Genomic DNA, 57,671 nt, shown 5'->3' on the forward strand with positions numbered 1-57,671 from the left:
CAACAAAGTCAATCGTCCCCAAAAGTGAGCTTTGTTATGAAAACGTGCCATGCTCTCATTGATACCGATATTCCCCTGTAATATTTTTTGTGGATTAAGGGCCATTCGTTTTCCTCCTCATATTCCAAAGTTTTTGCAAGGCTTAAATAAGTGAAACAAGGTATCCACAATACATTCCAACAACCATTGATATTGCGAGTGCCCATTCTTTTAACCAAGATTTATTGGTTTTTTTAGCGATGTATAATATAGCAAACGTCGTAAGTATTGCCATAATACCAGCAATTGCCGAGCTTATATCAATGATCATTCTGTCAACAGCCAAGTATCCGAAGGCCCCCATCATAGCCGCAGCCGATACAACGCCCATTAATTTTGGGTTTTTTGCTTTCAATTTATTTTGAATATTCCCGAGGGATTTTGTAAAAAGAAATGCAAAGATCAGCCATCCCATTCCACCAATGCACATTGTCCAGACAACTGTTGAGAAGGCTTCAACTGTAAAAGATTCTGTTCCCAGTCTGGTTCCAAACGCATTTGCACCAATTTCTGCAGCTGCGGCTTCAGTCGCAGCAGACCCAATAATACCGATTCTCATCATTGTTAATGGAGATCCAATTAATGCAGTAAGCGAAATAATGACGACTCCGATACCCACAGAGGGCCCAATTGATCCGATTATCCCGGTTTTGATGGCAGTTCTCACTTCTTTCGGAGTCATTCCGATCTCAGGCGCTGTTTTCTTAGCCATTCTAATGAACATTAAAGCCTGGAAAATTACGATAAATATGACAATAAAGGCAATGATCCAAACGGGTGCAGCATGAGAAGCTTTCATGACTTCTGCTATCAATGAACTCTCTCCTTCCATACTCTTTTTTAATTTTATCGAATCGTTTCTTTATCTGTGGTCATTTTGCTTTTATTGAGTGATAAGAACTCCGATACAAGCCCAATAAAAAGTTTACCAATATATAAGATAGCCTGTTCATCTACATCAAATTTTGGATGGTGATGAGGATAGATTTTTGTCTGGTCTTCCAATGCACCGCCGACCCAAAAGAAGGAGCCGGGCCGCTCTTTTAAATAATAAGCAAAATCTTCCATACCCATTTGTGGTGAAGTTCGTTTAACCGTTTCTTTCCCGAATAACGACACCGCTACTTTTTCAACACGTTTTGTCTCTTCCGAATGGTTGATCAGAGCCGGATAGCCGCGTGTATAGTTATAATCGATGGATGCTCCGAGTCCGCTGCATGTAGATTCAGCAATTTGTCCAATAGCTTGCTCGATATGATCCCGTACGGTTTCCTTAAAAGTTCGCACTGTACCGGTAATTTTCGCTTTATCAGGAATCACGTTATACCCCTCTCCACCATGAAAAGATGCCACGGTAACGACGGCTGAATCAATAGGGTTAACTTGCCGACTAACAATTTGCTGCAAGTTTAATAGCAATTGACTCCCGGCAACAAGAGGATCTACAGTTAAATGGGGGGTTGCAGCATGTCCGCCTTTACCAGAAATCTCTATTTCGAATATGTCGCCATTTGCCATTGCATAGCCTTCTTTAATCCCGATCCTTCCAAGAGGGTCTGTTGAACTGACATGCGCACCATAGACGATATCCACATCTTGCAGACAGCCATCTTCAATCATCGCTTTGGCTCCTCCAGGAATAACCTCTTCCGCGAATTGATGGATAAACACTATGTTGCCATTTATATTGTCGCGATTCTCACTAAGAACTTTGGCCACACCTAAAAGAGCAGCTGTATGCAAGTCATGGCCGCAAGCATGCATGACACCAGGAATACGAGATTTATAGTCGACATCCTTTTCATCCTGAATAGGCAAAGCATCGAAATCAGCACGGAGAGCTACTGTTTTGCCAGGATTGTTCCCTTGAAGGGTTCCGACGACTCCGCGGCCGCCTACTCCTGTTCTCACTTCTAATCCAATGGAAGTCAGGAAGTCTGCAATTTTCTTTGGAGTATCTTCCTCCGTATGAGACAGTTCCGGATACATATGTAAATCTCTTCTGAAGTCAACTAGCTCTGGATACAGTTCTTTCAATCTAACAAAATACTTTTCCATCAATACATATCCCTCTTTTCGCAATTTTTATGAACCTCACCAATTTGAATGCGCTTCCATTTATTGTCGACAATTTATATACTGCATTCTATTAAATATCTTTTGTTGTGTCAATGATTAAAAATTAAAATTTATCAAAAAATAATTACATCAATAAAACTCCGATACTAAATTCCTATTAAAACGGGACTATAATTCAATTTTTGAAATATCATTTGACGAATAATAATTGAGTGAATTGTCTAAAAAGCATTGAAACAAATTAGGTTTGTTTATATAATATTAAAAACATGACTATTATTGTCGACAATTATTTTTGGTTCTTTCTATGCATTTTAAAAAAATGAATAAAGGTAGGAGTTGTTCAATGATGAGTGAAATTTGTTATGATACTGCCCGTAATCTGGCCAAATCCATTCAAAATCGTGAGTTATCGGCTCGTGAAGTGATGGAAGCGCACTTGGAACAAATTGAAATGATAAATCCAAGTGTTAATGCTATTGTTTCTCTAAATGCAGAAGTGGCTTTAAAGTCTGCCGATCAAGCAGATCAAATACTGGCTTCCGGGAAAAAGACTGGCCCATTCCATGGTCTTCCAATTGCCATTAAAGACATGCATAATGCAAAGGGCTTTCCCATGACCAGTGGTTCTTTGGCATTGCGTGACAACGTTTCCAAAGAGGATGATCTTATTGTAGAGAGGTTAAAAAATGCTGGAGCTATCGTGATTGGAAAAACGAATGTTCCAGAGTTTGGTGCAGGTGCCCATACGTTTAATGAGGTATTCGGACCAACAAGGAATCCTTACAATCTTAATCGCACTGCTGGAGGAAGCAGTGGGGGAGCAGCTGTTGCAGTCACAACGGGCATGCTACCTTTTGCGGATGGCAGTGACATGGGGGGCTCTTGCCGCTTTCCGGCTGCTTTCAATAATGTGGTGGGAATGAGACCATCACCGGGAAGGGTACCTGCTTACCCAAAAGCAGCCACTTATTCCACACTTGGCGTTCAAGGGCCGATTGCACGAAATGTAGAAGATGCTGCTTTTATGCTGTCAGTGATCTCGGGTTATGATAATCGTTCACCGATATCGATCCACGAGTCCGGAGAGATATTCTTAGACCCATTCAAAAAGGATATAAGCGGGCTGAGGGTGGCGTGGACCTGTGACTTTGGCGGGGAAATTCCAGTCGATCCGGCGGTAAGAAAAAATCTCCAGGAACAATTAAAGGTATTTACTGATTTAGGCTGTCATGTTGAAGAAGCAAGTCCGAATTTAGCGGAAGCAGATGAGGTATTCCATACTCTAAGAGCTTGGGAATTTGAAATGGCTGGCAGGGATCTGTTTGATAAATTTAGTGATGTAATGAAATCGAGCTTTATCTGGAACTTTAATAAGGGGCGCCAACTGCGCGGGGTAGATATAGGAAGTGCGGAGAGACTACGGAATGTGCTATATCACCGAATGAGAGTATTTTTTAATAAATACGATATTTTTATCCTGCCGGTCAGCCAAGTTTCTCCTTTTGATGTCAATATAGAATATCCTGCAGAAATAGACGGAACAAAGATGGAACATTACATAGACTGGATGCGTTCCTGCTGTTATATTTCAGCACTTGGCAACCCGGCATTGTCAGTGCCGGCAGGTTTCACCTCTGATGGTCTCCCGCTGGGTCTTCAAATTGTTGGGCCTTACCATGCGGACTATGAAGTATTGCGCGTTGCTTATGCATTTGAACAGGCAACACAATATGGGAATACCCGGCCAGCTTTGTCTATAGACGAGCATGTTCATACAGACTAAGGTATATAATTATGTGAAAAAAGGAATGAAAAACTTTTGAGGACTCCAAAGTATGCAGATAATGTTTTATCCAATACAATTGCTGAACATATTACGGAACAAATTGTATCAGGGGAGCTGGAACCCGGAGAAAAACTAGTTGAAGATAACTATGCGAAAGAATATGGAACAAGCAGGGCGCCAGTAAGGGAAGCCATTTATATCCTGGCAATTGAGGGGCTTGTCGAAAGGATTCCGCATAAAGGTGCCATTGTTAAAAGATATCTAAAAACTGAAATTTATGATCTGTTGGAAATCCGCAATATGTTGGAGAAAATGGCAGTGGACCGGATAAAAGAGCATGGAATCGATCAAAAACTACTGGAAGAAATGAAAGAAATTTTAAATCGAATGAAGGCGGTCGTTCATGATGTCCGCTCATATACACAATTAAATCATTCATTTCATAAGTGTCTCATTAAGATGAGCAAGAGCAGTACAATCATGGAAATGTATTTGCGTCTGGGCTGGCCGCTTTTAAGAGTGCAAAATCTTTCATTTGCCAAGACTGGGAACATTGAAAAGTCGATTGCTGAGCATGAGAAAATAATTGAACTGTTATCCAAACAATATATGGCTGAGTTATCAGATGTACTAATAAAGCATAACGAAGATGTCATCTCAAGCATTACAGCCATTATTGATTTGCAAAATTTGTCCAACGGAAACTGAAAGGAATGTGTGGAATGAAGTCAGCCTTTTTATTTCCGGGCCAGGGTTCCCAAAAAACTGGTTTGCTAACAGAACTTCCATCTTCTAAGGTAGTGGAAAATATACTCGCAGAGGCCAGCGATGCTTTAGATAAAGATATCTTTCAATTCCATACAGAGAGTGCACTTAAGTCGACAAAAGCTGTGCAAATTGTACTTTTGACTGCTGGGGTAGCCACCTACAAACTATTTGAATCAGAAGGGCTCAAGCCTGATTTTGTAGCAGGACACTCTGTTGGAGCATTCGGTGCAGCGGTAGCAGCAGGTGTGATCGGTTTTGCGGATGCTTTGAGAATTGTAAAGCTGAGGGGCGAATTGATGGAGAAGCTTTATCCAAGCGGCTTTGGAATGGGAGTTGTCCTAGGACTGGAAAAAGAAAGAGTAGAAGATTTGGTCGCCAGGCATTTTGAGGAGCGTTATCCCGTATTTTTGGCCAATCACAATGCGCCGGATCAAGTGACGGTATCCGGCGCATTGCGAGGGATTGAAGAAAGCTTGCAGCTTGCACTTCAGCATGGTGCTCGATGTGCATTTTTATTGGCGGTTAACACCCCTTCTCACTGCCCGCTTTTATCGCCGGTTTCAATTGCACTTGATAAAGCATTTAATAACGTTATTTTTCACAAACCTGTTATTCCTTACGTAGGAAATCAAAGGGCTCGTATGCTGTTTAACGCGGAAGATATTCGGAGAGATCTCGTTGAAAGCGTCGCTGCACCTGTCCGATGGCATGATGTGACAACTGTTTTATATGAAAAAGGTGTGCGGCTTTTCATAGAGATGATTCCTGGAAATATATTAACAAGATTAGCAGAAAAAGCCTTCCCTGAAGCAAGAGCCTTATCCGTATCAGAAAATGGGTGGGAAGATTGCTGCTATTTAGCTCGGAATGTTATTTAGAATGGGGGAAATAAGAAGATTGGTGACAAAACAAGAGTTAACAAACACGAGATCATGGACAACAAGATTGGATGCAAAAAAAAGCCGGATTGAAAGTGTGAAAAAGCTTGTGGATGGGATGATTATTCCAACCGATCGAATTGTGGAGATACTGGAAAGGTTGCTTCAAGCAAGCGATCGTGTAGTTCTTGAAGGGAACAATCAGAAGCAAGCCTCTTTCTTATCAAAAGCGTTATCTCAAGCGGACCCTCAAATTTTACACGACTTACACATGATTATTCCCAGTATATCCAGGCCGGAACATTTGGATCTGTTTGAATACGGGATAGCGAAAAAGGTTGATTTCTCCTATGCTGGCCCACAAAGCTTGCGAATGGCTCAAATGCTGGAAGATGGACAGCTTACAATGGGGGAAATCCATACATACATAGAGCTATATGGGCGCCTTTTTATTGATTTGATTCCTTCCGTTGCTCTAGTAGCTGCGGATAAAGCTGATCAAAACGGAAATCTGTATACGGGGCCTAATACAGAGGAGACACCCACACTTATTGAGGCAGCAGCTTTTCGAGATGGGATTGTGATTGTTCAAGTAAATGAACTAACAGATGAATTGCCGCGTGTAGATGTTCCCGGTTCCTGGGTGGACTTTATTGTTGTTGCTGATCAACCATACGAGCTGGAACCTCTGTTTACACGTGACCCACGTCATATTACCGATATCCAAATCTTGCAGGCGATGATGGTAATCCGAGGTATCTATGAAAAGCACCAAGTACAATCATTAAATCATGGGATTGGATACAACACTGCAGCAATTGAATTACTACTGCCAACTTACGGAGAATCATGGGGCTTAAAGGGAAAGATCTGTAAACATTGGGCGTTAAATCCTCATCCTACCTTAATTCCGGCGATTGAAAGCGGCTGGGTTGAAAGTGTCCATTGTTTTGGCGGGGAAGTAGGAATGGAAAAATATGTGGAGGCTCGCAGGGATGTATTTTTCACCGGTCCTGATGGAAGCCTGCGATCTAACCGAACTTTGTGCCAACTGGCGGGGCAGTACGCAGTTGATCTGTTTATCGGCTCTTCTCTGCAAATGGATCACGAAGCAAACTCTTCTACTGTTACACGTGGCCGGCTTGCAGGATATGGAGGAGCACCCAATATGGGACATAATCCCGGAGGACGCCGCCATTCTTCACCAGCTTGGTTGAATATGATGACTACGGAAGATCCTTTGGTCCGTGGAAAGAAACTTGTTGTGCAAGTAGTAGAGACCTTCCAAAACGGAAATAAGCCCGTTTTTGTTGATTCACTCGATGCCATTGATGTAAAAAAGGATTCTAATCTTGCTGTTGCGCCGGTGATGATTTACGGGGAAGATGTAACACACGTAGTAACAGAAGAGGGAATCGCCTACTTATATAAGACGGACAGTATTGAAAGAAGAAGAGAGGCTCTTTCGGCAATAGCTGGTGTCACGCCTGTTGGTCTCAAGCAGAGTTCCGCTCGAATTGAGCAATTGCGCAGGGAAGGGTTGATTGCCTATCCGGAAGATTTACAGATCCGGCGGACAGATGCAAAAAGATCGCTGCTCGCAGCCAAGAACATAGAGGAAATCGTTGAGTGGTCGGACGGGTTATACGAGCCACCCGCCAAGTTTAGGAGCTGGTGAACATGGAAGGAAGCCACTTGGAAAAGTTCAGCAGTGCTGTTGCATCAATAGCTGTTTCTTCGTTAATTGAGGAACTGGAGCTCACTCCCAAACCTGGCCTTGTTGATCAAAGGAACACAGGGGCCCATAAGGACTTAACGTTTCAGTTGATGATGGCATCGGCGGAGTCTCTTAAAGACACTTTCAAAGAAATGGCATTGGTCAGTTATGGCCGGTCCCCCACACAATCATTAAGAGAAGAGATTGCCGCTATTGGCAGGGATGGGGAAAAAAGAATGTTTGAAGTTACGGGCGGCATCAATACGCACAAGGGTGCTATTTGGTCAATTGGCCTGCTTGTTTCAGCCTTTTCAATAGGAAAAGGCCTGTTCACCACAGAAAGAATCCTGTCAACAGCAGGCATGCTAGCCGGCTTTCCTGACCGGAACTGTCCGAAAGAAGATACAAATGGAAAAAAAGTGATGAAAAAATTTGGCGTAGAGGGAGCAAAGGGGGAAGCGCAACAAGGATTTCCACATATTGCTTATTTTTCTCTTCCGATGCTGAACAGTTCCCGAGCCAAAGGCCTGTCAGAAGAGAAAGCGCAATTAAATGCACTATTTTCATTAATGGCTCATTTGGATGATACGTGCATTTTGTATAGGGGCGGCACTGCGGGCTTATCGTTTACAAAAGAGCAGGCTGTTTACTATCTGACCAGCGGTGATTTTAATTTGCTGGTTAAATTAGATGAGGAATTTATAAAACATAATCTTTCCCCTGGCGGCAGTGCGGACCTTCTTGCAGCAACACTGTTCTTGGATAAAGTCGATAATATAGGGACGCTTGACGAGATTTCGAAACAACATCAGTTCATATGATCATGGGGGTGCTTCGCTTGGAAAAAATAGTATACACATTCCCTGCCACGCAAAAAATCGATTACTTTTCTCATGTTGGAGTGGTGGGATCCGGGGATCTTGAAGTCATGATGAAACCCTCGGATGATCTTAAAGTGGAGGTTACAATCCGCACTGGAATCTCAGGTTATAAAGACACCTGGGACGTAGTGATACACCGTTTTTTTACCCAGCATGATATTTCAGCAACAGTAAAAATAAATGACTTTGGAGCGACTCCTGGGGTCGTAAAACTTCGTCTTGAACAAGCGTTGGAGGCGAGTTGCGATGATTAAAGCTATACAGCACAGTTTTGTGGAATGCGATGCCCGCGAAAGAGTCCTTGGGTTGTTGGACGAAGGAACCTTCAGAGAATTACTGGGGCCTGCGGAAGAACTTGAATCCCCGCACCTAGAGCCGCAAGGAATTGTGCCGCAGAGTGATGACGGGGCAGTAGTAGCAAAAGGTCAAATAGGTAACCAACCAGCACTTGTCATATCCATTGAAAGCAGATTTCAAGGTGGCGGAATTGGAGAAGTTTCCGGAGCCAAAATTGCTGGAGCATTGGAACTGGTGTTAGAAGAATGCGAAAACGGGTCTAAAATAGTACCAGTCTTAGTGCTCGATACAGGAGGAGTCAGACTGCAAGAGGCGAACTATGGGTTGCTTTCTATCGCAGAAATCGGTGCAGCGATTGTTGCACTTAAACGTTATGTTCCTGTCATCGGGATTATACCAGGAAAGGTAGGGGCATTTGGCGGCATGTCCATTACCGCCGGACTTTGCAGTGCGATTATTATGACCCGTGAAGGGCGGCTCGGATTGAATGGGCCCGAAGTAATCGAACAGGAAGCGGGAATTCGCGAATTTGATTCGAAAAACCGGCCATTTATCTGGAGAACAATCGGTGGAGAGCAGCGGACGGCCTCTGGATTTGCTGATCTTTTGATTGACGACGACACACAAAAAATGAAGGAAGCGGTCATGTCGGTCATGGACGGGCAAACTGCCAGCATACATAGAACTGATCAAATAACCCAATATGAAACGTTATTGAATTCAATTAATCCGGATCAGCCATTATCCTCTGAAAAGGTAAAGGAACTTTGGCAGCAGAAAGAAGAATTGTTTGCAAGTAAAAATGTCCCCTCCAAAGATAAGGAAAAAGTTTTAGGTAGAGGAAAAAAGTGGTTTGACCTGTTGCGTGATGATGCTCCTGAAATTGGAGATATCCCCTCTGTTCAAGTGGCAGATGGGATGATTGGGGAAAAGAAAGCGCGGTTCATTGCTGTAATACCCGATCACCAAAACCGCTTTCCGCGTGCGAGAAAAGGAGAATTAGGCCTTTTGGAAGGATGGTTGGTCGCCAAACATGTACAGGAAGCAATTAAAGCGGATGAAAATAGTGAAAAACGGGCCATTATCGCCATTGTAGATGTTCCGAGCCAAGCGTATGGATATCGGGAGGAGTTGCTGGGAATTCATCAGGCTTGTGCCGCAGCTGTAGCCGCCTATGCATCTGCAAGACTCAATGGACACCCTGTGGTCGCATTTATACCGGGAAAGGCTATATCAGGAGCTTTTTTATCCCATGGCATGCAGGCAAACCGATTAATCGCCTTGCGCGATGACGGAGTAAATGTACATGTAATGTCCAAACAATCAGCATCCCGGATTACCCTACGGACTTTGGAGGAATTGGACGCTGCGACAAGAGAAGTGCCTGCTATGGCGTACGATATTGATTCATTTGAAAAGTTAGGAGCCTTATTCTCATTGGTGGACCAGGTAGAAGCGGACCATCCGAAAGAAGCGGATCGGAATATTATTTATAAAGAAATAGAAAAAGCGATTGAAGATATAGAAACAGATCAGTCGAAGGATTTAAGTGTCAGATTAAACACTCCTCCCGCAGCCTCAGGGAGAGCTGCCTCTATCTTGGTAAGAGAGCAGCTGAGGGAACAATGGAGTTAAATCCTCATGATTTATTGGAAATTCATTCCATAAATAACTTAATAGACTATAACATTTTGCCGGAATGGGCAGAGGCATCAATTGCCCTGACTCCCTTTGTGGTAGTGCGACGAGCTCGGCCAGGTCCGGGCTTCGCAGCAGTGGGGATTCGCGGATTCCAAAGGAGTCAGCGATTTGCGGCCATTTTGCCAATCGACTGTATTAAAAGAAAGGTCACCCCAGAGGATCTAGTTAAAGAACAAAAATGGAAAAAACAGGACAAAGATATTTTTCGTAATTTAGAAGCAATCGCTCAAATCATGAACCACTACTCTCTTGAATGGGGGATTGCGGGAAGTGTGGGATTTGAACTGGCCACCGGTAAAGAAACAACGACACCTTCAAGCGATATCGATCTTGTTATTCGCTATAATGACCAGTTCACATCCAAACTTGCAAAGAAAATAAAAAAAGAGCTCGAAAAAATAAAAGTTCGAGTAGATATCCAAGTGGAAACAAGATATGGGGCTTTCTCTTTCTTCGAATATGCTAGTTGTGAAGACAGACCCATATTACTTCGGACAATAGATGGGCCTATGTTGAAGAAAATATAATCGATTATCCCTGTATAAGGGTGCGCGTGAACAGCTTTCAGATGAGGAAATGGGCAAAATATACGGAAAACGTAAAATCAAATGTGGAGCCTGTCTTCGGATTCTTGAAGGCCAATTTGCGTCTCTGTCAGAGGCAAATCAAAAGTGGAAAATGAATTAGGATTTGCCACCACCATTTCTACTAACAAATCTATAAATCCATCCAAGAAAAAAGGATCACCGTATCGCAACATGATACGGTGATCCTTTTTTCTTTATTTTGGCCAGTTATGTCTCAGCCTCTTCAGACAGTTGAATCAGGATCATTGAAGCATTGGGACAATTACCGAGGGGGTTGGCTATACTCACTAAATATGAAAATGTTCGTGTTGGGACTGTGGAGAAGTTGTTTGAGCAGTTGAAGGGGAGACAGGGGACTTAGATTTATATCTAGTTTGCTGATATTGCATTAATACCTTAATATGAAGGTTATATATTTGGATGATTTATATTATTGTACGCTCGAGTGCGTTGGAGATCTAAATCTATTCAGGGAATGTTTGTAGGGTATTTATGGAGGTTATTATATAGAGCGAATTAGTATACAAAAACTATTAAAATAAGCATAAAACAAGCCAAAAATAATTACATTTCCATCTTAATGTTATACTGAGAGAAGGCAAAAAATGATTATTGTCGGCAGAACGTTATGAGCATTTGTCGATCGATAGCCGTCCACTTCATTGAAGGAATTATTTTTATCTTCATTTAGCAGAAGTCTATAAGTGGTGAGATGAAATTCCATTCAGTAGGGGGTCAAACCCTGGCTGAATAAAGTTAAAGCCTTCGGCAAATGCCACAGATTTTCACAGGAAATTTATCGAGTGAAGCTCGATAAAATTTGGGCGCAAATACGCCAAGACGCATTTGGTTTGAATTCTTTTTTCCACATCTCGATGAATACATATCAATTCCGTATAAAAACAGTAGAGGTTCTAGCCCCCCTCTTTAAAAAAACTAAGAAGAAGCAATACTTCTGTCTTGGGGGTATTGTTTTTTCTTTATGTAAAGGAGTTTTTTCTATGCTTAAAGATGAAAAAGCTATTGTTGTTTTTAGTGGTGGACAGGATAGCACGACATGTTTATTTTGGGCATTAAAAACGTTCAAAGAAGTCGAGGTTGCCACTTTTAATTATAATCAAAGACATAAAAAAGAGATTGAGTGTGCACAAACGATAGCAAAAGAGTTAAATGTTAGGCATCATTTGTTGGATATGCAGCTGATAAATCAATTAGCTCCGAATGCATTAACAAGGAATGACATTGATATAAAGGACGGAGGAGAGGGTGAGCTGCCATCAACTTTCGTTCCGGGACGCAACTTAATTTTCCTGTCTTTTGCGGCTGTTTTGGCGAGCAAGTGAATGCAAAGCATATAATCACTGGTGTGAGTGAAACAGACTTTAGTGGTTATCCTGATTGCAGAGATGCTTTTATCAAGTCTTTGAATGTGTCTATTAATTTATCGATGGACCAACAGTTTGTTATTCATACTCCGCTCATGTGGCTGGACAAAGAAGAGACTTGGAAACTAGCTGATGAATTAAATGTGTTAGATTACATTCGAAATAAAACATTGACATGCTATGAAGGCGTAATAGGTGACGGCTGTGGAGTGTGCCCAGCATGTAAGCTCAGAAAAAATGGGCTAGAAAAATATCTCATGACACTAAAAGGAGGGGAGGCATAATGGGGAAGGACTTTTATGGATTTCGAATTGTAGAGGATCTACAAAAGGTGCATCAGGATATTAAAAAAAATGAACTGAAATATCATAAAAAACGTGTGCTTGTCAGCAAGGAATTTACATTTGATGCGGCCCATCATCATCTTCACTGTTATGAAGGGAAATGTAAGAATCTGCACGGGCATACGTATAAAGTCATATTTGGTATTAGCGGGTTTGTAGATGAAATAGGTCTTGTCATTGATTTTGGGGATATCAAGGAGATCTGGAAACGGGAAATTGAAATCTACCTTGATCACCGCTATTTAAATGAAACCTTGCCAAAAATGAATACAACTGCTGAAAACATGGTTGTTTGGATTTATGAAAAAATGAGGAAGTCTATGAATAACAGGTCGGAGCAATATAATGATGTGAGAGTTGAATTTGTCCGTTTGTATGAAACCCCTACTAGTTACGCAGAGGCAAGGCGGGAGTGGATGGAAATTGAGTAAAATACCTGTAATAGAAATATTTGGCCCAACCATTCAAGGAGAAGGGATGGTGATCGGTCAAAAAACGATGTTTGTCCGAACTGCTGGCTGTGACTACTCCTGTAAATGGTGTGATTCTGCTTTTACGTGGGACGGTTCAGGAAAAGAATCGATGAAGCAAATGGACGCGGAAGAGATTTGGCATGAACTTAAGTTACTTGGCGGTGATGGTTTTTCTTCTGTAACCATATCAGGAGGAAATCCAGCATTATTAAAAAACCTTAGTTACTTAATCAATCTATTAAAAAAGAATAAGGTACAAATCGCCTTAGAAACACAAGGTAGCAAGTGGCAGGATTGGTTTTTTGATATTGATAAATTAACGATTTCTCCAAAGCCGCCCAGTTCTGGGATGGTAACAGATTTTGCTACTCTTGATGTGATCTTCGAAAGGCTAAAGGGAGCAAAATCAACGCATAGATGCAGTTTAAAAGTGGTCGTTTTTGATGATCAGGACTTTGACTATGCCAAAAAGGTGCATTTACAATATCCGGAAATACAATTCTATTTCCAAGTGGGGAATGATGATTATAAAATGACTGATAAGCAAAAACTTATTGGGCATTTATTGCAGAAATACGAATGGCTTGTTAACAAGGTGACTTCAGATAACGAGTTAAGAAATGTGAGTGTCTTACCTCAACTTCATACCCTTATTTGGGGAAACACACGAGGTGTTTAGTAATTAATAAACTTAAGAATAAATAACGGGAAATAGTTGGCGAAAAACTAACGTTATGTACTACTTGCTTTATTTAAATTTATTAAAAAGAGTTCGTTTGCAAGAATTTGTTGGAACGACTTTTATGTAATAAAGGATCAAGTGTCCTGCGATGTTTTTCATATTAGGTACTCTATTTTGCGCTCTGTTGGCAATCTGAAGGCAAGAGGTTTTGCTTTCTTTCCGGTTCGATGAACATTGAATCGAAGGTAAGGGATTTTTGTTAGCTTTTCTACTGTTTAGCACCAATCGGATTTAGACCTTCTTTGATTATCAAGGCTTTGGTTGCTAATTGGCTGGAGGGAGCCATTTTCTCCCTCCGGCTTTTTGGTGATTTCAGCTTTCGCTTAATACTGTTGGTCAAAAGCACCCAACGGTTATTTGGCTTTCCAAAACTCATGTATTGCGTTTATAAATCATTCCTCTTTATGAAGTGCAAAATTTTTTAAGGCTCGATTATTTCCTTATATATAGCTTCGACAAAAAGCGAAAAACATTACTAAAGCTATTTTTGTTATTCAGTCGACTCTAGTGAGATTTGCAAAAGCTAAATTCAGAAAAATAGTATGAATGATACAGAAATTACTTATTTTTTAGACCAAATAGTTGATTGTTTGTGAAAATTCCGTGACTTAAAATTAAGACAGTTGAAATCATTAAAGTTTATCAATTAAAGATCCATCTTGATGGAGGGCGCGAAAATTAGCGGAAATGCATGAACCGTTACTTGAAAAATTCCTTAGCTATGATGACTGAGAGGCTATCTTACATGAGCATTCATAATACTGACAGTATGGTTGAATCCAAATACGCTCGATAAAATCTGGGCGCAAATACACCAAGGCGCATTTGATTGTCGTTGACGGTTGGTTTTTCAACTATGGAATGACAAACATAACTGCCAGAAGGAAATCAATCTTACAATTCTTGGATTATGTTTATGAAAAGGAAAGGCCTGATCAGAATAAAATGTATCTGCAGTTTGGAAAAGGAGGAGTCAAAAATTCCCTTTATTATTTCATGGATAAGTGCTTAAATGAGAATCAAACTTATGAATAAGGGTGATATTTTTGGGAATTAAGGCACATGATCTTTCACTAGACCATTTGATAACAAATCAAGAAAAGACCGGAATGAAACTGAAGGATTTACAATTGACTCTGACAAGTGCAGATGCCTGGGGATTACTCCGAAAAGATTTAACTAGCGCTCTTGGCGTAAGCAGGGCGAAGAGGTTTTTGCTCCGTTACGGATGGAACTGTGGTGTTCATGAAGCAAGAATTCTGAAAAAGGCAATTGATTGGGAAGATGATTTGGAATGGCTGATTGCCGGCTCAAAGATGCACCATCTGACAGGGAGGGTCCTGTCATACCCTGAGAACTTCCAAGTGAATATGGAAAAGGGACAATTTAATGTCTCAGGCTTCTGGATTGATTCTTATGAGGCGAAACAGCACTTAACTTATTCAGGTAAGCACCATGAACCAGTCTGTTATTTTCTAATTGGTTATGCAAGCGGATACACGAGTGAGTGCATGGGAAAAAAGGTGATTTTTAAGGAGATAAATTGCAGGGGAAAGGGCGATGAGCATTGCAGTTACATCGGCAAAACAGTTGATGAATGGGGAGAAGAAATTTCGGAGGAGCTTTTCTTTTATGAAGATGCTGACATGGGGAAAGAGTTGGACCAGATGCATAGAAGAATTGAGCAGCAAAAAGAACGTTTTAAAATCGGCTACACCCTTAGCCAAAACCTTACGAAAGACATGCTGCAGGGAAAGGGACTTTCAGGATTTGCGGAAACTATAGGAAGAAGCCTTCATTGCCCGGTTTTGATTGAAGGGAAACACTACGAATCATTGGCTGAATATGGAGATATTCCCGAGATTCATAAATATATGAGTGTTTATAACATCAAAGCTAAGATAGAAAACATGAAGGGGAATTCTTTCATTGAATGGTCTCTAGAAGATAAGACATTTAAACTATTAACGACTCCGATTTTAATAGAGAGTAAGAACTTCGGTTATATAACGATAGTCATTGACCAAGAGAATGATGACTTTTACAAAGATTTACTAGAAAGAGCAGCCATCATTTCAGCATTGCACATGCAAAATGAAAGGGTTGCCATAGAAACGGAACAGCGTTTAAAAGGTGAACTCTTAGAGCAACTGCTAAATAATAAAGGGATTGAGAAAAACGAAATGTTCGACAGGTTTTCTTATCTTGACTATAACCTCTCAACTCCACACTACGTTATGTATGTAGTCATCCAAGAAGAAGTAAAAGAAATTGATAATTACGAATATTTAAATATAAGGAACAAAATTTCTGAATCTATTTATCAAGATTTTTTTAACGATGATAACCAGCCTCTTTTATTACTAAAATTGAATTGCATACAAGCCATTATTGATAAAGATTTAATTGACACTAAATATAGATCTCCTAGACATTTTGGTGAACAATTAATTAAAAAGCTGGGCCTGGCAAATGTATATATCGGAATAAGTGATCCGGCAAAAGAAATTACTGACTTTTACAAAAAGTTTCAAGAAGTGAAAAGAGCTGTTGAACTTGCTATTTGGAAGAAGTCCGAGTCGAAAGTGGTCTTGTCTAACGAACTGGGGCATTTGACTCTTTTCCTGAGTGCCAGAGACCCCGAAGATTTGGAAGCCTTTGCAAATGAAAACTTACATAATCTGATTGATTATGACAAGAAAAGAAACGCAGAGCTGCTCCATACCCTTATGCAATATACCCAAAACGAGTTTAATGTTCATAAGACAGCGAGAGAGATGTGCATTTCCATCAGTGGGATGAGGTACAGAATCCAAAAGATTGAGGAATTGTTGGAAATAGATTTATCCGATTCAAACAGCAGATTCCAAGTGCAGCTTTCCCTGCAAATATTGCTCGTACTTGGTAAAGTCGATCATTTAACACTCGTTTAGAACATTTAAATATTGGAGGAGGAATAGAATATGGATTCGCGAGAATTTAGAAATACACTGGGACACTTTGCCACAGGTGTAACAGTTATTACGACAACAAATGGTATGGAAAATATCGGTTTGACAGCTAATGCATTTTCATCTGTCTCTCTGGAACCGCCGTTGATACTTGTTTGTATCGACAAAAAAGCCAGAAGTATCGAAGCTTTTAAAAAGGGCCGTCCATTTGTTGTCAATATTCTTCAACAGGAACAAGAAGCGGAATGCTGGGGATTTGCCAAGCAAGGACAGGATAAATTTGCTCGCGCCAACTATACAATTTCTGAAGACGGGGTCCCTGTGCTTCAAGGAAACCTGGCAACGATTGAATGCAATGTTGAGGAGCTAATTGAAGGCGGTGACCACTATATCATTACCGGTAAAGTGAAGAAAGCCAATTATGACAAGGAAAAGAATCCTCTATTATTTTTCAGGGGAGAAATACGGAAAATGAAGACTTGGTTGTAACCTGATCAATCGGATCATATATCAAATCTATTTTTTAGGAGGCAAGACAAGATGCTATCAAAAGAAGATAATCAGCTTTTAACTCAAACAGACCCCGGTACCCCGATGGGGGACTTGTTCCGAAGATATTGGATACCAGCGCTCCGATCTGAAGAGTTAGCGAAGGATGGAAAACCACAGCGTGTAAAATTGCTTGGCGAAGAGTTGGTGGCTTTTCGGGATACAGAGGGAAAGGTAGGACTCATTGATGAGCGCTGTCCTCATCGGGGAACGTCATTATATTACGGAATCAATGCGGACTGCGGAATTCGATGTATGTATCACGGGTGGAAGTTTGATAGTGAGGGCAACTGTACGGAGATTCCATCCGAACCGACCGACGGAAAGTTTAGGCAGTCTATAAAGCTAAAAAACTATCCAGTTAAAGAGGTCAGCGGAATCATTTGGACGTATATGGGACCGGAAGAGCATATGCCTCCATTTCCTGAATTCTATTGGATGGGATTACCCGAAGAAAGCAAATTAATAGAACGTGTATGGCAAGAGTGTAACTATGCACAAGCAATGGAAAATGATCTGGACTTTGTGCATGCTGCCTTTTTGCACAGGGCTCATCAGGAACAAAACGTCCAAGAAGGGGTTTTAAGCAGCGACCTCGGGATCGATCCTGATCACCCGCTTGTGAAAAATCCACCTGTAAAACAGGCAGTTCAAGATGCAAATTACGGAAAACGCTGTATAGCCGTTGGAATCGGAACGGAAGAAAAGAATGCCTTCATGGAAATCCATTACATTTTCCCGTTTTATACTTATCCGCCACGGTTTGGTGGAGAAGATGGAATGTGGCATGCCTTCATTCCAAGGGACGACCATAGTACGTGGACTTGGGATGTCCAGTTTACCCACGAGGGAACGATAGATGTAGCAGCTCAGCATGCCAGACGGGGCTTGGATTTGGACGAGGACTACAAGAAAAAAATCAACATAGAAAATGAGTATGGGCAAGATCGAGAACTTCAAAAAACAGCCAACTTTACGGGAATTCGAGGGATTGCGAATCAGGATCATGCAGCTACAGAGACGATGGGGACAATTGTTGACCGTTCAAGCGAGCGTCTGGGGACAAGTGATATACCGATCATTCATATGAGAAGATTGCTCCTTACCCAAGCAAAAGCATTCAAGGAAGGACGTAAGCCAATGGAGCTTGATAACAAGTCTTTAAAAACTTTATACAGCGACGGCTTATATGACGATAACAAAAAAACTTGGCAGGAAGCCTTTCCAATGAAAGAACAATTTGAAATGAGAAAGAAGGTAGAACAATAATAGGCTCTATAAATGAGAAAAAGTATGATGGGTACCGATCTTTCAATTATTTACAACCTGGTAAGGATTTTAGGGAGTATGAACTTTCGTACGAACTTGACCGGGTCCCCCATTTTACTTTGAATTTAAATGAAGAAAAAGAAAGGCTTTTGAAGGACATTATGGAAACGGAGCAGATAGTATCATTGCGGGATCATGGTTTCATCTCTCCGAAGAATGATAAAGATATTATTTCATACTGTAGTCAACTGCATACTCATTTCCATTATGAAGGTATTGCCCGTTCAGGCATTGATGTCATCTTTGAGAACTTCATGGATGGAATTTCACTCATCACTTCAAAAAATGGCTTGAAATGGGATGATGTGATTTACTTACTCGGAATCAGATACGCGGATATACAAAAACAGGGGACAGTCTGCATCGCAAGTAGCTTTCAAGATGTCAAGCAGGCGAAGGCCAATCGGCAAACGGCGCTGCTTCCCTCTCTGGAGGCGGCAAGCGCATTGGAGAATGAGCTTGACCGTGTCGATGTCTTGTACGGATTTGGTATTCGCTGTATGGGAATTACTTATAACCAGTCTAATACACTTGGGGCGGGACTGGGGGAAAAATTCGATGGCGGATTAACTTATTTTGGCCAACAAGTTATTGAAAGAATGAATCAATTGGGAATGATGATCGATATTTCACACTGTGGAGACCGGACAAGCATGGATGTGATTGAAGCCAGCGATCAGCCGGTGCTTATCACACACGCAGGAGCAAGGGGTCTGTGGAATACGCCAAGGATGAAGCCCGATGAGGTATTGAAGGCTTGTGCTGAAAAAGGAGGAGTGATCGGTGTCTGTGCAGCGCCAAATACCACTTTGACAAGAAAACGTTCCAGCCATTCTATTGAATCAGTGATGGAGCACTTTGACTACATAGTCGATCTGGTAGGAATTGACCATATCGGTTTCGGTCCAGACACCTTCTTTGGTGACCATTCAGCTATACAGCATGCCTTTGATGCTCGCTTAGGGATTTCCGATTCACACATTGGCGAGGAATTTCATCAAACCTCATATGTAGAAGGGCTTGAAAATCCTGCTGAAGCCATGAAAAACATGATCGGATGGATGGTGAAAAAAGGGTACGACCGTACAGAAATCATCAAAGCTGCTGGCAGTAATGCCATGCGAGTCATGGAAGAAATTTTGCAGTAAAAATGAAGGCTGACTACAAATCGGGCAGTTTGTTTTCAGGAGTGTCGGCTAGGGAATCACGATTAATCCTGCCGGTCTGGGAGAATCGAAACATCTGAAACTAAAAGAAGAAATCGTTCATGTTAAGAGGAGGCTTTGAAGCTAGTAAGCTTTCTTGCTTCCGAAAAAACAGTTGATATCAAGGGCGAATGATGAATGCGTTAATAATGAGAGGAGCATGTAAAAATGAGTGAAATTAAACACGGGGCACCTGAAATCCCCAATCCACTGAGAGTTTTTATGACATTCGAATCAACAGGATGGTTTGATACATCAAAAGAGCAGAAAGAAAAAGAAATCCTTCCGGCGCTAAATCAAATATTGGAAAGCTGGAGAGGCAATGGGTCGGAGCTATTGGGCACCTTTGACCGGGATATTTTGACTGCGGGACATGCAGGTCCGAATAACTGGCATGCCTGTTTCCTGTTCAATATCCCAGATTTGCAAACGATTACAAATATGACGCATTCCTTTCGGGAAGCGGGGTTGGATCGCTATTTCCGACTGGAGGCTTCGATTGGACGCCCGTTTTTCTTAGTGGAAAAATAGTTCGCTGCACATATGAAAGAAGAGGTGGAAAAATGAAGAAATTGTTCGTTCTTATCCCATTGATATTGGCAGCTGTTATTTTAGGTGCCTGTGGAACAAACGGTTCCGAGAAATCAGCTTCGAATAAAAGTAAAGGTGACGTAATCAAGTTGAGCTATGCTTTTTTTGCCCCGGCAGGGACATTTCCAGCAGTTCAGATGGACGAGTGGAAAAAACGGCTTGAAGAGAAGACAGATGGAAAAGTGGAGGTTGAGCTATTTCCAGGCGGTACCTTACTAGAAGCGAACAATATGTATGATGGAGTAGCGAATGGGACGGCTGATATCGGACTAAGCTCTACATCCTATGAGCCGGGCAGGTTTCCCCTTCTAGCCATTTCTGATATGCCTTCAGGCTATGCAAATGCTAAATCAGCGAGTCATGTAGCGGCTGATCTAGTAGAGAAATATCCGCCAGAAGCACTGAAGGATTTTAAAATCATTACGACTTTTGCGACTGAACCTGCTTATATACAGAGTAAAAAGCCAATTTCTTCTATTGGAGAATTAAAGGGAAAACAACTGCGAATCGCTGGGGCGCTTACACCGATCATGGAGGAGTTAGGAGCCGCACCAGTTGGAATGTCGCAGGCTGAAGTTCCGGAAGCATTGCAGACAGGGGTAGTCGAGGGTTACGTCTCATCGAGAGAAATCTTAAAAGATACGAAGCTGGCAGAGATGGTAGGCTATGTTACGGATTATCCTTTGGCACTTAACACCTTTATTGCTGTGATGAACAAAGATAAATGGGATTCTTTACCTGAAGATGTTCAACAGGCAATTGATGAGTTAAATAGAGAGATGACGGAGTTTACCGGTGATTATTTAGACAATCATGTTCAAGAATCCATTACATGGAGCCAGGAAACCCATGACCTCGAAATTGTTACATTGTCCGAAAATGAGAAAAAGTCTTGGGATGATCGCTTGAGTAAAATGCAAGAAGAATATGTTAATAAGGTAGAGAAGGATGGGCAGCCTGCAAAGGAATATCTCGAGGAGATGAGATCTTTAATTGAAAAATACAACGAGCAATTCAATTAATGGAGTATGGGGGGTTGAACAATGGCAACAGAACAGTCCATCCAATTAGATACTGAAAACCCGAAAATTACGGCGCAAAAAGATTCGACTGATGCTTCGCCAAGTGCAGGTAAACCGAATATCTTTTTTAGAATAACGGATTCTCTAAATCAGGGACTGGCTTTTATAGCCGGTCTATCTCTCATTTCCATGATGCTGATGGTAGTCTTTAATTCTATCAAGCGATTATTCTCTGATCCCATTGCGGGGACTGTTGAACTCGTCAGCTGGCTTGGAGCCATGACTGCCGTCTTTTCTCTCGGATATGCACAGCTGCACAAAGGCCATGTGTTCATTGATTTGCTCATTGTGAAATTTCCTTCGGGATTGCAAAAGCTGACCCATTCAATGGTAAATGTAATCAGCATATTGTTCTTTGCCATGGCTGGCTGGCAGATCACATTGTATGGTATGGGCTTGAAACAGAGCGGCGTTGTTTCAGAAACAATGCAGGTTGCTTTTTATCCGTTGGTCATATTATGTTCCATCGGTTTTTTCAGCCTGGTGCTAGCTTTGATAAAAGAAACCATTGAAGTGTGGAGGGAGGCAAGATAATGGATCCGATTTTCTTGGCGATACTAGGAATCTGTGTTCTTTTCGTGTTGATGTTCTTGAGAATGCCGTTAAGCTTTTCTATGTTCATTGTGGGTTTTGTAGGTTTGCTATTAGCAGCATCTCCGAAAGCTGCTTATAACGTGTTAAGCGCAGACTTATGGAACCAATTTTCCAGCTACTCATTAAGTGTCATCCCGCTCTATATCTTAATGGGGGAAGTTGTCTTCCGAACGGGAATCGCTGAACGGCTTTTTGAATCCGCATACAAGTGGGTCGGGCATTATCGAGGAGGTATGGCAAGCACAACCATTTTGGCAAGTGCAGGCTTTGCCTCAATCTGCGGTTCCAACTCAGCAACGGCAGCAACGATGGGGACGATGTCTCTCCCTGAATTAGATAAATACGGGTACAACAAAGCTCTCAGCACTGGAAGCATTGCAACAGGAGGTACTCTCGGGATTATCATTCCTCCAAGTACTGTATTGATTGTCTTGGCGCTTCAAATGGAGCAATCGATTAAAGATCTCTTTATCGCTAGCATTGTCCCGGGCATATTTCTCACCATTCTCCTTATATTAACCGTTGTCTTTCTATGTAAAAGAAACCCGGATCTTGGACCGGCAGGAGAGAGATTCAGCATGGGAGAGAGGGTAAAGTCTCTTAAAGATGTCATTCCTATTGCCCTGTTGTTCATCTTTGTTATCGGAGGCTTGTACAAAGGGTTTTTTACACCAACTGAATCAGGGGCATTCGGAGCTTTTGGAGCAATTGTTCTGTCGCTGGCTATGGGAAAGCTGAACTGGAAGAATTTCCAAATTGCCATTGCAGGAGCACTCCGCTCATCAGCGATGGTCATTATGTTAGTAGTTGGAGCCATGATGTTTGGCAGATTCTTAACGATCACAAGGCTGCCCTATGAAGTATCTGAGTGGGTGAGCAACCTGCCTGTCCCGCCGATTTTCGTATTGATCTCGATTTTGATCATTTATATCATTGGCGGATCGATCATGGATGCCCTTGGATTTTTAATGATCTCTATCCCGGTCTTTTATCCGACGGTTTTGGCGCTGGGATATGATCCTATCTGGTTTGCTGTTGTTCTATGTGTTGTGACCAGTATGGGAGCTATTACTCCACCAGTTGGAGTAAATGTATTCGTTGTACAGGGACTTACTCCCAAAACGCCGGTAACGACCATTTTTAAAGGGGCAGCCTATTTCTTGGTCACATATGTAGCCTTTATTGGCTTGCTGTTGCTGTTCCCGCAAATCATTCTATTTTTAGTCTAAGACATTTGGAAATCCTTAAGAATGGGGTGTGCATATTGTCGTTAGAAGAGTACATAAGTCAGTTATTGAATGGAAACAAAGAAGGCCTATTATTAACAGATCCGGCTTTTTCTTTTTCATTAGTGGATGTAGAGGAGAATGACAATGAGTGAGCTTTTGTTTGACACCATTGATAATATCAGCAGACGAATTGCGGAGAAAGACCTGTCGCCGGTGGAATTGACGAAACTGACCATTGAGCGTATTCGGCAGGTGGAACCTGCTCTTAACGCATTTATCACAGTATCGGAAGAGCAAGCCCTTGAACAGGCAAAAATGCTAGAGGAGGAAGTGCAGCAAGGAAACCTTCGGGGTCCTTTGCACGGAGTACCAATTGCTGTCAAGGATATGGTGCAGACGAAAGATATTCTTACCACCGGGGGTTCAAAGATTTTTGAGAACTGGGTGCCAGATGGGGATGCCGCTGTAGTTCGACATTTGAAAGAAGCCGGGGCAGTCATTATAGGCAAAGCGAACCTGCATGAATTTGCCATGGGAGCCACAACGGAAAACCCCCATTATGGGAGCACAAGGAATCCTTGGAATGTGAAATATATTCCGGGTGGCTCCAGTGGAGGATCGGCGGTTGCAACTGCGGCAGGCATGGCGTTTGGCGCAATAGGAACTGACACGGCGGGGTCCATACGTCTGCCAGCAGCCATGTGTGGAACTGCAGGAATCAAACCCACCTATGATTTGGTCAGCCGGGAAGGGAGCCTTCCTTTTAGCTGGTCACTTGACCATGTAGGACCAATGACCAGAACCATCAAAGACTCGGCGATCATGCTTGAGGCAATGATTGGATCGAATCGTCTGAAATCCGCTTTTAATGAATTGGAAAATCTAAAAGGTATCAAGCTAGGATTCTATGAGCCTTATATGTATTCGGGTATTGATCCGGATGTGAAAAGTGTCATCGACAAAGCTTTTCAACAATTGGAATCATTGGGTGCAGAAATCATTCCCATTGAGTTACCGTTTATCGATAGTGCCCTTGAGGGATTGAAAACAATTGCTCAAGCCGAAGTCGTCGCCTATCATGAACCACTGTTAAGGAAACACGGAGATCTATATGGAGATGATCTCAAGTATCGTTTTCAATATGGACGGGATTTATCGGCGACTGCTTACATTAACGCCCAAAGGGTTAGAAAGAAGTTCATTCGATCAACTCTCACTCAAATGAAGGGGATAGACGCTCTCATTGGACCGACCAATGTACAGCCTCCGTTTGAAATTGGAACGATGGTTCCCGAACAAGCCATAAGCAACATGTTTGTACTTGGAAAAACTCCGTTAGCAAATACTTTGGGTTTTCCGGCTTTATCTGTTGCGTGTGGTTTTACGAAAGATCACTTCCCAGTAGGGCTTCAAATGATAGGAAAACCTTTTTCTGATCAACACATAATGGAGATCGCGGATTGCTACGAGCGGTCGGAATCATGGACGGCGGCTTTAAAAGAGAATAAGAGCTACCTGGAATTAAATCACTCTTAAAGGGGAGAATGCGATGAGGTTCGTAAAGAAAAGGAAATTCCTTACTTTGGTTTGTTGCCTGATGGTGTTCCTGTTGACTGCATGCGGCACTAAAGAAACTGCGGGAGATCCATCTGGAAGCAAAGAAAACATTACATTGTCTTATGCTTTCTTTGCCCCTGACAACACATTTCCAGCGGTTCAAATGAAAAAATGGGCGGAAGAGTTGGAGTCTAGAACTGATGGGCAAGTCAAAATAGAAATGTTTTTTGGCGGAACACTTCTTGAAGCCAGCAATATGTTTGACGGAGTTGCCAACGGCACTGCTGATATAGGCCTTACCGCAACAACTTATGAACCCAAACGTTTTCCATTATTAGAAATATCAGATTTACCTTCCGGCTACCCCAACTCGGAAGTTGCAAGTCAAGTGGTACATGATTTGATCAAGGAATATCCCCCTGAAGCCTTGAAAGATTTTAAAATCATAACTGCCTTTGCCACAGAACCCTCTTACATCCAGAGCAAAGAGGCGATAGCCAGTTTGAAAGATTTATCGGGAAAACAGCTACGAATTTCTGGCGGGTTGACTCCAGTCATGGAAAAGCTGGGGGCGGCTCCGGTCGGAATGTCACAGAATGAAGCCCCCGAAGCGTTACAGACGGGTGTCATTGAAGGGAATATTTCTTCCAGAGAGGTATTAAAAGACTTGAAACTTGCTGAATCTGTCAAGCATGTCACTGACTATCCGCTGACGATTACTTCATTTGTGGCAGTAATGAACAAGGATAAGTGGGAAGCCTTGCCAGAGGACGTTCAGAAAGTCATGGAGGAATTAAGCAGTGAAATGAGTGAATTCACTGGAAAGTATTTGGATGAACATGTTCAAGAGGCGATGCAATGGAGTGAGAAAGAGGAAGGATTAAGCGTAGTCTCGCTAACTGCAGAAGAGAAGAAGAAGTGGGATGAACTATTGGAGAGCATGCAGAAAGAGGCTGTTGAGAAGGCGGAAGCAAAAGGATTGCCGGCAAAAGAATATCAGGAAAAGCTTTATGAACTGATTGAAAAATACACGGAAAAATAATGGGGGAATCCATATGGATATTGCAGTACTTGGAGGAGGAAACGGCTGCTATGCGGCAGCGGTTGATCTAACAGAACAGGGTCATCGGGTTCGATTATGGAGAAGAAATCGGGAATCATTCAAAGGGGTATTGGACAAGCAGGCCATTACTGTCAAAGACAGAAATGGCACGCGGGAAGTTCAGCTTCATCTCGCAACAAGTGATTTAAAGGATGCAGTACAAAAAGCCGAATTGATAGTAATTCCATTACCAGCAACCACCCAGATTTCGATAGCTAAAAGACTGGCACCCATACTGGAGGATGATCAGGTGATATTTCTTCCACCAGGTACCTTTGGAAGCTATCTGATGTCAAAAACATTAGCAGAAGAAGGATGCCAAGCGCATGTTGCTTTTGCAGAGACAGGAACCCTGCCTTACCTTGCTAGAAAATATGATGAGGAGACAGTCTCCATTTCAGGGCGTGCAACGAGGCTCCCAACAGGAGTCTTTCCTTCCAATCAATCAGAACGGGCTTTTCACATATTAAAACAGGTTTATCCATCGGTTGAGCCTAGACAGGATGCATTAGATGGGGCTCTGATGAATGCCGGTCCGATTATTCATCCGCCTCTTATCATTATGAATGCTGGTCCCATTGAGCATTTTGACAGGTGGGATATTCATGATGAAGGGACACAACGATCCGTCAGAAATGTCCATAAGTCACTTGATGCAGAAAGAATGAAAATTCGCGAGGCACTGGGATATACAGCGCCGCATTTCCCATTGGATGACCATTATAATTTGGACGGGGATGAATGGATGTATGGGAACGGTGCTCATGAAGAACTGGTTGATGGAGAAGATTGGTATGAACCGCTCGATTTGAAGACGCACCGGTATATGACGGAAGACATTGCCTGTGGTTTAGCCTTTCTTGTCTCTCTCGGTGAATGGCTGAATATACCGGTTCCGACTGCTGCTGGATTGCTTTCTATTGCTAGCAGCATAGTCGGAGAAGATTTGAGAAAAACAGGGCGGACGATGGAAAATATCGGTCTGTCGTCTAAAACTAGAGAAGAGCTGAAAGTGTTGCTCCAGAAAGGTTTAGTTCAATATGAAGTCAATTAACGGCTGCATCTTCATTGCTGGCGCAGGCAGAATGGGCCGGGGGATTGCTTTGACATTTGCCTACCAAGGCTTTCAAGTTATGTTGATTGATTTTAAGCAAAGGACTGAACAGGAGTTTGAGCAGTATGTCATCACAGCAAAGCAGGAGATAAGCGGGCAGCTGTCCATCTTGTCTCAAAGCGGCATATTGCCCAAGGAAACCATTGGACTGATTTTGGACCGCATACACATCCTCCCAAAGGAAGATGGGGATTGCCAATGGGAGCAAGCCGACATTGTGTTTGAGGCCTTGCCAGAAATAGCGGAAGCAAAAAGAGAGGCGTTTGAATGTATCTGTCTTAAAGTTCCTAAAGAGGTGCCGATTGCCTCTACATCTTCAGCTTATTCTGCTAACGAACTGGCAGAAATGGTCACACCGAAAGAGAGGTTCTTAAATACTCACTGGCTGAACCCTGCCTATCTTATTCCTTTGGTGGAAGTAAGCCCGGGAACAGCGACGAATGAAAAGGTTCTGCGAGATGTTTTCCAGTTGCTTGAAAGAATTGGAAAGGTCCCAGTCAAATGTGCGCCTTCTCCGGGGTATATTGTCCCAAGGGTTCAGGCGCTTGCCATGAACGAAGCTGCCAGACTGGTCGAAGATGGAGTGGCCTCTCCAGAAGATATAGACAAAGCTGTCCGAATTGGATTTGGCCTGCGATTTGCTGTTCTGGGTCTGTTAGAGTTCATTGACTGGGGCGGGGCAGACACACTATATCATGCAAGTAACCATCTGAAACGGTCATTGGGCACAGACAGGTTCACTCCCGCTCAGATCATTCAAGAAAAAATAGAGCAGGGGGAAATCGGATTAAAGACCGGAAAAGGTTTTTATTCCTTCGATGAAAAAGGGATGGATCAGTATCAACGGGAAACCATTCAAAAATTCATTCATTTATTGGATCATTTGGGATTAATACCGAAGCCGGCTGACGAGCCATTAACGGTAAAGAAGTAACATATGCGTTCAGCTCTACCTGAGAGCTGAACGTTTTTGATAACATATAAAATTTTTGCTTCAACTAAAACATTGCGCAAAAAGGTGATTATATGCGAAAACTACTCGTTGGGTTTTTATTGTTGTACATGACCTTTATGAGTGCTTGCGGCAACAAAGCAGTGACCGGGGAATCCAGTAAACAGCAATCAGAGACTGTCACTTTTACAGCTGTGAGCTTTCTTCCGAAAAACGATCCTCTGACTATTACTTTAAATGAATGGATTAAAGAAGTTGAAACAGCGACAGATGGAAGGGTCAGGATTGACTGGAAGGGCGGAGCCAATATCATCCCGGTAAATCTTCAGTTTGAAGCATTAAAGTCAGAAATTGTTGATGTGCTTTTTACATATACAGGTCAATATCATTCGCAGGCACCGGCTGTTTCTGCTTTGCCGCTCTCACAACTGTCTCCTTCGGAAGAACGGGAAAATGGATTATACGATGAAATGGTTAAGGAGCATCAATCACTTGGAGTCCAGTATATTGGCAGATGGCTCTCTGGTTCTCCGCGTATTTGGCTGAATGAACCGATTGAGGAATTAAAAGAGTTAGAGGGCATGCAAATTCGCTCCGCCCCCAACTATCGGCGTTTTTTTAATAACATAGGGATCTCTTCTGTCATGGTCGCTCCGACAGAAGTCTATACTTCTCTACAAACTGGAGTGGTGAAAGGTTTTGTATACGGGGGGCTTGTAGGGCCAAGGAGAAATGGATGGACAGATGCTTCAAAATATGTGCTGGATCATCCGTTCTGGAATCAGAATTGCACAATTTTAATGAATGATAATAAATGGGATGAAATATCCAGGGAAGATCAGCGGGCGATTACTCGTGCAACAGCCGCTTATGAAAAGAAAATGGTTGACCATTACTTAGAGGAAGATGAAGTTGAGAAGAAAGAATTGCTCAAAACAGGAATTGAGTTTATTCAGCTCTCAGCAGAGGATGGGAAAAAGTTCACCAACCAAGCTTATGAAGTAGAGTGGAGATATTTGGAAGAAAAGGTACCTGATAAAGTGGAAAGACTTCGAGAACTTACGGCCAAGGAATGATAACTGAAGGAGGCAGAGGATGTTTAGAAAAGCAGTAAATCGTATGACGGATGTATTTGGCGTAATCGGCATCTTCCTAATTATCGGGTTGTGCTGTCTGGTGATCATTGAAATTATCAACCGGAATTTTCTCTATTTAGGGATGGACTGGACGATTGAGATGACAGAGTATATGCTTGCTTTTATAACTTTTTGCGGGGCGGGGTGGCTATTGAAAGCCGATGGCCATATCAAATTCGATTTAATTACTGAAAGATTGTCACCAAAGTATAAAAGAGCTGCGAATATTCTCAGTTCATCTATTGGATTTTTGATTACTGCCATCCTGACATTTTTCGGTTTTTATAAAGTGGCGGACTTAATCTCCCAAGGGATCGTGACAGAGACAGTTTTGGAGCTTCCCCAAGCACTGCTTATAGGGATAGTGCCGATTGGCCTGTTCATTGCTTCGCTGCAATTTTTATTCAGAATCATTGACTCTGTTAATGGGCTCCCCGCCGAACAGAAAGGAGAAAGCTGATGGAATGGTATATTGTGTTAACTCTCATATTCGTAGGCTTGGCATTCTTGTTCGGAATAGGCATGCCTGTTGCCTTTGCTTTCCTGGTGGTAAATACGATTGCTGTTTTCATTCTATGGAACGGTACCAATGGGGTGGAATTGCTGACTATGGATATGTTTCAATCTGTCAGTCTGTTCTCATTGCTCCCGATTCCCATGTTTATTTTAATGGGAGAGATTATGTTTCGGACGGGTATAGGGGCTTATGTGTTTGAGGCGCTTGGCATGTGGCTGGGTGCGCTGCCGGGTCGATTGAGCCTGCTTGCAGTGGGGAGCGGAACATTATTTTCTGCTTTGAGCGGGTCAAGTGTGGCAAGCACTGCCTTGCTGGGGTCGCTTTTAGTCCCTGAAATGGAGAAAAGAGGCTATAGTCATAAGATGTCGATTGGCCCCATTTTGGGGAGTGCAGGATTATCCACAATGATACCGCCGACAGCGCTTGGTGTTATCCTTGCTTCTCTAGCGGGAATACCTGTCGGGCATTTTTTGGTAGCTATCGTGATTCCAGGACTACTACTAGCATTGATCTTTGTTGTTTATGTCACTATACGTTGTGCTCTGCAGCCGGAGCTGGCTCCCTCTTACCGTGTGGAGAAGGTGTCCCTGGCTGAAAGGTTAACAAATACAGTGAAGTACATTATGCCAATTGGGCTTATTGTCGCCATCATTGTAGCCTTGATCATGTTGGGGATCGCTACACCAACCGAATCGGCAGTCCTTGGAGCAGTTGCCGTTGTACTCCTGGCAGCCATCTATAAAAGACTGACGTATAAACTGCTATTAGAGTCACTTCATGGAACATTAAAAACAACAGCTATGATTTTAATGATCATGGCGGGTGCTTCCATATTCAGTCAGGTACTAAGTTTTACGGGAATTACTGAAGCCCTTATCCTTTTTTTCAGCGAGCTTTCTATACCCCCAATTTTGGTATTGATCATATTACAGATTCTGCTTATTTTTCTCGGCTGCTTTCTGGAGCCTGTTTCCATTATGATGATGACCTTGCCATTACTTATGCCCATAATAGGAGCGGTTGGATTTGATAAAATCTGGTTTTCGGTCATTTTACTGCTGAATATGCAATTGGCAACCATTACTCCGCCGTTTGGAATGGACCTGTTTGCGATGAAGGGCGTTTTGGCTGATAAAGTAAGCATGGGAGAGATATACAGAGCCGTTGCTCCATTTATTGTATTAAACGTTGTTTGTATGGTATTACTGATCGTGTTTCCTAAGCTGGTATTATGGCTGCCAAGCTTGATGTGAGACAAAGACAAGGGGAACAGTACGGTTTTTCTTCGTTTTTTCAGCCTATTGGTATGTTGTGACAGTCGAATAGTAAATTTAAAATTGGAAATATACACTTATTTCAGGTTGAGGGAGGGTTTGAGGTGCAGGAGGACAAAGAAGTGCGTGACATTACCATTATTGGGGGAGGGCCAATCGGTATTTTTACGGCATTCTATGCTGGATTGAGACAGGCAACCGTCAAAATAATCGATAGCCTTCCGCAATTAGGCGGACAATTAAGCGCATTATATCCCGAAAAATATATATACGATGTTGCTGGATTTCCAAAGGTTCGGGCACAGGAGCTTGTGGACAATTTGATTGAGCAAATGAATATGTTTAATGCCAATACTTCTATTTGTTTGAATCAAGCTGTTCAATCTATTAAAAAAGAGAACGGAATTTTCAGGATTAAGACGGGTTCTAGTATTCACTATTCAAAAACGATTATTATTACAGCGGGAAACGGCGCTTTTCAGCCGCGTAAATTAAAGCTGGATGAGATTAATAAATATGAAGATTCCAATGTTCATTATTTTATTACGGACCTTGAAAAGTTCAGGAATAGGCGTGTTGCTGTTTTTGGCGGAGGTGACTCAGCCGTAGATTGGGCATTAATGCTTGAACCAATCGCAGGTCAGGTTACCGTTGTACATCGCCGAGATAAGTTCAGAGCTCATGAGCACAGTGTTGAGTTGCTAAAGAAATCATCTGTAAAAGTTTTGACGCCATTCAATCCTATCAAATTCCTAGGCGACGACCGGGTCAAAGAAGTGATTTTACAAGAAACAAAGAGTGATTCCGAAATTACGATCCCTGTTGATGATGTCCTGATTAATTATGGGTTTGTAGCTTCTTTGGGTCCTATTTTGGAATGGGAATTACTCATCGAGAAGAATTCAATTGTAACGAACTCCAAAATGGAGACAAATATGGAGGGTATTTATGCAGCTGGTGATATTACAACCTATTCAGGCAAAGTGAAGTTAATCGCTTCCGGGTTTGGAGAAGCTGCAACAGCTGTAAGCAATGCGAAAGCATTTATTGACCCTGATGCAAAGTACAGTCGCTTCACAGCACAACCATTATGGAAAAAAGAGCGATGGAAGAAAAGCAGACAATGACTATATCATAAATATGGATTCATATAAGGAGGAATAATGCCGATGCCAAAATACACAATTGTTGACCAAGATACATGCATTGCATGCGGAGCCTGCGGGGCTGCTGCACCCGATATTTATGATTACAATGAAGAAGGGCTGTCGTTTGTAATATTGGATGACAATAGCGGGAATACACCCGTTCCTGAAGATTTGATGGATGATTTGGAAGATGCCCATGAAGGATGCCCGACAGAATCTATTAAAATATCTGATGAGCCGTTTAATGGAAATCCGTACAAGTTTCCGAGTGCCGGAGGCTTTTAATGATAGGAAGGCCGAGTAAAAAGGAAAACCAGCTTCTCTTTTTTTTCTAAACAAGATTGAACCTCTTCGTATGGTTATTTCAAATATATTAGAAGGATTGTGCAGTATAATACCTAACTAAATATTGTTACAATTTGAATAACTTGTTCTTGCGTACTAGATATACAGATAGCTAGTAACCACCAATCTTGGTTTTATACTGGTACATGGCCAGTGTTATGTAAACGCTATCTTATCAATGGAATCTGACCTGCTTCAAAGCGCAAGATGAAAGTGAATAGCTAACTTAATGGAGGTAATGATCTTGCAAAAACAAGTAGTGAAAAAGAATGAGCGTGTAGAAGAAGTATTTAACCTATTCATCAAGCATGTCCAAAACTTCTTGCAGGAAGCGAAATTGAATCACGAAGAATACACCAATTTTGTCAACTGGGCGGATCGACTTGGAAGAGCTGGAGAACTTCCTCTTTATGCGGATGTGTTCCTAGAGACACATGTACTGAGAGCCATGTATACGGACAAGCCGGGCACTCAGCCTTCTCTCTTGGGACCATACTACATTGAAGGCTCGCCGGAAGTAGAAAAGGAACCGGGCAAGCCTTATACTTTGACTCAGCGTCCTGATGAAGCAGGAGAGGTTTTGATTTTCAAAGGAAATGTAAGCAGCACAGATGGCATGCCGCTGGCAAACGCAAAGGTGGAAATGTGGCAAAACGACAATACGGGAAAATATTCAGCCTTTGATGCTGATGCACCGAAATATAACCTAAGAGGGCATTTCTTCACTGATGAAGACGGTAACTTTGAAGTAAAATCTATTGTTCCGCTCCCTTATTCAATTCCGGATCAGGGTCCTACCGGAGAGTTCCTTGAGTATATGGACCAGCATCCGATGCGTCCGGCGCACCTCCACTTCATGTTTGAAGCTGATGGTCATGAAACGCTGATCACCCAGGTATTCTTCGAAGGGGATAAGTGGTTGGAGACAGATGTAGCAGACGGCGTCCGCACCGAGCTTGTCACATCGCTCGAGGATAAGAACAACCGTAAGGAAGCTTCGTTAAAATTTGTTATGCGCCGGGAATAATCTCCGGGTGCCGGGGGCATATATTCTGTCCCCTTTTTTATTTGCCTGAAGTTCTTATAAGTACAGGAGGAGATCTTTCTTGAAAACCTTGCGAATTAAACGCATGACTACAGAATTGCTGGACATCCCCATTAAACGCCCCCACCAGTTTTCGACCGAGAAGGTGGCGGTTAAAAGCTTCCTGCTCATCCGAATGGAGCTGAGCAACGGTGTCGTCGGCATTGGGGAAGGAACAACGCCGGGAATCTGGTGGAATGGAGAAAGTGTGGAAACGATGAAGCTCGTCATCGACCGTTACGCCAGCCCACTGCTTCTAGAGGAGAATCCTGTTTATACCGAAAAACTCATGCAGAAGCTGAACCGGCAAATCCGTGCAAACCACTTTGCGAAAGCCGCCGTAGAAATGGCACTGTTTGATGCACTTGGAAAAACATATGACGTACCTGTCCACCAGCTGCTGGGCGGACTGCACCTGGAAAAGATCCCGGTCCGCTGGGCCCTTGCTTCCGGTACTCCCGAAGGGGATATCGAAGAAGCCATCGACCATGTGGGCGCTGGACGTTATGCCAACTTCAAAACGAAATCCGGAAAAGAGAGTCCCGATGTCGATGCCCTGCGCAATATCCGGATCGCTGAAGGTATCCGTGGCCGCTCCTCCATCGGGATCGACCCGAATGGATCGTGGGATAAAGTCACCGTAATGAAATGGATGGATGCCTTTTTCGAAGCGGGCATCGACTTCCTCGAGCAGCCGCTTCCACCAGAAGACATCCGAGGGCTTGCCCAACTGGCTGCGATGAAAAAAGTGCCCATCATGGCTGACGAAAGCCTGGCAACGGTTCAGGATGCTCTGCGCCTGGCGGAAGAAAAAGCGGCGGATATTTTCTCCCTGAAAATACATAAATCCGGCGGGATGAAGAACACGGTAAGGATTGCTGGGATCGCCCAAGCGGCCGGCATCTCCTGCTTCGGGGGAACGTCGCTGGAAAGTTCCATCGGAACTGCCGCCTGCGTGCATACCTATGCCTCCATCCCGAATCTTGATTACGGCAGTGAGCTATTCGGTCCTGACTGGCTGGCCGATGACCCGGTAAAAAACCCGCTGACCATCAAGGACGGCTCCATTCTGGTTCCTGATGGCCCGGGCCTTGGCGTGGAGCTGGATGAAACAAAAGTGGAAAAATATCGGAGAAAAGAAGAGAAAGGAGTGCTGACCCGATGAGACATTTGCCTGCCCCCTCCCTTTCCTTTTTATGTGATATGGAGTTGACCGTCGAAGGGGCCCACCTGCCTGGAAAAACTCCAATTGGCAACCGGCGGGTCATCCGCGTTACTGGCGGGTTCCTCAAAGGCGACCGGCTGACGGCTGAGGTGATTCCCGGTGGCGACGACTGGATCACCATCCGGGAAGACGGCACCATCATTCAAGACGTGCGGATTTTGCTGAAAACCGATGATGGTGAGCTGATCATGATGTCCTACAGGGGCATCCGCACAGGAGAGCCGGAAGTCTTGCAGCGGCTGGACAATAATGAAGAGGTTGACCCGGGCGAGTACTATTTCCGGACTGCCCCGATCTTTGAAACCGCCTCTGTCAAATATGACTGGCTGAACCGCCGACTGTTCGTCTCCAGAGGCATCCGGTTACCTGGAAAAGTGAATTATTCTATCTACACCGTTGATTAATACTCAGAAAGCGGGGATATGAACAATGGGACAGTACGTGACAACTAAAAAAGGACGCACCTTTTATATCTATGAAACACCCGGTAATCGGGGGACAGTCATCGGCTCCCACGGGCTCACCGGCAACCATAAGCAGCTCCACTATTACCAGGAGGCCCTTTCCGATTATCGGTTCATCAGCTACGACATCCTCGGGCGCGGAAACAGCGACCCGGCTCCGGAGGACAGCTCGATTGACACCCATGCCGATGATCTGCTGGACCTGATTGACACGCTTAAGATTGAGCACCCCATCCTTTTGGGCTATTCCATGGGCGCGTATATCAGCGCAATCGCCGCCAACCGGTTGGATAGGACAAAAGCGTTGATCCTTCTGGATGGGGCCGGTGAAGCGGACGAGGCGACCAGAAAGCTCGTCCTCCCTTCCCTGGGGCGTTTGAAAAAGACCTTTACCAGTCCGGACCACTATGCGCAGGAGGCAGAAAAGCTGTATACCGGGCTTGGTGTCGATTGGGGACCGCATATGGAAGAGGTGGTCCGCTATGAAATTAAAGAAGCCGGAGGAGCTTGGAGGAACAAGTCAGACCCGGATACCATTGCTCGGGACTTCGAGAGCTTTTATACGTTCCAGCCGGAAGACGTGCTGGCGCAGATCCACTGCCCTGTCTTCTTGCTGACGGCAACCGGCAGCCTCGGGGACAAGGGTCCGCTTTTTAAAGAAGAGGGCTATGCCCTGACAAAAAAGGCGGCCAGTAACATCCGGACGGCTGTGACATCGTCCAACCATTATGAATTGGTGTTCAACCGGCAGCCGGAGATCATCAGGCAGCTGGAATCATTTTTATCTCAAAAGGAAGTGAAGGCATGAGTGCCACCAAACAGACGGATGCACAGCAGACCATACGAAGAATCGTCAAGTCTGGGGACACCATCATGGTCGGCGGTTTCGGCCTGATCGGCAGTCCACTGACACTGATCGACGAGCTCACACGTCATGACGCGAAGGGCCTGACAATCATCAGCAACAATGTGGGCGAGGCAGGACGGGGTCTGGGCCTTTTGCTGCGGCAGGGAAAAATCAAGAAGGCTATCGGCTCCTATTTTACGAGCAACCGGGAAGTCGCCCAGTGGTATAACGAAGGCAAGCTTGAAATCGGATTGCTTCCACAAGGAACTTTTTCAGAGGCCATCCGCGCAGGCGGTGCGGGGATCGGCGGATTTTATACGAAGACTGCCGTCGGCACGGAGCTGGCCAAAGGCAAGGAAACGAAGGAAATCGACGGAGAGACGTATCTCTTTGAAAAAGCTCTGAAGGCCAACGTCGCTTTGGTTCGGGCAAGAAAAGCGGATACGAAGGGCAATCTGGTCTACTATAAGACGGCACGAAACTTCAACCCGATCATGGCTACTGCTGCAGATTATGTCATCGCGGAAGTAGATGAGATTGTTGAAGAAGGAGAGCTGTCTCCGGAAGAGATCGTCACCCCACATCTTTATGTGGATGCGATTGTTACTAGCCAACTCATCTTAACGAATGAAGGGGTGAAAGAAGTATGAGCATCAAGGAAATGATTGCCAAGCGGGCGGCGCAAGAGCTGATCCCATATTCCATCATCAACCTGGGGATTGGGATTCCGACATTAGTGTCCGACTATCTGGATCAGAGCAAATACTATCTGCACACGGAAAACGGGCTGTTGGGAGTCACTTCCGTCGAAGAGGATCAGGTAGACCCGCTGCTTGTTAACGCGGGCAAGCTCCCGGTCGGCGAAGCCGTGGGTGCTTCTTACTTCCATAGTGCGGACTCATTCGCGATGATCAGAGGAGGCCATGTGGATGTCGCTATTCTTGGAGCGCTGCAGGTGGATGGAAGTGGTCATGTAGCCAACTGGGCCATTCCCGGGAAGGATATCATCGGTGTCGGAGGAGCCATGGATTTGTTATCCGGTGCCCAAAAGATCATTGTCACTATGAGCCATGTCTCTAAGGACGGTTCCCCTAAGCTTGTGGAGTGCTGCACCTTCCCTATCACTTCCACCAGGACGGCTGATATCGTAATCACCGATCTGGCTGTCTTCAAGTGGAAAGATAGCGAATATGAATTGACTGAACTCATGGGAGATGCCACATTGGGAGAAGTGCAGGAAAAGACAATGGCTGCATTCCAGGTTAACGAGGAACTGCTCCAAAAGGAAGGCAACAGATGATAAAAGCGCTCCGACTTAGATGACGGTTTGGGGGCACACCCACTTGCAAGCATACTAATGGGATACGATGACAGGCGTGAAGGAATATCCGTTGTTGTTTTCTAGTAGAAGAAATATACTTTAAATAAACATTCCAAAAGTGTTAAAAAGCGCGAGAGATCAATTTTAGAAACGTTGATCTCTCGCGCTTTTTTTAATGTGAATTTTTAATTTGGCGTAAAAAGTATATTATGTTCCCAAACTTTAAATAAGAAGTCCTTCTAAACTCTAATTGCTCCCCTTGCAAGCGATTATCCTTTTGAGCTTTTGCTTTATATGATACGAATCGTACTGAACTTTGCGGAATATTCAAACCTAATGTGATGTGGTTTGAGTTTTTTAAATATTCTACTATTGCTATAGAGGTTACTTCTAGAGCCGACCTGCATGAATCAGATTATTTTATGAAAACGCGTTCAAGTAATCTGATATACAAGTCCAGATAATTAAACATGCAGGTGTCGTTATTATTTTGAGTTTTATTCCGTCATTTTCTAGGAATAGAAAATCTATTTATGCAGCTGGTAAGAGTTTTTTTACGATCTAGAGAGCCTTCAACTTTTGGGGGAAAGAGAGGAATTGGAGAATGACTATGAACGAGCAAAGAGTCGCAATAGTTACCGGAGCAAATAAAGGTCTCGGGTTAGCTATCGCCGAAAATTTTGTTAACGAAGGGAAAAAAACAGTTTTTGTAATCAGAAACAAGGAGAATCTCGAACAAACAAAACAGCTGTTTCAAAAGGAAGTAATGCAAAACCAAGTGATGTTTATACAATTGGATGTTTCTGATATGGACGGGATTAAACTGGCTGTCAACCAAGTTATCAATGAGTGGGGCAGAATCGATATTTTAGTCAATAATGCTGGAATCCGTTTTGAAACGCCAATAGAAGAGATCAATGAGGAAGAATGGGATCACGTTCTTTCTGTAAATTTAAAAAGCACATTCTTTTTTTCACAAGCTGTCATTCCCACAATGAAAGAGGGAGAGTGGGGACGAATCATCAATATGTCCTCGTTTGGAGGGCAGGCAGGTCCATTAACTTCAGGTGCCCATTATTCTGCTTCCAAGGCAGGACAAATCGCATTGAGCAAAACCTTTGCTAGATCGCTGGCGGCCTACGGAATTACGGTTAATGCTGTTGCTCCGGCTTCTGTTCGTACACCGGAGATGGATAAAATGGACCCGGATAAGTTGGCTCAAATGATAGAGACCATTCCGCTTAAACGTGCAGGAGAACCGCAAGAGGTGGCAGACTTAGTGTCCTATTTAGCCTCTGATTCAGGCGGATTCACGACCGGAGCAACGTTCGATCTAAATGGCGGACGGCTTATGAGATAAAGTATTTTATCGATTTTTTTCTATTAAAGTAATCAGGCGGGATTATATAAAAACAGGGAGGAAAGATCATGACTGTTGAAATCCAAAGTCAGAACTTGCAGAATCGTGTGTTGACTGAAATCCGTGCTCGACGGGATGAATTTGAAGCGAAACGGCATGTGCCACGGGACATGGTGGAACAACTAAAACAGCTGGGTGTCTACCGCGCCCACACGCCGAGATGCTTTGGCGGGGATGCTCTCTCGCCTTCGGAGTTTCTCAAGCTGATCGAGTCTATATCAGAGGCTGACGGCTCCACTGGGTGGGTAGCTAGCTTCGGTTCTGCTGCGCTCTACCTAGCGGCACTGCCGCGTGAAACTCTCGCGCAAGTTTACGTAAATGGGCCAGACGTGGCCTTCGCTGGCGGCTTGTTTCCGGTTCAGCCCGCAGAAAAAGTCAAGGGCGGCTGGCGTGTGAACGGTACCTGGAAGTTTGCCAGTGGATGTATGGGGGCTGACATTCTCGGCGTCGGTATTGGAACTGGAGAAGGCGGTAAACCGCTTACTGCTGTACTGAGACCTGAGGACGTGGAAATCGTTGAGAACTGGGAAGTAATCGGGATGCGTGGAACAGGCAGCCATGACCTGCGGGTGAAAGACGCCTTCGTCTCTGATGAATGGACCTTTGTCCGCGGCGGTGTACCTTCGATTGAAGAGCCGATCTACCAGTATCCATCTATTGCTTATGCGGCACAGGTGTTGGCAGTAGTCAATCTTGGCATAGCCCGTGCAGCCCTTGATGAAGTTTCCCAGATGGCCGTCAGCCGTTCCGGTATTACCGGGGCACCGAAGATGGCAGAACGTGCTTATGTGCGAATTTCCTTGGCAAAAGCAGAAGCGTCACTAAGGTCGGCACGCTCCTTCTTCTACGAGGCTACTGATTCTGCATGGGAATCGATTCTAAAGGGCAATGGAGTATCCGATGACCAAACAAGCATCCTTCGTCTAGCTGCCACTCAAGCTGCTCGTGAAGGTGCGCGTGCCGTGCAGTCAGCCTACCTGCTTGCAGGCACTGCGGCGATCTACGACGGGCACCCGCTGCAGCGCCATCTTCGCGACGCAATGGTTGTGACTCAGCACGCATTTCTCAATGAAAGCATGTATGACGGAGCCGGGTCGGTATTCCTGGGCGTTTCACCGATGCGCGGTTACATCTGAGTCTGCAACGCATACACGAACAAACTTAATTTAACTTTTTAAAGGAAAGTCTCGAATATGGTATTCGTCTAAATAGTTGTTGGGTTAGGCTATGTTCAGGCGAGTGTAGAGAGAAGCTCCAAAACATTTGAACAGGATTGGTTTCTGTCGGATATAAGATGGTACTGAATGAAGGCGTAGCAAAACAGTATTTGAAGAATCTATATAAGTTGAACTGAAGTTTTCTTCTTCTACTGCTCATATTTGGATTCAGTTCCGTACAATTAAAGATTTTTCAGTCAAAACGATACAGTATATAAAAATACTGTCTGAATCTAGGCATATACTGTCCAAAGATTGGAGGATACTATCCGGGATTCAAAAATACTGTCCAGGAAGCAAAAATACTATCCGTGATCCCAAAATACTGTCTGAAACCAGGAAATCCTACTGCACTTATTTCAAAATCATCCTCTGTAAAGTGCAACTCTTTTGTTCAAGCTATATAGAAGATTGTTGCGTAAGCTACTGAGAATGAATGTGACTAACTAAACGATTACAAAATCTTAAGACGCTCTGATTTCTCCGTTGAGGAAGGCAGGCGTCTTTCTCGTAGTATAGGAAATTATAAAATTCTATGCTTGTGTATAACTTATTTATCAGATTATGCTGCGTCCAGCTCCAGCGCCTATCGACTAGCAGATTTCGTGTCTCCTCCTACGATAAGTCAACATCGGCTCCTTCGTCGCCGTGTTTCCTTTATCTCGTTGGAGTCACTCCAGTCTGTACGTCGATGAACAGGCGCTTTCGCTTTTGTTCATTTCAATCATCCATATTATGATAGAATAGGTAACGGTTAAGGATCAATATATGGAAAGTTGGATTTTTGTGAGAAATAATAACGCCTATTTTTATAAATTTCTAGAACCGATATCAAAGGAATTGGCCTACTTGGCAAGAGAACTCGAGAATAGCATATATTCCAGTCCAAGAACAATGTTGACACACGCTCGGACTTTTGCAGAAGCGATCCTTCAGCAGGCCATGCGAGTAGAAGAAATAAACGATACTTCTTTGATGACATTGAAAGAAAGAATCGACTTGCTTAGCGACAAAGGCTACTTGACCAAGGAAATAATCGATGCGCTGCATTTTATTAGAATGAGTGGAAATAAAGCAGCACACGATACTCGTAAATTCAGATATTCAGAGGCCTTACTGTCATGGGAGGCCATATATACCATTGTCCAATGGTATATCGAAGTGTATGGTCCGGTTGAATTGGTTATACCAGAGTATCAAGATCCTGTGCCCGATTCAGGAAGTGGTTTTGAGATAGCTGAATTGGAGGTCAGGCTTAAAAATATGGAGAACTTGATTAAAGCGTCGCTTAATCAACAACGAGAAGGAACGGCCACAGAGGAAGCGGCAGCAACAGTAACCGTAGAGGAAGCACCGCAGGAAGCTGAGCTTCCGGGATTTACATCCATCAGAACAATTACATATAAAGGAAAATCTCTAGAGGTCCCTTATTTTTTACGAGATGCATTTCTTCTCCCTCAGAGATTTGAAAAATCAGAGAGGTTCTTGGTCAAGCTGGGGGCGGAACAGCAAGCGAGAATTATGAGCGAATTGCCCAGTGATTTAGAAGGGTTGCACAAACACGTTAAGCGCTATAACGAGAAAAATGATGAAAACTTATTTGAGGAATTGAAAATTTACATAAAAGAAGAGACGGCTAGAAGAAAAACAATGCTGAATCGTCCTGGTGAGCTCTTCCTATTCTATAAAGAGGATTATGTCATTGTCACAGAAGAACTAGCAAAAGTGCCGCTTACCACTGATGAATTTACTGGAAGCCCAAGTCTCTTTAGGCAATTGAATCAGGATCAAATTGAAACAGTAGGACAATTGCCGAGGGAACTGGTTATCCTTGCTAAATATGAGAATGTTGGGATCGGAACTGTGGAGAAGTTGTTTGAGCAGTTGAAGGAGAGGCAGGGAGGTTAGGTTTTATACGGGGCTGCACCAGCTATTTGAAAACAATTTAGCGTATGGCACCATGAATCTATCATAAGTAAATACAAAATGATTTTTAACTTCATTCAGCAGAAGTCTCCCACTTCTGTAAATGGTGAGATGAATGCCTGTTGGTTGGGTGTCAGACCCCAGTTGAATAAAGTCGGAGGATGCCATTTTCAGAGGAAATGTATCAAGCGGAGCTCGATAAAATCTGGGCTCAAATACGCCAAGGCGCATTTGATTAGGAGCGTCAAAGCCACTAAGTTTTTCTTTGACGCTTTTTTCAACGGTTATTTGATTAAGTCGAAACTAGCTTTTTCAAAAAACAGACGTGCGCATATGGACTTCTTAAGTATTTTGATTTTCTTCGTTCTTCCTCTGCATTGTCTAAATAAGGAATTGTCCAGGATTAAACTTCTCGTATTCTTCTCTTCGACGTTTAAACTCTTCTTTATTAATAATAGCTACGCCTCCTACGATTGCGTTTATAAGAGACAGTACTGCGGGACCGATATCAATAGTTGATGTAGCTGATGCTGAAGTAGATAGGTTTATCGGCAGTATAATATCAGAGAACTCGTTAAGGGGAGAAAGAACCGAGTCCGTAATTCCAATTACATAAGCTCCTTGCTTCTTTGCTAGTTCAGCTAAATCCAGAGTCATTGATGAATAGCGGTGAAATGTTATACCGATAAAAACACTTTGATTGTCTATGTTTGATAACAGATAGTTAATATCATCAACTCCCGGTTGAATTAAGTGTGAATTTCCCTTTACGATATTCAAAGTAAATGATAACCAGTTAGCTAAAGCGAATGAGGTCCGAACGCCAGCTACTAATATATTAGTAGAATCGTATATTCTTCTGGCGACTCGATATAAGTCTTCTTCATTCATTTGTTCGATAACAGCATGAATATATTCTTGATCTCGTTGCATGCTTTTAACAAAAAAATTAGATGGGCTGGAATCCTCAGAATTAACGGCTTGATAGTAATGCAGGCTGCTCTTATGAAAAATAAGATATTTTCTTACCTCTATTTGCAATTCGCTATAGCCACTATATTCTAGGGCATAACAAAATCGAATAACAGTAGTTTCGCTAACCCCAATCACCTTTCCTAGTTCACTTGCTGATTTCATGGCAACTTCCTGTGGCTGATCAAGTACATATTTACCTACCTTTTTATGACCGGAAGATAAAGTATGATACTTTAACTTAATTTTATCTATAAATGTGGTCATTTATGTTCAACTCCATCGCGAAATTACTTTATTATTTTTTTTAAAAAAGTCTTAAACTTCTTTTTCCCTTTTCCTACTTTTACAGTATCAGACCAATAGTTTAGAGACAATATTTTTTGTATGTTTTGAGGTATTGTAATATAAAGAAAATTGTTATTGATAAGAAACAGAACATATGTTAAATTCGATAAAAAGTATTCACTTCATATTTTAAAATAGGAAGCTCGGGCTTTTTGGTGAAATGTGGGACTATATACTTTTAATCTAAAGATAACGAGGGGGAAAATGTGATGAAAAAAATGAGCCTTTTTTTATTAATATTAGTTCTGGTTTTTTCGATAGTTGGTTGTTCATCGGAGAAAAAGACATCTTCAAAAGAGTCTAAAAGTGGAGGGGAAATCAAGGTGGCTTATAATGCCCAACCACCGACCCTAGATCCATTACTAACAACTGCTGTAGTAACACGCGATATTTCTAGACATATTTTTGAAACATTAGTAACTTTTAATCAAAACTTTGAAGTAAAGCCAATGCTTGCTGAATCTTTTGAAGTAAGCGCGGATGGAAAAAAGATTACGTTCAACTTGAGAAAAGGTATTACATTTCATAATGGTGAAGAAATGACAGTTGAAGATGTAGTAGCTTCCATGAATCGTTGGAAAGACACTACTCCGTTAGGAAAGTCCTATTTTCCAAAGGCAATCTTTAAAGCAGACGGTGACAATACTGTTGTGTTAGAAATGCCTGAACGCTTGTCAACAGCCTTAGCGATGTTGGCTGATCCGGGACAAGCTGCCATTATTACACCTAAGGAAGTTAATGAAGGGGTAACAGAGAAAGGGTTAACTGAATTTATTGGAACAGGTCCTTATAAGTTTGTAGAATGGAAAGCTGACCAGTATGTGCAATTAGAGAAATTTAAAGATTACCAATCCTTAGATACAGAAAGTAATGGTCTAGCTGGTAAAAAAGAAGCTTTCTTGGACAAAATCTATTTTCAGTTTGTAACGGATGCTTCCACGAGATTATCTGGTATCCAAACAGGTGAATACGATATAGCCAATGCGATTCCGTTTGATAATGCGGAACAATTAGAAGTAAATAAAGATGTTACTAATCATGTTGATCACAATGGTTTTAATGGCATCGTCTTTAATAAGAAAGAAGGAATTTTTAAAGACGTTACCGCTCGTCAGGCTATTAATGCAGCTTTAGATCAGGAAGCTATTTTAATGTCTTCATTTACGAATGAAAATTTCTATGAATTAGAACATAGTTTGATGATCAAGGATCAAGTGGACTGGTATAGTGAAGCGGGTAAAGATCAATATAACCAGAACGACAAGAAAAAGGCCAAAAAGTTATTAAAAGAGGCAGGATATAACGGTGAAGAAATTGTTATTTTAGCCAGCAGAGATTATGAAGATCATTTTAACGCCGCCGTGGTTGTGCAACAGGAGCTTGAGAAAATCGGAATGAAGGTTAAGCTCGATGTTTATGATTGGCCAACCGTCATTCAAAAACGTGAGGATCCAACCGCTTATGATATGTTTGTAACCGGGTTTCCAACAGAGCCGATCCCTGCTAAATATGTATTTTTAGATTCTGCAAATGAATGGGCAGGATGGAGTAATAGCCCAGAAATGGATGAATTGTTGGACCAAATTAATAGCGCTGCTTCCCAAGAAGAGGCTAAGAAATACTTTGATAAACTTCAAGAGGAATTTTATAGCTATCTACCAATAATTAAATTTGGAAATAAAACGACCATTACAACAACCCGCTCTAATATTGAGGGAATGGGCTTTTTACAAGGTCTCATTTTATGGAATGTTGAGAAGAAATAGCTAGTTTTTAATGATTGGAATCAAATTGAATCCTGCCGGAGATGTGACAATGGTGAGACGCCGTAGCAAGATGTCTCGCCTGTCACACGCTCAAAAGCGAAGTGTATTCAGCCTGCTGATAAACTAGCTGCAAATAGAGCCTTTTAACTTCATTCAGCAGAAGTCTCCCGCTTCTGTAAGTGGTGAGATGAATTATTCCATTCAGTGGTGGTCAGACCCCCACTGAATGGAATCTGGGCGCAAATACGCTAAGGTTATTCATTCAAGCGAATCTCCACAGTAGTCCCAAGATCAATCTTGCTTGTTAAGCTTACTTTCCCGCCATGTGCCTCGATAATATCTCTTGAAATGGCCATGCCGAGACCCGTACCGCGAATGTTTCCGGTATTTGTGCCTCGATAGTAGCGTTCGAAGATTTGTTCCAGGTCATCCGCTGGTATGCCTTTTCCGTTATCTTCAATCGTTAGGCTGTCTGTATTGATGCGGATCGTTACGGCAATGTTTTCGTCATTATGGATAAGCGCATTGTATACGAAATTTAAAATCGCGCGCTTCATAAGATGACGGTCGATATTCCACTTCAAATCCGGTGAATCACTCATGAAAGAAATCTCGTACTGCCCAAATTGCGGATTATTTAATAAATCAATGACAATTTCGCGCACAAAGCTTTCCATGCGTGTTTCCTGCAAGTTGAGGGGCATTTCCTGATTGCGGAGACGCATCGTTAAATTAAAATCATCAAGCAGGTCTTTCATATAAATTGATTGACGTTCAATGACTTCGGAGTATTCCAAACGTTCCAATTGTGATACGTCTTGATCACGAAGCAATTCTGCATATCCTTGTATCGAAGCTAGCGGCGTTTTTAAATCATGAGAGACATTGCTAATCCATTCATCACGCATCTTTTCCAGTTTTAGACGTTCTTCCTCATGTGCCTGCAGTGTTTGCGATACATCATTTAAATTTGAAAAAACAGGCTTGTAAATACCGGGTTTTTTCGTTTCTTGTACGGTGAAGTTCCGTTTTTTGAGCTGAGAAATTCGGTCAATGATATTGGTGACAGGCTTTGTTAGCACAGTACTAAATAATAAAGCAACGAGCATGGCAATGAATAAATCGACGATGACAATCGCTAACAAAGACTTGGTCGCATAGGAAAAAACAGTTTGAGGATCCATCATGAATACGACCCGTTCCTCTTTCGAATCAGGGACACCAATCAAATAGCTGTATGATTCAAATTCTCCAATGAAATACGTATTTAATTCATCATCCATGTATTTATATTTGTGAATAAGTTCCATTGGGCTATAGTGTGTTGAAAGATCTTCCGGTGCAAGATAAGAAGATTGAACCTGTCCGTTCTGATCTAAAATCTGTATCCATCCCCCGAATACCCGCAGTGCTTCAATTCCTTCTTCGGAAACAACAGGCTCTCCGTTTTCAAGCGATATATATTGGTTGAATCCGCGTGTAAAAGCTTCGCCTGAGTTCTCGGTCACTTCATCGATTCCGTGTGTCTGCTGATAAAAAAGCATGCCAATTAAAATAAATGTATTAAGGAAGATAACGATAAAGACAATGCTTAGTACCGAAATCAAGTAGCGGATTGTTAATTTCCATTTCACCTTAATCACCTATTTCACGATAAATCGATAGCCAAGCCCCTTGACTGTTGTGATGAAGGCTGGCTTAGAGGGGGTTTCTTCAATTTTTTCACGGAGTCTTCTAATATGAACCATCAATGTATTGTCTGCCCCATAAAAATCCTCTCCCCAAACTCTTTCGAACAATGTTTCTTTGCTGATGATCTGGTTTGGATTGTGCATAAAGCACGCCAATAAGCCGACCTCTTTTGCCGTTAGTTCAAGAAGCTCACCATTTTTCAATACTTCCGTTTCGTCATGATTAATTGTAAACGGACCGACTGTCATCGCTTTGTTCGCATTTGTTTGCTCAGACATTTCCATTGTATATACGCCTGCGCGCCTAAGCTGAGCCTTTACACGAAAAGCCACTTCTTTTGGACTGAATGGTTTTGTTATATAGTCGTCTCCGCCAATTGCCAGTCCCAAAATTTTATCAATTTCATCTGATTTAGCAGATAAAAATAACACAGGAATTCGTGAAACCTCGCGGATTTTATTGCATAAATCATAGCCCTCGCCATCAGGCAGCATGATATCTAATATGGCGATATCCGGGTTGAACGAATTAAATTTCTCCCAGCCTTCTTTAACAGAACCCGCCATTTCAACCTCTGAAAATCCTTCCTTCGCAAGCGCAGTTTTTATTAAATGACATAAGTCGCTCTCATCATCCACGATCAAAATACGCGGCTTTTCCAACGCTGGCACATCCTTCCTTTTTAAAAATGGAGCTTGTCTATCTTTTTACAGTATAAAAATTTTAATTTGAGCTGATGAAGCTATTTTAGCATTTAAGGATTTTGTAAGGTAGCCGTGAATTTGGCGTAAGGTTTGACCTGTATAGTAAAAGACATAAGAAAGAGGTGCATATGGATGGAACCATTATTAGTAGTACGAAAGGTAGAAAAAATTTACGGAAATAGCGCAAACACCTTTAAGGCGCTTGAAAATATATCATTTGAGATTGACCATGGAGAATTTGTTGGTGTCATGGGGCCTTCAGGAGCAGGTAAATCAACATTGCTTAATGTGCTTGCAACAATCGATTCACCGACAAATGGAGATATTTTAATCGGTAATGACAATATTGCCAAGATGAAGGAAGAGGCGCTTGCAGATTTTCGCCGGGATCATCTTGGATTTATATTCCAGGACTATAACCTGCTGGATTCCTTAACTGTACGTGAAAATATTCTTCTTCCACTAGCAATTGCAAAGAAACCGGCTGCTGAGATTCAAGAACGTGTAGATACAATTGCCCGTACATTCGGTATTTCAAATTTACTAGACAAATACCCATACCAGATTTCTGGCGGTCAAAAGCAGCGAACAGCTGCGAGCCGTGCCCTTGTCTCTAATCCAAAGCTTATTTTTGCTGATGAACCTACAGGAGCATTGGATTCGAAATCAGCGACTGACTTGCTGGAAAGTCTAAGCAAATTGAATGTTGAGCATGAAACAACCATTATGATGGTGACGCATGATGCATACGCAGCAAGCTTCTGCCGTCGAATTTTATTTATCAAGGATGGCCAATTGTCGAAGGAAATATTCCGCGGAACAAAAACACGCAAGGAATTTTTCCAAAAGATATTAGATGAACTGGCACAAATAGGCGGTGACGTGCATGACGTTATTTGATTTAGCTCTGAAGAATATTCGCCGAAACATGAAAAACTATTCACTGTATATCGGATCGACCATTTTTTCAATTATTATTTACTTCACTTTTGTGACTTTGAAATATAGTAAGGACATTAGTGCATTAGCAGAAGCATCAAAACAGATCAGCGGCATCATGAGCGCTTCCGCCTTCGTATTAATGATATTTGTGGCGATTTTCATTGCATATTCCAATTCTTTCTTTATGAAAAAAAGGAAAAAGGAAGTCGCGCTTTATTCGCTTCTAGGTGTGCGCAAACGTTCGATCGGCTTTATGCTGTTTTTTGAAAACATGGTCATCGGGCTACTTTCACTAGTAGTTGGTATTACGCTTGGCTTTTTATTATCGCGCGCATTGCTGACTATTTTAATGAAATTGATGGGGCTAAATATCGTGATAGGATTTGCATTTTCAATGGATGCAGTTATCAATACATTGATTGTATTTCTCATCATTTTCTTATTTACCTCCATGCAAGGATATCGCGTCATTTATCAATTTAAGCTAATCGATTTATTTCATGCTGAGAAAAAAGGAGAGGACTTGCCAAAGGCACGCATCATATCAGCTATTTTAGGTGTGGTCACTTTGGCTGCGGCTTACTGGCTGGCATTGCAGGATTTAACGACTTCATCCATTTGGCGCTTGTTCGGTTTGGCGATGCCAATCATCATTATTGCCTTAACAGTCATTGGCTCTGCACTCATATTTAACAGTGTGCTTGTCTATGTGTTATCAGTCATGAAAAAAAATAAGCATTGGGCATGGAAAGGGCTTAACTTAATGACTTCCTCACAGCTGCTGTACCGCATTAGGGGCAATGCGAAAACGCTAACGATTATTGCCACTTTGAGTGCGACGACCATTACAGCAGGAGGAGCCGTATTCGGGCTTTACTATAATGCAGATAAAAATGTACAGGCCTATACACCATATACATTTATGTGGGAAGGCTCTCCGCAGAAAATTAATCCAAATATAGTAGAGCACGCTGAAACTGTCCATACCAAGACGGTTCGGATTGAACAAGACACGAATGAAATCGAATATGCAGTCATCAATCAATCAACATTTGAAAAATTGGCGAAAAACCTAGATTGGTCAAATATACAAGCAGCAAAAGATGGAGAAGTGTTGTTGATCGATGCATTTTATGATGAACGCTGGTCGCCCAAAGTAGACTCAGTCATGATTGATGGCGCGGAATACGAGGTGGCGAAATTATATGACAAAGCTGTATTCAATACATTCACGGTTGGTGCAAATGCCCTCGTTGTCACAGATCAGCTGTACAGTAAAATCACTTCAGATGAAAAAACATACCAAGCTGTGCAAGTAAAAGATTATAAGAACCAATTGGCATTATCAAAGGAACTAGCAGCTAAAACTGAAAATTTCTCGAGTGCAACAGAAGACTATAAGGGGGCAATTGAAGCATCAGGTGCGCTGTTATTCGTCGGCAGCTTTTTAGGACTCGTTTTTCTCGTAGCAACCGGCAGTATCATTTTCTTTAAAATGATGACAGAAGCAGAAGAAGATAAAGGCAAATACGCTGTGCTATATAAAATTGGCGTATCAAAACGAGAAATGAAACGGACAATTCGCAGTCAAGTAGGGATGATATTTGCGGCGCCGCTAGGATTGGGCCTTATTCACGGAGCGGTGGCATTAACAGCCTTCTCCAATTTATTGATGTTGAATTTGCTCATGCCGGTACTTATATGGATGCTTGCTTATACTTTGATTTACACCATTTATTATTTCATCACAGTACGAGGCTTTAACAAAACAATTCATTAAGATGGAGGGTTAAACATGAAAAAAGCTTTAGGGTTACTAGGCGTGTTATTAGTAGGTGCCATTGTTATTTTGGCAACAGTGGATTTTAATAGATTTGGGAAAGATAAAGCTTATGTGCAAATTACGGACGCAGCTTCAGTGGAAGAAACAAAATTGGATTCTGGCGAAATTATGAAGCGGTACTGGTATAAGCTGCCTGCATATAAAGAAAATGGAAAGATGATAGAAGTTGAATTTTCTGGAGCAAAAGAACTGCGCAAAGATGCATATTTAATGCTGTATATAAAGAACGGTAATGAAGTCACTTCTTACGATGAAGTGCAGCTAAATGATATTCCGAAAAAAGCAAAAGAGAAGTTGGAAGGATAAGAGAGAGCCCCTGAGCAGCCATTCGTGCGCAAAGGGGCTTTATGTTATCGGAAAGCTAAATAAAAAAAATTATAAAGTTTTTAACTTCATTCAGCAGAAATCTCTACTTCAGTAAGTGGTGAGATGGGGGGAACCCCTGCTGAATAACGTGGCGGATGCCACAGATTTTCAGAGGAAATGTATCGAGTGGCGTTCGATAAAATCTGGGCGCAAATACGCTAAGGCGAATTTGACTTTGAGAGTGATTAAAAGAAAGAAATGCGCGTCTAACTTCATATGAAAGAAGATAGGCGTTCTTTTATCTATAATAATGCGGGGACCCCGAAATACTGTCAGAATTCGAGCATATACTGTCCAAAGTCTAGAAAATACTATTCAGGATTCAAAAATACTGTCCAAAGTCTGGAGAATACTATCCAGGATCCAAAAATACTATCCGTAATCCCGAAATACTGTCTGAAACCAGGAAATCCTACTGCACCTATTTCAAAATTATCCTCTATAAAGCGCAACTCTTTTGTTCAAGCTATATAGATATAGAGGATGCCCTTCATTTTTATTTCTAGCACTTTTAAAAGTCCTATTGTATTAATATACAACTATAGTTATAATTATAATAATTCATTGTAATTATAGGAGAGAGTTCTATGGAAAGAAAAAATATTATTATAATAGGCGCGGCAGGAAGAGATTTTCACAATTTTAATACGTATTATCGTGATAATGAAACATATAATGTTGTTGCTTTTACAGCAACACAAATTCCGGATATCGATGGACGGAAATATCCAAGTGAATTAGCGGGGAAACTTTACCCAAATGGTATTCCCATTTATTCACAAGATCAATTACCAGAGTTGATTAAAGAATTGCAAGTGGATGAGTGTGTTTTTGCGTATAGTGATATTGGTTACGAAGCTGTTATGGGCGTGAGTGCGATCGTGAATGCAGCGGGTGCTAACTTCACATTGCTAGGTCCAAACAGCACGATGTTAAAAAGCAATAAGCCCGTCATTTCCGTTTGCGCTGTGCGAACTGGAACTGGAAAAAGTCAAACGTCGCGCAAAATTATCGAAACGCTGTTGGAGCATGATTTAAAAGTCATTGCAGTAAGACACCCGATGCCATACGGTGATCTAAATGCACAACGTGTTCAGCGTTTTGCGACAGTGGAAGATTTAAAGAAACACAATTGTACAATCGAAGAAATGGAAGAATACGAACCACATGTAGCACGAGGAAATGTGGTGTATGCTGGCGTTGATTATGCAGACATTTTGGCAGCAGCTGAACATGATCCAGATGGCTGTGACGTTATTTTATGGGATGGGGGAAATAATGACTTCTCTTTCTATAAGCCTGACTTAGCTGTTACGGTCTTGGACCCGCACCGACCGGGCCATGAGCTGAAATATTACCCTGGTGAAGTGTGTTTGAGAACCACTGATGTGGCCATCATTAACAAAGTGGATAGTGCATCAGAGGAAGCCGTTCAAATCGTAGAAAACAATATAAAATTTGCCAGTCCAAATAGCACGATTATTAAAGCTGAATCGAAGATTACAGTCGATCAACCTGAAAGTATTATTGGAAAACGCGTGTTAGTCGTTGAAGATGGTCCGACGTTGACACATGGAGAAATGAAACTTGGTGCAGGTATAGTCGCAGCTAAACGTTTGGGAGCAAAAGAAATCATTGACCCGCGTCCGTTCACAGTAGGAACATTAACCGAAACGTTTAATAAATATGAACATATTGGAAATGTCCTTCCGGCAATGGGATACGGCGAACAGCAATTAAAAGATCTTGAAGAAACGATTAATAAGTCCGACTGCGATGCAGTGATCATTGGAACCCCGATTGATTTAACTCGCGTCATTTCAATTAATAAACCGTGCACACGTGTACACTATGATTTAGATGAAATGGGCAGCCCGAATTTAAAAGATATTTTAAAAGATTTTATCCAAGAACATAAGCTTGTGTAATAAACATCCGGTAGCAATCAAATATTCTAGAAGACTAGCGACAGATCAGTTGCTAGTCTTTTTAAATGTGGGCGTTAAGGAAAGTATTGAAGGTAAACCGCTTCAACTTGGTTTCATGACCTTATATAGATACGTAGCAAATAACATGCCAGATATTTAGCCTGACTTCGTAACAATCATCTCTCTGGATTTCAGAAAATCGGTGCAAAGAGGGGGGATGAACAAATTAAAAAGATTAAACAAATGGGCGGGAAATAGTAAAGGGTTCTCGACGTTATTAAAATGTCCCAAAAAAATTTAAAAGGTAGTATCATTTTTAGGGTTTTGTGTTCAAGTGTGTAAGCGCCAAAGCACATTAATATTTAAGATTTGAAACACAAAATTTTATTGAGCGTTTTACATAAAGCGATGCAATTATTAGTAAGAAAGAAACAACGAGTGATAAAGGAATACTTAAAGCAACCGGGAGAGCAAGATTATGCCAAATACTCATTTTTATTTGTTCCAAACCGAATGTTCGTAATATGCCAGCAATCATTGAAATTAACGCACTCAAAATCATTCCTAGGTATAGCACGGATAGGACAGGAATGATTAGTAAGTACAAAAAAGTGCGTATTAATTTCATTACTTTTCACTCCTTATGATATGTTGAACTTTAGCATTTGGAGAGATTATATAGTTTTCTGTATAATACAGTGTTTTTATATCGCAGTTTTTGTTGACTACCACAACATCCCCTTTAACAATTTCCGCCTCTGTATATGAAAGCCGCAAGTTTCTCCCTTGTATATATTTGCAAATTAGTTTTTTCTTTAATAATGAAAAAGTATACTTTTCCTTTTCTACACATGCATCATTTGTAATAAGTCGTTCAATCTCACTTTTACCTGCCAATTTTAATTGAAAGTTTTGCGAATGTATTTCTCTCGCTTGAACAATGCCAGTTGAATCAAATTGTTCCGACTGAAGAGTTTGCTCTATAGTCAGCTTCCCTGAACTTGTAATTTTTGTTGTTTGCCCATTCCTCATTTTTAAATTGCCTGCATTCACAATTTCTTTTACCTCACAATTGTCTTTTATGGTACATGATCCGGAATTAATTAATTCATCCGCTGCAACATGAGAATGGAAAGTGCTATATCCGTGAGTGGAGATTTTTTTTAAGTGTACTTTTTGGTATAAAGCAACAGATCCACGAATTTTTAAAAGCTCACAATCTTTTGCTAAGTCTTTGATATTGCCATTCGTAAGGGTTATACTACGTAGTTTCTGACTTTGTTCATTTGTCATTCGAAACACCTCTATACTTTAATTAATATATATTTTATTTATTAAAATATATATTAATTAAAGTATGTTCGTATGATCTTTGTCAAGAACAAAATACATTGTCGGTTTAATCTGCGTACAATAGAATAATCGAATAAAGGTGTGCCAAAGAAATGCTGGGAAAGGGTGGGAGCCATTTATTTACATATTTGACCAATAAAAAAAGGATTTCAATTTTATGAAATCCTTAAAAAATAGTACTCATTAACTTATTAACATCCATTAATACTTTTGCAATATCAGTAAGTTTTTCATGTGAAAATTTCATAAAAATTTCCTGAACCTTCACTTCACCAATATCCGTTAAAATCACTTTTACTACTCGTCGATCCTCATTTTCTCTTACTCGTTGTATTAAATTCAATTTTTCCAGCTTATCACACATCGATGTAACAGCTCCGGGAGTAACATTGAAAAAATCAGCAATTTCAGTTGCCTTCATTCCTCCATTGATTTTCAACTGGAGAAGAAGAATAAGCTGGTTTTGGGATAATAACTCGCCTTCAGAGAGCATACTTACAAATGATTTAGACTTTTGTTGTATTTCAAGCATTTCTTTCATAATAATTTCTATATTGTGCGTTTGACTATATTTTGACATTTTATCACAGCCTAATATTTAATAATTGATATATGGTAAGTTTAACTTAAAAAAACTTTCTTTTCTATTTAGCTTCAAAATCGTATTGAAAATGAGACTTACTTCAGTCATTTTTACTGTTCTTCTCATTAACATACAACAGATGTAAAAATAGAAACATTTTAGTAACTGTTATCTTAATCAAGAGAAACTTTTATTGAAGAAATTTAAAGGGATTAACAACATAGATACGCTAATAAGGACTGTAAGGGGGAAGTGATTCTCATTTTGATATATCAACGGTGAACCGTACCACATGAAGATGCTATATTTATTTTCGTTATCAATTCGGACAAATTGGGAGCGATAATGAATGAAAGGATATTCTTATAGAAGAATGAGTGTTTTTAACATTCCAGTTTCGTGGTCACAAGGACAAAGAAAAAAGCTGAATCCACTGAGCCAGCTTTTTTCTTGTCATCATTCCTTTTCTTATTTATTTAAGTTCTGGTTCATTATGTTTCAACTTTTTATTACTTTATTATTAAAAATGATTTTCTATTTTTTGCGGCTTCATTTTATGAATGCCTGCAAGAAAAGTATCAATGATCAGGCCGATGCTGACATCAAGATCGATTGGGATACCAAAGCCATTCTTTTGTTCAAGAGAAGCAAAGCCGTGTAAAATGCTGCGAAGCCCTCTGGATGCATGAATGGATTCTTCATCGTCGAGATCATAAGCCTGTAGCACACGAACAACAAGGTCAACAATTTTTGAACTAATAAGATTAAATTCTGCATTGTTCGAATCAGCATTTACCCAAAGAGTTGCTTCATATAATCCAGGATGAGTACGAGCAAAGCTCATATACACTTTACTGATCGCATGAACAGCTTCATCCTTTGATCGTCCAATCGCAGCTTGTGATAAATGTTTATATAATTCCTCTAATCCATAAATAGCTAAAGCCTCTTGTAAACCCTGTAATCCATCTACATGATTATATAAAGAAGGCGGGCGAATCTTTAATTTTTTTGCTAGTGTTGCTAAGGTTAAAGAGTGTACACCATCAGTGTCAACTATTTCTGTTGCTGCAGTTAAAATGGTGTTTAAATCTATTTTTGCTTTAGGTGCCATTTTTGATCCTCCATTTTGTTCAACTAATTGTTTTCTCAAGCTTAGAAATAGCGAGTTCAATTATACTTCCAGGCTGTTTGAGCATTTTTCCATGTCCTACTGCAAGAAGGGAGGGGTTTTGATTTTTAATCTTTATTGCACTTTTTAGTGCAACTTCCTTATTCCAAGTCGCGATGGCCGGGAAAGGAAATAAAACTTGTGTATGACCGGAAACTGAGACTCCACCTCGAGTTTGAAAAGCATCTCCAGCAATGATTGCTTTCGTTCGTTCATCAATAAAAGACATTGAGCCAGGGGTATGGCCTGGTGTACTGATCGCTTTCAGCGAGCCAATTCGATCTCCTTCTTGAAGTAACACATCTGGCTGTGTTTTGATCTCTCCAGGCTTAGGTACTCCACCTTTTATAGGTGTTTTATTTTCATTTTCATCTAAAGAGCGATCACCTCTTAATAAGCGTTCGTCCCTTTTGGAAATATAAACCATTACGTCAGGAAGCATCTCCTTTAGTTTATCCAATGAGCCGATATGATCCCCGTGAGCATGTGTTAAAACAATTCGTGTTAAAGGCTTCCCAATTTTTTGAGCTGTATCAATGATTGATTTATAGCAATTTGGCAGAGCAGTATCTACTAAAGTTAGTTCATTTTCTTCTTCTACAAAGTAACAACTAACTGGAAAAAGTGTAGGGTAAAAATTTAATTGATGAATAAAACCTTCTTTAACAACCTTCATTTGTTTACCACCTCATCTAACTAATAACGTTAGTTTTATTTTAACTAACATAATTAGTTTTGACAAACAAAATTTTTTCTAAAATAGTTTGAAAGATCTCTAATTCCTTTTTATCTTTAAAAAAGACTAGACCACTAAAATCACTCGATACCTCATTTAGATTCATTACGGAGAACCTTACCACAAATAGGTTGCTGCTTTCTTTAAAATATAATCCCCTAAGTATGATTGGGGAGTTGTTAGTAACCATGTTATGTAGGGAGGAGCCGATAGGTCTTCAGCTTCTTGAAATAATTTCATCATTAACGTGGTGACAAGTTGTAATTCCAAGTCTAAATCTAAGCTCCCCCTTTGTATCAATGAGATTTACAATTTTAAGCTCATACTGTTTACCTGTTTCCTCATCAAAACCATCATCTCCATGCCTTCCTGCCATCTTTTTAAGTCCAAACATTTTTGTTAGGAGTAATTCTCTAAATCCTCCATCATCAAATACACTAATAATATTCTCTTGAGGTACCATCACAGGATTAGAGTCATATTTCTCTACATGGGAAAACAGACTTAAAGCTGAGGAAAGATTAGAGCATATAAATAACCCTAAATTTAGTTTTGCTGATATTATTAAAAATGGTATCCTACATTACCATGATAAAAAGTATGATGAGTATTTTAAAGCTCTAGATGAAAACAAGTTTATTAAAAAAGCTAGGAAAATTGAGTTAGCTGAAAAGTTAGAAAAGGTTAAAATTGTTGATTTAATGAGCGATAAAGTAGAGACCGTAAAGAAAGTAGCAAAAAAGATAAGTAAAGAGCCTACTGAAGGACTATAATGAAAATTGTTTTTAACTCTTGATATTTTATTAAAAGCACTCATTCCGATTATGGAAAACGAGTGCTCTTTTGTGTTAATCTACCCAGTTTAATGGGTGTAAAATAGTGGTAAGAATAATGTTTATATAAGCAATAATAAAAACTACTCTTTATCTTCTTCAATATGAAATAGTTCATTCATATCACGTATATCTAATGCATTCACAATTTTATTTAAATGTTCCAATTGAATTCGTTGCCTTTTTCCATTAGCCAATTCACTTAATGCAGCTTGGCGAATACCAGTTTTAACATGGAGTTGTGTAAGTGATAAGTTATGCTTGTGTAATAAATGATTGAGCTGTAGTGTAACTTTTTTCATGTTAAATCCCTCTCTATCTATTGACTTTACGTATAAGCGTATATTATAATCAATGAAATATTTTACGCATAAGAGTATGGAAGAGGTGGATTTATATGATAAAGGAAAGAGCATCGGAAGATTTATTAGTTAGAGAATTAAATAGGAAGTTACTTTTTGGAGAAATAGAAGAAAAAGTGCTTAGTGTCACTTATAACTTACTTTCAGATAGGCTATATACTTTAGATGATGCAATTTCTGAATTAATTGAAACTATTATCTTATTAGAGCGTG

55 protein-coding genes, 2 pseudogenes and 1 riboswitch (2 of these 58 cut by a window edge) are annotated in these 57,671 nt (G+C 41.5%); of the genes and pseudogenes, 43 read left to right on the forward strand and 14 right to left on the reverse strand.

The features are described from left to right. The 3 genes in view from H9631_RS08670 to H9631_RS08680 are tightly spaced (at most 37 nt apart) and all read right to left on the reverse strand, a layout consistent with a single transcriptional unit that may run on beyond the window. Positions 1 to 105, reverse strand: the 5' end (the start) of a protein-coding gene (locus H9631_RS08670) for a small-conductance mechanosensitive channel (RefSeq protein WP_191811862.1). It extends 600 nt beyond the left edge of the window; 105 of the gene's 705 nt are visible here — the first part of the coding sequence; the start codon lies at positions 103 to 105; the stop codon falls past the left edge of the window. A 37-nt stretch (positions 106 to 142) separates the two neighbouring features. Then, complete coding sequence (locus H9631_RS08675; RefSeq protein ID WP_191811864.1) at positions 143 to 853, reverse strand: DUF5058 family protein; 711 nt, start codon at positions 851 to 853, stop codon at positions 143 to 145. A 32-nt stretch (positions 854 to 885) separates the two neighbouring features. Beyond that, positions 886 to 2,100, reverse strand: a complete 1,215-nt coding sequence (locus H9631_RS08680) for a M20 metallopeptidase family protein (RefSeq protein ID WP_318246790.1) — start codon at positions 2,098 to 2,100, stop codon at positions 886 to 888. 367 nt (positions 2,101 to 2,467) lie between these two features. On the opposite strand from H9631_RS08680, the gene H9631_RS08685 reads away from it, so the two are divergent. From H9631_RS08685 to H9631_RS08720, 8 genes are read left to right on the forward strand one after another with little or no spacing between them, the layout of a single operon-like run. Beyond that, positions 2,468 to 3,904: an amidase gene (locus H9631_RS08685; RefSeq protein WP_191811866.1), complete on the forward strand. Its 1,437-nt coding sequence runs from the start codon at positions 2,468 to 2,470 to the stop codon at positions 3,902 to 3,904. Between the two features lie 36 nt (positions 3,905 to 3,940). Further along, positions 3,941 to 4,615 carry a GntR family transcriptional regulator gene (locus H9631_RS08690; protein WP_191811868.1) on the forward strand — a complete coding sequence of 225 codons (675 nt, stop codon included), beginning with the start codon at positions 3,941 to 3,943 and terminating at the stop codon, positions 4,613 to 4,615. A gap of 14 nt (positions 4,616 to 4,629) precedes the next feature. Continuing rightward, on the forward strand, positions 4,630 to 5,553 hold the full coding sequence (locus H9631_RS08695; RefSeq protein WP_191811870.1) for an ACP S-malonyltransferase: 924 nt from the start codon (positions 4,630 to 4,632) through the stop codon (positions 5,551 to 5,553). A 22-nt stretch (positions 5,554 to 5,575) separates the two neighbouring features. Next, the gene (gene mdcA / locus H9631_RS08700) at positions 5,576 to 7,231 is read left to right on the forward strand and encodes a malonate decarboxylase subunit alpha (RefSeq protein ID WP_404801727.1); all 1,656 of its coding nucleotides are present in this window, start codon (positions 5,576 to 5,578) and stop codon (positions 7,229 to 7,231) included. A 2-nt stretch (positions 7,232 to 7,233) separates the two neighbouring features. Further along, the gene (locus H9631_RS08705) at positions 7,234 to 8,091 is read left to right on the forward strand and encodes a triphosphoribosyl-dephospho-CoA synthase (RefSeq protein ID WP_191811873.1); all 858 of its coding nucleotides are present in this window, start codon (positions 7,234 to 7,236) and stop codon (positions 8,089 to 8,091) included. Positions 8,092 to 8,108: 17 nt separating this feature from the next. Then, positions 8,109 to 8,405, forward strand: coding sequence for a malonate decarboxylase subunit delta (locus tag H9631_RS08710; RefSeq protein WP_191811875.1), 297 nt, complete (start codon positions 8,109 to 8,111; stop codon positions 8,403 to 8,405). Beyond that, a complete protein-coding gene (gene mdcD / locus H9631_RS08715; protein ID WP_191811876.1) occupies positions 8,398 to 10,083 on the forward strand; it encodes a biotin-independent malonate decarboxylase subunit beta in 1,686 nt (561 codons plus the stop codon). Before H9631_RS08710 ends, mdcD begins: the two co-directional genes overlap by 8 nt. After that, entirely contained in the window at positions 10,074 to 10,676 is a 603-nt protein-coding gene (locus H9631_RS08720; protein WP_191811878.1) for a malonate decarboxylase holo-ACP synthase, read from the forward strand. The genes mdcD and H9631_RS08720 overlap by 10 nt, the downstream gene beginning before the upstream one ends. A 77-nt stretch (positions 10,677 to 10,753) precedes the next feature. On the opposite strand, the gene H9631_RS08725 is transcribed toward H9631_RS08720, so the two are convergent. After that, positions 10,754 to 10,909, reverse strand: coding sequence for a hypothetical protein (locus H9631_RS08725; RefSeq protein ID WP_191811880.1), 156 nt, complete (start codon positions 10,907 to 10,909; stop codon positions 10,754 to 10,756). 729 nt (positions 10,910 to 11,638) lie between these two features. Further along, a riboswitch (PreQ1 riboswitch) is annotated at positions 11,639 to 11,682 on the forward strand. A 55-nt stretch (positions 11,683 to 11,737) separates the two neighbouring features. Between H9631_RS08725 and queC the strand changes: the two are divergent. The 29 genes and pseudogenes from queC to H9631_RS08870 all read left to right on the forward strand — a co-directional run. Beyond that, positions 11,738 to 12,315, forward strand: a pseudogene (queC, locus tag H9631_RS08730) (7-cyano-7-deazaguanine synthase QueC); the annotation flags it as partial. A gap of 89 nt (positions 12,316 to 12,404) precedes the next feature. Next, the gene (gene queD / locus H9631_RS08735) at positions 12,405 to 12,896 is read left to right on the forward strand and encodes a 6-carboxytetrahydropterin synthase QueD (protein ID WP_191811881.1); all 492 of its coding nucleotides are present in this window, start codon (positions 12,405 to 12,407) and stop codon (positions 12,894 to 12,896) included. After that, positions 12,889 to 13,617: a 7-carboxy-7-deazaguanine synthase QueE gene (gene queE / locus H9631_RS08740; RefSeq protein ID WP_191811882.1), complete on the forward strand. Its 729-nt coding sequence runs from the start codon at positions 12,889 to 12,891 to the stop codon at positions 13,615 to 13,617. The genes queD and queE overlap by 8 nt, the downstream gene beginning before the upstream one ends. A 1,109-nt stretch (positions 13,618 to 14,726) precedes the next feature. Then, the gene (locus H9631_RS08745; protein WP_191811883.1) at positions 14,727 to 16,613 is read left to right on the forward strand and encodes a XylR N-terminal domain-containing protein; all 1,887 of its coding nucleotides are present in this window, start codon (positions 14,727 to 14,729) and stop codon (positions 16,611 to 16,613) included. Between the two features lie 30 nt (positions 16,614 to 16,643). Beyond that, on the forward strand, positions 16,644 to 17,120 hold the full coding sequence (locus H9631_RS08750) for a flavin reductase family protein (protein WP_191811884.1): 477 nt from the start codon (positions 16,644 to 16,646) through the stop codon (positions 17,118 to 17,120). Between the two features lie 51 nt (positions 17,121 to 17,171). Then, complete coding sequence (locus H9631_RS08755) at positions 17,172 to 18,449, forward strand: Rieske 2Fe-2S domain-containing protein (RefSeq protein WP_191811885.1); 1,278 nt, start codon at positions 17,172 to 17,174, stop codon at positions 18,447 to 18,449. Between the two features lie 161 nt (positions 18,450 to 18,610). After that, entirely contained in the window at positions 18,611 to 19,657 is a 1,047-nt protein-coding gene (locus H9631_RS08760; RefSeq protein ID WP_225220947.1) for a dipeptidase, read from the forward strand. A gap of 225 nt (positions 19,658 to 19,882) precedes the next feature. Then, positions 19,883 to 20,245, forward strand: coding sequence for a hypothetical protein (locus H9631_RS08765; protein WP_191811886.1), 363 nt, complete (start codon positions 19,883 to 19,885; stop codon positions 20,243 to 20,245). Positions 20,246 to 20,277: 32 nt separating this feature from the next. Continuing rightward, entirely contained in the window at positions 20,278 to 21,327 is a 1,050-nt protein-coding gene (locus H9631_RS08770) for a TRAP transporter substrate-binding protein (RefSeq protein WP_191811887.1), read from the forward strand. A gap of 21 nt (positions 21,328 to 21,348) precedes the next feature. After that, positions 21,349 to 21,921 (forward strand): TRAP transporter small permease, encoded by a 573-nt coding sequence (locus H9631_RS08775; protein ID WP_191811888.1) that lies wholly within the window; start codon positions 21,349 to 21,351, stop codon positions 21,919 to 21,921. Next, a complete protein-coding gene (locus H9631_RS08780) occupies positions 21,921 to 23,210 on the forward strand; it encodes a TRAP transporter large permease (RefSeq protein WP_191811889.1) in 1,290 nt (429 codons plus the stop codon). The genes H9631_RS08775 and H9631_RS08780 overlap by 1 nt, the downstream gene beginning before the upstream one ends. A gap of 144 nt (positions 23,211 to 23,354) precedes the next feature. After that, complete coding sequence (locus tag H9631_RS08785; RefSeq protein WP_191811890.1) at positions 23,355 to 24,746, forward strand: amidase; 1,392 nt, start codon at positions 23,355 to 23,357, stop codon at positions 24,744 to 24,746. Between the two features lie 13 nt (positions 24,747 to 24,759). Beyond that, a complete protein-coding gene (locus H9631_RS08790; protein WP_191811891.1) occupies positions 24,760 to 25,809 on the forward strand; it encodes a TRAP transporter substrate-binding protein in 1,050 nt (349 codons plus the stop codon). Positions 25,810 to 25,822: 13 nt separating this feature from the next. After that, on the forward strand, positions 25,823 to 26,923 hold the full coding sequence (locus tag H9631_RS08795) for an NAD/NADP-dependent octopine/nopaline dehydrogenase family protein (RefSeq protein WP_191811892.1): 1,101 nt from the start codon (positions 25,823 to 25,825) through the stop codon (positions 26,921 to 26,923). Further along, a complete protein-coding gene (locus H9631_RS08800) occupies positions 26,910 to 27,917 on the forward strand; it encodes a 3-hydroxybutyryl-CoA dehydrogenase (protein WP_191811893.1) in 1,008 nt (335 codons plus the stop codon). Before H9631_RS08795 ends, H9631_RS08800 begins: the two co-directional genes overlap by 14 nt. Before the next feature lie 92 nt (positions 27,918 to 28,009). Continuing rightward, positions 28,010 to 29,011: a TRAP transporter substrate-binding protein DctP gene (gene dctP / locus H9631_RS08805; protein WP_191811894.1), complete on the forward strand. Its 1,002-nt coding sequence runs from the start codon at positions 28,010 to 28,012 to the stop codon at positions 29,009 to 29,011. A gap of 19 nt (positions 29,012 to 29,030) precedes the next feature. Beyond that, positions 29,031 to 29,531 (forward strand): TRAP transporter small permease, encoded by a 501-nt coding sequence (locus tag H9631_RS08810; protein ID WP_191811895.1) that lies wholly within the window; start codon positions 29,031 to 29,033, stop codon positions 29,529 to 29,531. Continuing rightward, entirely contained in the window at positions 29,531 to 30,841 is a 1,311-nt protein-coding gene (locus H9631_RS08815; protein ID WP_191811896.1) for a TRAP transporter large permease, read from the forward strand. Before H9631_RS08810 ends, H9631_RS08815 begins: the two co-directional genes overlap by 1 nt. A gap of 125 nt (positions 30,842 to 30,966) precedes the next feature. Next, positions 30,967 to 32,000, forward strand: a pseudogene (locus H9631_RS08820) (NAD(P)/FAD-dependent oxidoreductase). Positions 32,001 to 32,031: 31 nt separating this feature from the next. After that, positions 32,032 to 32,295 (forward strand): ferredoxin, encoded by a 264-nt coding sequence (locus H9631_RS08825; protein WP_191811898.1) that lies wholly within the window; start codon positions 32,032 to 32,034, stop codon positions 32,293 to 32,295. A 298-nt stretch (positions 32,296 to 32,593) separates the two neighbouring features. Further along, a complete protein-coding gene (locus H9631_RS08830; RefSeq protein WP_225220948.1) occupies positions 32,594 to 33,382 on the forward strand; it encodes a dioxygenase family protein in 789 nt (262 codons plus the stop codon). A gap of 79 nt (positions 33,383 to 33,461) precedes the next feature. Beyond that, on the forward strand, positions 33,462 to 34,604 hold the full coding sequence (locus tag H9631_RS08835) for a muconate/chloromuconate family cycloisomerase (protein ID WP_191811900.1): 1,143 nt from the start codon (positions 33,462 to 33,464) through the stop codon (positions 34,602 to 34,604). Beyond that, positions 34,601 to 35,068, forward strand: coding sequence for a DUF3237 domain-containing protein (locus H9631_RS08840; RefSeq protein WP_191811902.1), 468 nt, complete (start codon positions 34,601 to 34,603; stop codon positions 35,066 to 35,068). The genes H9631_RS08835 and H9631_RS08840 overlap by 4 nt, the downstream gene beginning before the upstream one ends. A 25-nt stretch (positions 35,069 to 35,093) precedes the next feature. Continuing rightward, positions 35,094 to 35,936 (forward strand): alpha/beta fold hydrolase, encoded by an 843-nt coding sequence (locus H9631_RS08845; RefSeq protein WP_191811904.1) that lies wholly within the window; start codon positions 35,094 to 35,096, stop codon positions 35,934 to 35,936. Continuing rightward, entirely contained in the window at positions 35,933 to 36,625 is a 693-nt protein-coding gene (locus H9631_RS08850) for a CoA transferase subunit A (protein ID WP_191811906.1), read from the forward strand. Before H9631_RS08845 ends, H9631_RS08850 begins: the two co-directional genes overlap by 4 nt. After that, positions 36,622 to 37,275 (forward strand): 3-oxoacid CoA-transferase subunit B, encoded by a 654-nt coding sequence (locus tag H9631_RS08855; protein WP_191811908.1) that lies wholly within the window; start codon positions 36,622 to 36,624, stop codon positions 37,273 to 37,275. Before H9631_RS08850 ends, H9631_RS08855 begins: the two co-directional genes overlap by 4 nt. Before the next feature lie 631 nt (positions 37,276 to 37,906). Next, entirely contained in the window at positions 37,907 to 38,656 is a 750-nt protein-coding gene (locus H9631_RS08860; RefSeq protein WP_225220949.1) for an SDR family NAD(P)-dependent oxidoreductase, read from the forward strand. Between the two features lie 68 nt (positions 38,657 to 38,724). Beyond that, positions 38,725 to 39,852: an acyl-CoA dehydrogenase family protein gene (locus tag H9631_RS08865; protein WP_191811911.1), complete on the forward strand. Its 1,128-nt coding sequence runs from the start codon at positions 38,725 to 38,727 to the stop codon at positions 39,850 to 39,852. An 849-nt stretch (positions 39,853 to 40,701) separates the two neighbouring features. Continuing rightward, complete coding sequence (locus tag H9631_RS08870; RefSeq protein WP_191811913.1) at positions 40,702 to 41,841, forward strand: DUF4145 domain-containing protein; 1,140 nt, start codon at positions 40,702 to 40,704, stop codon at positions 41,839 to 41,841. Between the two features lie 399 nt (positions 41,842 to 42,240). On the opposite strand, the gene H9631_RS08875 is transcribed toward H9631_RS08870, so the two are convergent. After that, positions 42,241 to 43,098 carry a MurR/RpiR family transcriptional regulator gene (locus H9631_RS08875; protein WP_191811915.1) on the reverse strand — a complete coding sequence of 286 codons (858 nt, stop codon included), beginning with the start codon at positions 43,096 to 43,098 and terminating at the stop codon, positions 42,241 to 42,243. Between the two features lie 290 nt (positions 43,099 to 43,388). Between H9631_RS08875 and H9631_RS08880 the strand changes: the two genes are divergently transcribed. Continuing rightward, positions 43,389 to 44,945, forward strand: coding sequence for an ABC transporter substrate-binding protein (locus H9631_RS08880; protein WP_191811917.1), 1,557 nt, complete (start codon positions 43,389 to 43,391; stop codon positions 44,943 to 44,945). A gap of 254 nt (positions 44,946 to 45,199) precedes the next feature. Here H9631_RS08880 and H9631_RS08885 read toward each other — a convergent pair whose 3' ends face one another. Both H9631_RS08885 and H9631_RS08890 read right to left on the reverse strand, forming a co-directional pair. Beyond that, entirely contained in the window at positions 45,200 to 46,579 is a 1,380-nt protein-coding gene (locus tag H9631_RS08885; RefSeq protein WP_191811919.1) for a sensor histidine kinase, read from the reverse strand. Between the two features lie 9 nt (positions 46,580 to 46,588). Next, a complete protein-coding gene (locus H9631_RS08890; protein WP_191811921.1) occupies positions 46,589 to 47,299 on the reverse strand; it encodes a response regulator transcription factor in 711 nt (236 codons plus the stop codon). 174 nt (positions 47,300 to 47,473) lie between these two features. Between H9631_RS08890 and H9631_RS08895 the strand changes: the two genes are divergently transcribed. The 4 genes from H9631_RS08895 (at position 47,474) to H9631_RS08910 (ending at position 52,420) form a co-directional block, all read left to right on the forward strand. Next, the gene (locus tag H9631_RS08895; RefSeq protein WP_191811923.1) at positions 47,474 to 48,241 is read left to right on the forward strand and encodes an ABC transporter ATP-binding protein; all 768 of its coding nucleotides are present in this window, start codon (positions 47,474 to 47,476) and stop codon (positions 48,239 to 48,241) included. Beyond that, complete coding sequence (locus H9631_RS08900) at positions 48,228 to 50,063, forward strand: FtsX-like permease family protein (RefSeq protein ID WP_191811925.1); 1,836 nt, start codon at positions 48,228 to 48,230, stop codon at positions 50,061 to 50,063. Before H9631_RS08895 ends, H9631_RS08900 begins: the two co-directional genes overlap by 14 nt. Positions 50,064 to 50,078: 15 nt before the next feature. Next, on the forward strand, positions 50,079 to 50,432 hold the full coding sequence (locus tag H9631_RS08905) for a YxeA family protein (RefSeq protein WP_191811926.1): 354 nt from the start codon (positions 50,079 to 50,081) through the stop codon (positions 50,430 to 50,432). A gap of 647 nt (positions 50,433 to 51,079) precedes the next feature. Next, positions 51,080 to 52,420, forward strand: a complete 1,341-nt coding sequence (locus H9631_RS08910; protein ID WP_191811928.1) for a cyclic 2,3-diphosphoglycerate synthase — start codon at positions 51,080 to 51,082, stop codon at positions 52,418 to 52,420. 355 nt (positions 52,421 to 52,775) lie between these two features. Here H9631_RS08910 and H9631_RS08915 read toward each other — a convergent pair whose 3' ends face one another. The 7 genes from H9631_RS08915 to H9631_RS08945 form a co-directional block, all read right to left on the reverse strand. Then, the gene (locus tag H9631_RS08915; RefSeq protein ID WP_191811930.1) at positions 52,776 to 53,048 is read right to left on the reverse strand and encodes a hypothetical protein; all 273 of its coding nucleotides are present in this window, start codon (positions 53,046 to 53,048) and stop codon (positions 52,776 to 52,778) included. Then, positions 53,048 to 53,713, reverse strand: a complete 666-nt coding sequence (locus H9631_RS08920) for a hypothetical protein (protein ID WP_191811932.1) — start codon at positions 53,711 to 53,713, stop codon at positions 53,048 to 53,050. Before H9631_RS08920 ends, H9631_RS08915 begins: the two co-directional genes overlap by 1 nt. Positions 53,714 to 53,939: 226 nt before the next feature. Next, positions 53,940 to 54,353, reverse strand: coding sequence for a MarR family winged helix-turn-helix transcriptional regulator (locus H9631_RS08925; protein WP_191811934.1), 414 nt, complete (start codon positions 54,351 to 54,353; stop codon positions 53,940 to 53,942). Between the two features lie 523 nt (positions 54,354 to 54,876). Continuing rightward, positions 54,877 to 55,470, reverse strand: coding sequence for a TetR/AcrR family transcriptional regulator (locus H9631_RS08930; RefSeq protein ID WP_191811935.1), 594 nt, complete (start codon positions 55,468 to 55,470; stop codon positions 54,877 to 54,879). Positions 55,471 to 55,489: 19 nt separating this feature from the next. Next, positions 55,490 to 56,203: an MBL fold metallo-hydrolase gene (locus tag H9631_RS08935; protein WP_191811937.1), complete on the reverse strand. Its 714-nt coding sequence runs from the start codon at positions 56,201 to 56,203 to the stop codon at positions 55,490 to 55,492. A gap of 277 nt (positions 56,204 to 56,480) precedes the next feature. Next, positions 56,481 to 56,726 carry a PDDEXK family nuclease gene (locus tag H9631_RS08940; RefSeq protein ID WP_225220953.1) on the reverse strand — a complete coding sequence of 82 codons (246 nt, stop codon included), beginning with the start codon at positions 56,724 to 56,726 and terminating at the stop codon, positions 56,481 to 56,483. A gap of 453 nt (positions 56,727 to 57,179) precedes the next feature. Further along, complete coding sequence (locus H9631_RS08945; protein ID WP_191811939.1) at positions 57,180 to 57,398, reverse strand: helix-turn-helix domain-containing protein; 219 nt, start codon at positions 57,396 to 57,398, stop codon at positions 57,180 to 57,182. A 95-nt stretch (positions 57,399 to 57,493) separates the two neighbouring features. Here H9631_RS08945 and H9631_RS08950 point away from each other — a divergent pair, with 95 nt between their 5' ends. Continuing rightward, positions 57,494 to 57,671, forward strand: the 5' portion of a protein-coding gene (locus tag H9631_RS08950) for a hypothetical protein (protein WP_191811941.1). 56 nt of this gene lie beyond the right edge of the window; 178 of the gene's 234 nt are visible here — the first part of the coding sequence; it begins with the start codon at positions 57,494 to 57,496; its stop codon lies beyond the right edge, outside the window.

The sequence above is a fragment of the Bacillus norwichensis genome (assembly GCF_014836955.1).
GTDB lineage: Bacteria > Bacillota > Bacilli > Bacillales > Bacillaceae_C > Siminovitchia > Siminovitchia norwichensis.

Bases quoted from the DNA above. Each gene is read 5' to 3' on its own strand.
- H9631_RS08815 (WP_191811896.1), top strand. From the start codon at position 29,531: ATGGAATGGTATATTGTGTTAACTCTCATATTCGTAGGCTTGGCATTC.
- H9631_RS08830 (WP_225220948.1), top strand. From the start codon at position 32,594: ATGATCTTGCAAAAACAAGTAGTGAAAAAGAATGAGCGTGTAGAAGAA.
- H9631_RS08940 (WP_225220953.1), bottom strand. From the start codon at position 56,726: ATGGTACCTCAAGAGAATATTATTAGTGTATTTGATGATGGAGGATTT.
- H9631_RS08825 (WP_191811898.1), top strand. From the start codon at position 32,032: ATGCCAAAATACACAATTGTTGACCAAGATACATGCATTGCATGCGGA.
- H9631_RS08705 (WP_191811873.1), top strand. From the start codon at position 7,234: ATGGAAGGAAGCCACTTGGAAAAGTTCAGCAGTGCTGTTGCATCAATA.
- H9631_RS08790 (WP_191811891.1), top strand. From the start codon at position 24,760: ATGAGGTTCGTAAAGAAAAGGAAATTCCTTACTTTGGTTTGTTGCCTG.
- H9631_RS08930 (WP_191811935.1), bottom strand. From the start codon at position 55,470: ATGGCACCTAAAGCAAAAATAGATTTAAACACCATTTTAACTGCAGCA.
- H9631_RS08850 (WP_191811906.1), top strand. From the start codon at position 35,933: ATGAGTGCCACCAAACAGACGGATGCACAGCAGACCATACGAAGAATC.
- H9631_RS08880 (WP_191811917.1), top strand. From the start codon at position 43,389: ATGAAAAAAATGAGCCTTTTTTTATTAATATTAGTTCTGGTTTTTTCG.
- H9631_RS08775 (WP_191811888.1), top strand. From the start codon at position 21,349: ATGGCAACAGAACAGTCCATCCAATTAGATACTGAAAACCCGAAAATT.
- mdcD (WP_191811876.1), top strand. From the start codon at position 8,398: ATGATTAAAGCTATACAGCACAGTTTTGTGGAATGCGATGCCCGCGAA.
- H9631_RS08795 (WP_191811892.1), top strand. From the start codon at position 25,823: ATGGATATTGCAGTACTTGGAGGAGGAAACGGCTGCTATGCGGCAGCG.
- H9631_RS08755 (WP_191811885.1), top strand. From the start codon at position 17,172: ATGCTATCAAAAGAAGATAATCAGCTTTTAACTCAAACAGACCCCGGT.
- H9631_RS08760 (WP_225220947.1), top strand. From the start codon at position 18,611: ATGGAAACGGAGCAGATAGTATCATTGCGGGATCATGGTTTCATCTCT.
- queD (WP_191811881.1), top strand. From the start codon at position 12,405: ATGGGGAAGGACTTTTATGGATTTCGAATTGTAGAGGATCTACAAAAG.
- H9631_RS08945 (WP_191811939.1), bottom strand. From the start codon at position 57,398: ATGAAAAAAGTTACACTACAGCTCAATCATTTATTACACAAGCATAAC.
- H9631_RS08695 (WP_191811870.1), top strand. From the start codon at position 4,630: ATGAAGTCAGCCTTTTTATTTCCGGGCCAGGGTTCCCAAAAAACTGGT.
- H9631_RS08725 (WP_191811880.1), bottom strand. From the start codon at position 10,909: ATGTTGCGATACGGTGATCCTTTTTTCTTGGATGGATTTATAGATTTG.
- H9631_RS08900 (WP_191811925.1), top strand. From the start codon at position 48,228: ATGACGTTATTTGATTTAGCTCTGAAGAATATTCGCCGAAACATGAAA.
- H9631_RS08860 (WP_225220949.1), top strand. From the start codon at position 37,907: ATGAACGAGCAAAGAGTCGCAATAGTTACCGGAGCAAATAAAGGTCTC.
- H9631_RS08875 (WP_191811915.1), bottom strand. From the start codon at position 43,098: ATGACCACATTTATAGATAAAATTAAGTTAAAGTATCATACTTTATCT.
- H9631_RS08765 (WP_191811886.1), top strand. From the start codon at position 19,883: ATGAGTGAAATTAAACACGGGGCACCTGAAATCCCCAATCCACTGAGA.
- H9631_RS08840 (WP_191811902.1), top strand. From the start codon at position 34,601: ATGAGACATTTGCCTGCCCCCTCCCTTTCCTTTTTATGTGATATGGAG.
- H9631_RS08905 (WP_191811926.1), top strand. From the start codon at position 50,079: ATGAAAAAAGCTTTAGGGTTACTAGGCGTGTTATTAGTAGGTGCCATT.
- H9631_RS08895 (WP_191811923.1), top strand. From the start codon at position 47,474: ATGGAACCATTATTAGTAGTACGAAAGGTAGAAAAAATTTACGGAAAT.
- H9631_RS08845 (WP_191811904.1), top strand. From the start codon at position 35,094: ATGGGACAGTACGTGACAACTAAAAAAGGACGCACCTTTTATATCTAT.
- H9631_RS08800 (WP_191811893.1), top strand. From the start codon at position 26,910: ATGAAGTCAATTAACGGCTGCATCTTCATTGCTGGCGCAGGCAGAATG.
- H9631_RS08785 (WP_191811890.1), top strand. From the start codon at position 23,355: ATGAGTGAGCTTTTGTTTGACACCATTGATAATATCAGCAGACGAATT.
- H9631_RS08935 (WP_191811937.1), bottom strand. From the start codon at position 56,203: ATGAAGGTTGTTAAAGAAGGTTTTATTCATCAATTAAATTTTTACCCT.
- H9631_RS08780 (WP_191811889.1), top strand. From the start codon at position 21,921: ATGGATCCGATTTTCTTGGCGATACTAGGAATCTGTGTTCTTTTCGTG.
- H9631_RS08870 (WP_191811913.1), top strand. From the start codon at position 40,702: ATGGAAAGTTGGATTTTTGTGAGAAATAATAACGCCTATTTTTATAAA.
- H9631_RS08925 (WP_191811934.1), bottom strand. From the start codon at position 54,353: ATGTCAAAATATAGTCAAACGCACAATATAGAAATTATTATGAAAGAA.
- H9631_RS08810 (WP_191811895.1), top strand. From the start codon at position 29,031: ATGTTTAGAAAAGCAGTAAATCGTATGACGGATGTATTTGGCGTAATC.
- H9631_RS08685 (WP_191811866.1), top strand. From the start codon at position 2,468: ATGAGTGAAATTTGTTATGATACTGCCCGTAATCTGGCCAAATCCATT.
- H9631_RS08720 (WP_191811878.1), top strand. From the start codon at position 10,074: ATGGAGTTAAATCCTCATGATTTATTGGAAATTCATTCCATAAATAAC.
- H9631_RS08910 (WP_191811928.1), top strand. From the start codon at position 51,080: ATGGAAAGAAAAAATATTATTATAATAGGCGCGGCAGGAAGAGATTTT.
- H9631_RS08865 (WP_191811911.1), top strand. From the start codon at position 38,725: ATGACTGTTGAAATCCAAAGTCAGAACTTGCAGAATCGTGTGTTGACT.
- H9631_RS08750 (WP_191811884.1), top strand. From the start codon at position 16,644: ATGGATTCGCGAGAATTTAGAAATACACTGGGACACTTTGCCACAGGT.
- dctP (WP_191811894.1), top strand. From the start codon at position 28,010: ATGCGAAAACTACTCGTTGGGTTTTTATTGTTGTACATGACCTTTATG.
- H9631_RS08920 (WP_191811932.1), bottom strand. From the start codon at position 53,713: ATGACAAATGAACAAAGTCAGAAACTACGTAGTATAACCCTTACGAAT.
- H9631_RS08855 (WP_191811908.1), top strand. From the start codon at position 36,622: ATGAGCATCAAGGAAATGATTGCCAAGCGGGCGGCGCAAGAGCTGATC.
- H9631_RS08770 (WP_191811887.1), top strand. From the start codon at position 20,278: ATGAAGAAATTGTTCGTTCTTATCCCATTGATATTGGCAGCTGTTATT.
- H9631_RS08915 (WP_191811930.1), bottom strand. From the start codon at position 53,048: ATGAAATTAATACGCACTTTTTTGTACTTACTAATCATTCCTGTCCTA.